Annotated in this window: 57 protein-coding genes (2 of these 57 running past the window's edge); 49 read left to right on the top strand and 8 right to left on the bottom strand. The window is 68.2% G+C overall.

The window, feature by feature from the left end:
* Positions 1–352: the 5' end (the start) of a FadR/GntR family transcriptional regulator gene (locus BLQ14_RS12720; RefSeq protein ID WP_170068462.1), read on the bottom strand. 404 nt of this gene lie to the left of the window's left edge; only the first 352 of its 756 coding nucleotides appear in the window; the start codon lies at positions 350–352; the stop codon falls past the left edge of the window.
* 82 nt (positions 353–434) lie between these two features.
* Here BLQ14_RS12720 and BLQ14_RS12725 point away from each other — a divergent pair, with 82 nt between their 5' ends.
* The 35 genes from BLQ14_RS12725 to BLQ14_RS12895 all read left to right on the top strand — a co-directional run bounded on the left by BLQ14_RS12725 (position 435) and on the right by BLQ14_RS12895 (position 33,757).
* Positions 435–1,199, top strand: coding sequence for a DUF2182 domain-containing protein (locus BLQ14_RS12725; RefSeq protein ID WP_245657103.1), 765 nt, complete (start codon positions 435–437; stop codon positions 1,197–1,199).
* A gap of 104 nt (positions 1,200–1,303) precedes the next feature.
* Entirely contained in the window at positions 1,304–1,903 is a 600-nt protein-coding gene (locus BLQ14_RS12730) for a DUF1326 domain-containing protein (protein WP_245657111.1), read from the top strand.
* 95 nt (positions 1,904–1,998) lie between these two features.
* Positions 1,999–3,102, top strand: coding sequence for a dimethylsulfoniopropionate demethylase (locus tag BLQ14_RS12735; protein WP_092501016.1), 1,104 nt, complete (start codon positions 1,999–2,001; stop codon positions 3,100–3,102).
* A gap of 84 nt (positions 3,103–3,186) precedes the next feature.
* Positions 3,187–4,179, top strand: a complete 993-nt coding sequence (gene acuI / locus BLQ14_RS12740; RefSeq protein WP_092500953.1) for an acrylyl-CoA reductase (NADPH) — start codon at positions 3,187–3,189, stop codon at positions 4,177–4,179.
* On the top strand, positions 4,166–4,924 hold the full coding sequence (locus tag BLQ14_RS12745) for an ion transporter (RefSeq protein ID WP_092500954.1): 759 nt from the start codon (positions 4,166–4,168) through the stop codon (positions 4,922–4,924). Before acuI ends, BLQ14_RS12745 begins: the two co-directional genes overlap by 14 nt.
* Positions 4,925–4,964: 40 nt before the next feature.
* Positions 4,965–6,188, top strand: a complete 1,224-nt coding sequence (locus BLQ14_RS12750) for an aminotransferase class V-fold PLP-dependent enzyme (RefSeq protein ID WP_092500955.1) — start codon at positions 4,965–4,967, stop codon at positions 6,186–6,188.
* 162 nt (positions 6,189–6,350) lie between these two features.
* Positions 6,351–6,791, top strand: a complete 441-nt coding sequence (locus BLQ14_RS12755) for a TrgA family protein (RefSeq protein ID WP_092500956.1) — start codon at positions 6,351–6,353, stop codon at positions 6,789–6,791.
* 9 nt (positions 6,792–6,800) lie between these two features.
* Entirely contained in the window at positions 6,801–7,889 is a 1,089-nt protein-coding gene (locus tag BLQ14_RS12760) for an NUDIX domain-containing protein (protein WP_092500957.1), read from the top strand.
* Between the two features lie 78 nt (positions 7,890–7,967).
* Positions 7,968–9,002 carry a cysteine synthase A gene (locus tag BLQ14_RS12765; RefSeq protein ID WP_092500958.1) on the top strand — a complete coding sequence of 345 codons (1,035 nt, stop codon included), beginning with the start codon at positions 7,968–7,970 and terminating at the stop codon, positions 9,000–9,002.
* Positions 9,003–9,004: 2 nt separating this feature from the next.
* Positions 9,005–11,383, top strand: a complete 2,379-nt coding sequence (locus BLQ14_RS12770; RefSeq protein ID WP_092500959.1) for a DUF3772 domain-containing protein — start codon at positions 9,005–9,007, stop codon at positions 11,381–11,383.
* Between the two features lie 5 nt (positions 11,384–11,388).
* The gene (locus tag BLQ14_RS12775; RefSeq protein WP_092500960.1) at positions 11,389–12,111 is read left to right on the top strand and encodes an alanyl-tRNA editing protein; all 723 of its coding nucleotides are present in this window, start codon (positions 11,389–11,391) and stop codon (positions 12,109–12,111) included.
* The gene (locus BLQ14_RS12780) at positions 12,111–12,692 is read left to right on the top strand and encodes a hypothetical protein (RefSeq protein WP_092500961.1); all 582 of its coding nucleotides are present in this window, start codon (positions 12,111–12,113) and stop codon (positions 12,690–12,692) included. The genes BLQ14_RS12775 and BLQ14_RS12780 overlap by 1 nt, the downstream gene beginning before the upstream one ends.
* A 193-nt stretch (positions 12,693–12,885) precedes the next feature.
* The gene (locus BLQ14_RS12785) at positions 12,886–13,251 is read left to right on the top strand and encodes an NADH-quinone oxidoreductase subunit A (RefSeq protein ID WP_092500962.1); all 366 of its coding nucleotides are present in this window, start codon (positions 12,886–12,888) and stop codon (positions 13,249–13,251) included.
* The gene (locus BLQ14_RS12790; RefSeq protein WP_092500963.1) at positions 13,242–13,775 is read left to right on the top strand and encodes a NuoB/complex I 20 kDa subunit family protein; all 534 of its coding nucleotides are present in this window, start codon (positions 13,242–13,244) and stop codon (positions 13,773–13,775) included. Before BLQ14_RS12785 ends, BLQ14_RS12790 begins: the two co-directional genes overlap by 10 nt.
* 11 nt (positions 13,776–13,786) lie before the next feature.
* Positions 13,787–14,398 (top strand): NADH-quinone oxidoreductase subunit C, encoded by a 612-nt coding sequence (locus BLQ14_RS12795; protein WP_092500964.1) that lies wholly within the window; start codon positions 13,787–13,789, stop codon positions 14,396–14,398.
* Positions 14,395–14,601, top strand: a complete 207-nt coding sequence (locus tag BLQ14_RS12800; RefSeq protein WP_245657104.1) for a hypothetical protein — start codon at positions 14,395–14,397, stop codon at positions 14,599–14,601. Before BLQ14_RS12795 ends, BLQ14_RS12800 begins: the two co-directional genes overlap by 4 nt.
* 45 nt (positions 14,602–14,646) lie before the next feature.
* Positions 14,647–15,861: an NADH-quinone oxidoreductase subunit D gene (locus BLQ14_RS12805; RefSeq protein WP_092500965.1), complete on the top strand. Its 1,215-nt coding sequence runs from the start codon at positions 14,647–14,649 to the stop codon at positions 15,859–15,861.
* Positions 15,862–15,904: 43 nt separating this feature from the next.
* A complete protein-coding gene (locus tag BLQ14_RS12810) occupies positions 15,905–16,189 on the top strand; it encodes a hypothetical protein (protein WP_092500966.1) in 285 nt (94 codons plus the stop codon).
* Between the two features lie 73 nt (positions 16,190–16,262).
* Positions 16,263–17,402 carry an NADH-quinone oxidoreductase subunit E gene (locus BLQ14_RS12815; protein ID WP_092500967.1) on the top strand — a complete coding sequence of 380 codons (1,140 nt, stop codon included), beginning with the start codon at positions 16,263–16,265 and terminating at the stop codon, positions 17,400–17,402.
* Positions 17,403–17,440: 38 nt separating this feature from the next.
* Positions 17,441–18,193, top strand: coding sequence for an NADH-quinone oxidoreductase subunit E (locus tag BLQ14_RS15550; protein ID WP_245657105.1), 753 nt, complete (start codon positions 17,441–17,443; stop codon positions 18,191–18,193).
* A 29-nt stretch (positions 18,194–18,222) separates the two neighbouring features.
* Positions 18,223–18,450, top strand: coding sequence for a DUF5337 family protein (locus tag BLQ14_RS12825; protein WP_092500968.1), 228 nt, complete (start codon positions 18,223–18,225; stop codon positions 18,448–18,450).
* Positions 18,451–18,460: 10 nt separating this feature from the next.
* Positions 18,461–19,756, top strand: coding sequence for an NADH-quinone oxidoreductase subunit NuoF (gene nuoF, locus BLQ14_RS12830; protein WP_092500969.1), 1,296 nt, complete (start codon positions 18,461–18,463; stop codon positions 19,754–19,756).
* A gap of 5 nt (positions 19,757–19,761) precedes the next feature.
* Entirely contained in the window at positions 19,762–20,115 is a 354-nt protein-coding gene (locus BLQ14_RS15450; RefSeq protein ID WP_092500970.1) for a hypothetical protein, read from the top strand.
* A 68-nt stretch (positions 20,116–20,183) separates the two neighbouring features.
* A complete protein-coding gene (gene nuoG, locus BLQ14_RS12840) occupies positions 20,184–22,211 on the top strand; it encodes an NADH-quinone oxidoreductase subunit NuoG (RefSeq protein ID WP_092500971.1) in 2,028 nt (675 codons plus the stop codon).
* A gap of 112 nt (positions 22,212–22,323) precedes the next feature.
* Complete coding sequence (locus BLQ14_RS12845; RefSeq protein ID WP_245657106.1) at positions 22,324–22,650, top strand: hypothetical protein; 327 nt, start codon at positions 22,324–22,326, stop codon at positions 22,648–22,650.
* Positions 22,651–22,656: 6 nt separating this feature from the next.
* The gene (gene nuoH / locus BLQ14_RS12850) at positions 22,657–23,697 is read left to right on the top strand and encodes an NADH-quinone oxidoreductase subunit NuoH (RefSeq protein ID WP_092500973.1); all 1,041 of its coding nucleotides are present in this window, start codon (positions 22,657–22,659) and stop codon (positions 23,695–23,697) included.
* 219 nt (positions 23,698–23,916) lie between these two features.
* Positions 23,917–24,411: an NADH-quinone oxidoreductase subunit NuoI gene (nuoI, locus tag BLQ14_RS12855; RefSeq protein WP_092500974.1), complete on the top strand. Its 495-nt coding sequence runs from the start codon at positions 23,917–23,919 to the stop codon at positions 24,409–24,411.
* Positions 24,412–24,435: 24 nt separating this feature from the next.
* Positions 24,436–25,050 carry an NADH-quinone oxidoreductase subunit J gene (locus BLQ14_RS12860; RefSeq protein WP_092500975.1) on the top strand — a complete coding sequence of 205 codons (615 nt, stop codon included), beginning with the start codon at positions 24,436–24,438 and terminating at the stop codon, positions 25,048–25,050.
* An 83-nt stretch (positions 25,051–25,133) separates the two neighbouring features.
* Positions 25,134–25,439: an NADH-quinone oxidoreductase subunit NuoK gene (gene nuoK / locus BLQ14_RS12865; RefSeq protein ID WP_092500976.1), complete on the top strand. Its 306-nt coding sequence runs from the start codon at positions 25,134–25,136 to the stop codon at positions 25,437–25,439.
* Positions 25,440–25,445: 6 nt separating this feature from the next.
* Complete coding sequence (gene nuoL, locus BLQ14_RS12870) at positions 25,446–27,530, top strand: NADH-quinone oxidoreductase subunit L (RefSeq protein WP_092500977.1); 2,085 nt, start codon at positions 25,446–25,448, stop codon at positions 27,528–27,530.
* Positions 27,530–29,074: an NADH-quinone oxidoreductase subunit M gene (locus BLQ14_RS12875; RefSeq protein ID WP_092500978.1), complete on the top strand. Its 1,545-nt coding sequence runs from the start codon at positions 27,530–27,532 to the stop codon at positions 29,072–29,074. Before nuoL ends, BLQ14_RS12875 begins: the two co-directional genes overlap by 1 nt.
* Positions 29,075–29,087: 13 nt before the next feature.
* On the top strand, positions 29,088–30,530 hold the full coding sequence (gene nuoN, locus BLQ14_RS12880) for an NADH-quinone oxidoreductase subunit NuoN (protein WP_092500979.1): 1,443 nt from the start codon (positions 29,088–29,090) through the stop codon (positions 30,528–30,530).
* The gene (locus BLQ14_RS12885) at positions 30,530–31,306 is read left to right on the top strand and encodes a biotin--[acetyl-CoA-carboxylase] ligase (protein ID WP_092500980.1); all 777 of its coding nucleotides are present in this window, start codon (positions 30,530–30,532) and stop codon (positions 31,304–31,306) included. Before nuoN ends, BLQ14_RS12885 begins: the two co-directional genes overlap by 1 nt.
* A gap of 9 nt (positions 31,307–31,315) precedes the next feature.
* A complete protein-coding gene (locus BLQ14_RS12890; RefSeq protein WP_092500981.1) occupies positions 31,316–32,089 on the top strand; it encodes a type III pantothenate kinase in 774 nt (257 codons plus the stop codon).
* A gap of 3 nt (positions 32,090–32,092) precedes the next feature.
* Positions 32,093–33,757, top strand: a complete 1,665-nt coding sequence (locus tag BLQ14_RS12895; RefSeq protein ID WP_092500982.1) for a ribonuclease J — start codon at positions 32,093–32,095, stop codon at positions 33,755–33,757.
* A gap of 24 nt (positions 33,758–33,781) precedes the next feature.
* On the opposite strand, the gene BLQ14_RS12900 is transcribed toward BLQ14_RS12895, so the two are convergent.
* Both BLQ14_RS12900 and BLQ14_RS12905 read right to left on the bottom strand, forming a co-directional pair.
* Entirely contained in the window at positions 33,782–34,714 is a 933-nt protein-coding gene (locus BLQ14_RS12900; protein WP_092500983.1) for a site-specific tyrosine recombinase XerD, read from the bottom strand.
* Complete coding sequence (locus BLQ14_RS12905) at positions 34,711–36,234, bottom strand: hypothetical protein (protein ID WP_092500984.1); 1,524 nt, start codon at positions 36,232–36,234, stop codon at positions 34,711–34,713. The genes BLQ14_RS12900 and BLQ14_RS12905 overlap by 4 nt, the downstream gene beginning before the upstream one ends.
* Before the next feature lie 327 nt (positions 36,235–36,561).
* On the opposite strand from BLQ14_RS12905, the gene BLQ14_RS12915 reads away from it, so the two are divergent.
* Both BLQ14_RS12915 and aroB read left to right on the top strand, forming a co-directional pair.
* On the top strand, positions 36,562–37,107 hold the full coding sequence (locus tag BLQ14_RS12915; RefSeq protein WP_176759551.1) for a shikimate kinase: 546 nt from the start codon (positions 36,562–36,564) through the stop codon (positions 37,105–37,107).
* Positions 37,108–37,110: 3 nt separating this feature from the next.
* Complete coding sequence (gene aroB / locus BLQ14_RS12920; RefSeq protein ID WP_092500987.1) at positions 37,111–38,226, top strand: 3-dehydroquinate synthase; 1,116 nt, start codon at positions 37,111–37,113, stop codon at positions 38,224–38,226.
* A 17-nt stretch (positions 38,227–38,243) separates the two neighbouring features.
* On the opposite strand, the gene BLQ14_RS12925 is transcribed toward aroB, so the two are convergent.
* From BLQ14_RS12925 to miaA, 4 genes are all read right to left on the bottom strand, one after another.
* On the bottom strand, positions 38,244–39,326 hold the full coding sequence (locus tag BLQ14_RS12925; RefSeq protein WP_092500988.1) for a site-2 protease family protein: 1,083 nt from the start codon (positions 39,324–39,326) through the stop codon (positions 38,244–38,246).
* A gap of 35 nt (positions 39,327–39,361) precedes the next feature.
* Positions 39,362–39,835: a single-stranded DNA-binding protein gene (ssb, locus tag BLQ14_RS12930; protein ID WP_092500989.1), complete on the bottom strand. Its 474-nt coding sequence runs from the start codon at positions 39,833–39,835 to the stop codon at positions 39,362–39,364.
* A gap of 188 nt (positions 39,836–40,023) precedes the next feature.
* On the bottom strand, positions 40,024–40,872 hold the full coding sequence (locus BLQ14_RS12935) for a helix-turn-helix domain-containing protein (RefSeq protein ID WP_092500990.1): 849 nt from the start codon (positions 40,870–40,872) through the stop codon (positions 40,024–40,026).
* 76 nt (positions 40,873–40,948) lie between these two features.
* The gene (gene miaA, locus BLQ14_RS12940) at positions 40,949–41,848 is read right to left on the bottom strand and encodes a tRNA (adenosine(37)-N6)-dimethylallyltransferase MiaA (RefSeq protein ID WP_092500991.1); all 900 of its coding nucleotides are present in this window, start codon (positions 41,846–41,848) and stop codon (positions 40,949–40,951) included.
* A 189-nt stretch (positions 41,849–42,037) separates the two neighbouring features.
* Between miaA and pyrH the strand changes: the two genes are divergently transcribed.
* The 10 genes from pyrH to fabZ all read left to right on the top strand — a co-directional run bounded on the left by pyrH (position 42,038) and on the right by fabZ (position 51,536).
* The gene (pyrH, locus tag BLQ14_RS12945) at positions 42,038–42,727 is read left to right on the top strand and encodes a UMP kinase (protein ID WP_215904816.1); all 690 of its coding nucleotides are present in this window, start codon (positions 42,038–42,040) and stop codon (positions 42,725–42,727) included.
* Between the two features lie 59 nt (positions 42,728–42,786).
* On the top strand, positions 42,787–43,347 hold the full coding sequence (gene frr / locus BLQ14_RS12950; RefSeq protein WP_092500993.1) for a ribosome recycling factor: 561 nt from the start codon (positions 42,787–42,789) through the stop codon (positions 43,345–43,347).
* A 31-nt stretch (positions 43,348–43,378) separates the two neighbouring features.
* Positions 43,379–44,113 carry a polyprenyl diphosphate synthase gene (gene uppS, locus BLQ14_RS12955; RefSeq protein ID WP_092500994.1) on the top strand — a complete coding sequence of 245 codons (735 nt, stop codon included), beginning with the start codon at positions 43,379–43,381 and terminating at the stop codon, positions 44,111–44,113.
* Positions 44,110–44,919 (top strand): phosphatidate cytidylyltransferase, encoded by an 810-nt coding sequence (locus BLQ14_RS12960; RefSeq protein ID WP_092500995.1) that lies wholly within the window; start codon positions 44,110–44,112, stop codon positions 44,917–44,919. The genes uppS and BLQ14_RS12960 overlap by 4 nt, the downstream gene beginning before the upstream one ends.
* Entirely contained in the window at positions 44,916–46,103 is a 1,188-nt protein-coding gene (gene dxr / locus BLQ14_RS12965) for a 1-deoxy-D-xylulose-5-phosphate reductoisomerase (protein WP_092500996.1), read from the top strand. The genes BLQ14_RS12960 and dxr overlap by 4 nt, the downstream gene beginning before the upstream one ends.
* A gap of 15 nt (positions 46,104–46,118) precedes the next feature.
* Positions 46,119–47,456, top strand: a complete 1,338-nt coding sequence (rseP, locus tag BLQ14_RS12970; RefSeq protein ID WP_092500997.1) for an RIP metalloprotease RseP — start codon at positions 46,119–46,121, stop codon at positions 47,454–47,456.
* A 152-nt stretch (positions 47,457–47,608) separates the two neighbouring features.
* Positions 47,609–47,737, top strand: a complete 129-nt coding sequence (locus BLQ14_RS15635; protein ID WP_281220854.1) for a hypothetical protein — start codon at positions 47,609–47,611, stop codon at positions 47,735–47,737.
* A gap of 178 nt (positions 47,738–47,915) precedes the next feature.
* On the top strand, positions 47,916–50,276 hold the full coding sequence (bamA, locus tag BLQ14_RS12975; protein WP_092500998.1) for an outer membrane protein assembly factor BamA: 2,361 nt from the start codon (positions 47,916–47,918) through the stop codon (positions 50,274–50,276).
* A 44-nt stretch (positions 50,277–50,320) separates the two neighbouring features.
* Entirely contained in the window at positions 50,321–50,965 is a 645-nt protein-coding gene (locus tag BLQ14_RS12980) for an OmpH/Skp family outer membrane protein (RefSeq protein ID WP_245657108.1), read from the top strand.
* A gap of 106 nt (positions 50,966–51,071) precedes the next feature.
* Positions 51,072–51,536: a 3-hydroxyacyl-ACP dehydratase FabZ gene (gene fabZ, locus BLQ14_RS12985; protein ID WP_092501000.1), complete on the top strand. Its 465-nt coding sequence runs from the start codon at positions 51,072–51,074 to the stop codon at positions 51,534–51,536.
* A 76-nt stretch (positions 51,537–51,612) separates the two neighbouring features.
* On the opposite strand, the gene BLQ14_RS12990 is transcribed toward fabZ, so the two are convergent.
* Positions 51,613–52,512 (bottom strand): LysR family transcriptional regulator, encoded by a 900-nt coding sequence (locus BLQ14_RS12990; RefSeq protein ID WP_245657109.1) that lies wholly within the window; start codon positions 52,510–52,512, stop codon positions 51,613–51,615.
* An 83-nt stretch (positions 52,513–52,595) separates the two neighbouring features.
* Here BLQ14_RS12990 and BLQ14_RS12995 point away from each other — a divergent pair, with 83 nt between their 5' ends.
* Together BLQ14_RS12995 and BLQ14_RS13000 are read left to right on the top strand one after the other, a co-directional pair.
* Entirely contained in the window at positions 52,596–55,052 is a 2,457-nt protein-coding gene (locus tag BLQ14_RS12995) for a GcvT family protein (protein ID WP_092501001.1), read from the top strand.
* Positions 55,053–55,176: 124 nt separating this feature from the next.
* Positions 55,177–55,784 carry the 5' portion of an alcohol dehydrogenase family protein gene (locus BLQ14_RS13000; protein WP_092501019.1) on the top strand. 457 nt of this gene lie beyond the right edge of the window, so only the first 608 of its 1,065 coding nucleotides appear in the window; it begins with the start codon at positions 55,177–55,179; the stop codon falls past the right edge of the window.

Here is a 55,784-nt window from a genome sequence, read left to right on the forward strand (position 1 = left end):
CGCAGGCGCGCTCCAGCGCATAGCGCGCCTCGCAGGCGGTGGCGAAATCGACCCCGTTCATGCTCAGAAGCAGCGTCGAGGTGGTGATGAGCTGCTCGCGCGCCTGCGCATAGCTCTGACGGGCAACAAAGGCGCCGCCGGACGCACCGCGCTGGGTGCGGATGAGGCTTTGCGCGGCGAGCCGTTTCAGCGCCTCGCGCACGGTCGGGCGGGAGACGCCGAAGCTTTCGGCGAGTTCGGCTTCGCTCGGCAGGCGCTCGTCCACCTTCAGCGAGCCGTCCATGATCGCGGCGCGGATCGCACGCGCGATCTGGGCGGAGAGTTCTTCGGGGCTGTCCGGGTCGATTTTCATTTGTCAGACAATTAAAAGTCTGACAATTAAAACGCAAGCGCCGAATCGCCGGCATGAGGGGGCCGGCGCAGGGAGTGGCGGAATGATCGCAAGCCGGATCAGGGCGATGGGCTCGGTGCAGTGGATCGCGCTTTTCGCGCTGATCCTCGCCGCCTGGGGCGCGCTCTACGCCATGGCGCTGCCGGCCGATCTGCGGGCGGCGAGCCGGCTTTATGGAGCCGATTTTCTTGGCTCGCTGTGCAATGTGGCGCCGGGGGCGGCGGGCTGGCCGGTGCTGTTTGCCATGTGGGCGCTCATGGCCGGGGCAATGATGGCGCCCACCGCCTTGCCTGCCTTCGCCACCTACGAAGACCTCGGCCATGCCGGGGCGCGGGCGCGCCTCGCTCCGCTCGTCGCGGGATACCTCGCCGTCTGGCTCGGTTTCGCGGCGGCGGCGGCCGGGGCGCAAGTCGCCCTTGCCGGGGAAGGGCTTGTCGATGCGCTCGGCCAAAGCCGCTCGGCGCTCTTCTCGGGCGCGCTCCTGATCGGCGCGGGAGCCTACCAGTTCTCCGCCGTCAAGGCGGCATGCCTCGCGAGGTGCCGCCATCCGCTCACCTTCTTCATGGCGCACTGGGACGAGGGGCCGTGGCGCAACGGGTTGAGGCTCGGCCTTGTCTGCCTTGGCTGTTGCTGGGCGCTGATGGCGCTTGCCTTCGTGGGCGGCACCATGAACCTCGCCTTCATGGGGCTCGCGACGGTGCTGATGGCCTTGGAGAAGCTCTCGCGCCTTGGCCGTTTCGTCAGCGCGCCCCTCGGCGTCATCCTCATCCTCGCGGGGCTCGGCCTCGCGGCGAGCACGATCATCTGAAAGGGAGGCCCCGGATGGCCAGCGACAAGATCAAGACCGCCGCCCCGATCGACAGCCGCCATCCGGCGGCCGAACGCTCCGATCACGGGCTGACGCCCTGGCGGATGAAGGGCGAGCTGGTGCTCAACTGCAACTGCACCGTCTTCTGCCCCTGCGTGATCTCGCTCGGAAAGCACCCGCCCACCGAGGGCTATTGCCAGACCTGGGGCGGCATCCGCATCGACGAGGGTCACTACGGCGGCGAGGATCTTTCCGGCCTCAACCTCGGGCTTCTGATCGAGATTCCGGGGCTGATGGCGCGCGGCAACTGGAAGGCGGCGGTGTTCATCGACGAGCGCGCCAGCGACCGCGCCTATAACGGGCTCGTGCAGATCATGTCGGGCAAGGCGAAGGGGACGACCGGTCTTTTCAGCGTGCTCGTGAGCGAATTTCTCGGCGCCGAGCGCGCGCCGGTGAGCTATGTCACGGAGGGCGACACGCGCCACATCACCGTGGGCAAGAAGATCCAGGGCGCGGTGCATCCGGTGCGCGGGGCCGATCCCGACCGCGACATCGTCGTCACCAACACACAGTACTGGATGGGGCCCGACATCACCGTCGCCACCGCCTCCAAGGGCAAGGTGCGCGCCTTCGGCCGGGTGTGGGATTTCGACGGGCGCTCCGCCGAGATCTGCCAGATCGACTGGAAGGGACCGGGCCGATGAACGCCGTGGCGGGCGGGGACGCCACCGGCGGCGGGGGCCAGGCATCGGGCGTCTGGGGCACGGCGGGCCCGGGCAATCCGGCCGCCGGCCCGGTGATGAAATATTTCGCCCCCACCGCCCGCATCCGCCGCACCCCGTTCACCGAGGGCGTGGAGGCGGCCGGCGTCAGCGTCTACACGTCATACAATCACATGCTGCTGCCCGCGGCCTTCGCTGGGCTGGTGGAGGACTACCGGCATCTCAAGCGCGCGGTGCAGATCTGGGACGTGGCCTGCGAGCGGCAGGTGGAGGTGGCGGGGCCTGATGCCGCGCGGCTGATGCAGATGCTCACGCCCCGCGATCTCAGCCGCGCCACACCCGGCCGCTGCCTCTATGTGCCGGTGACGGACGAGCGCGGACGCATGCTCAACGATCCCGTCGCCCTGAAGCTCGCCGAGGACCGCTGGTGGATTTCCATCGCCGACAGCGACCTTCTCTACTGGGTAAAGGGGGTGGCCTTCGGGCTCGGGCTCGAGGTGGAGGTGTCCGAGCCCGATGTCTCGCCGCTCGCCGTGCAGGGGCCGCGGGCGGATGCGCTGATGGCGCGCGTCTTCGGCGAGGAGGTGACGCAGCTGCGCTTCTTCCGCTACGGCTGGTTCGAGTTCGAGGGCCATCCGCTCGTCATCGCCCGCTCGGGCTATTCGAAACAGGGCGGCTTCGAGATCTATGTGACGCCGGGCGACATCGGCATGGATCTGTGGCGCGCGCTGATGGAAGCGGGGGACGATCTCGAGGTGCGCGCCGGCGGACCGAACCTCATCGAGCGGATCGAGGGCGGGCTTCTGAGCTATGGCGCGGACATGACGCTTGCCAACACGCCCCATGAATGCGGGCTCGGGCAGTATTGCGACGGGGCGCATCTGCCCGGCGTGATCGGCGGCGCGGCAATCTTGGCCGAGGCCGAGCGGGGGCCGGCGAGGCAGATTCGCGCCATCGAGATCGCTTGCTCGGCGCTGCCGCCGCTCGAGGCGCCCTGGCCGCTGATGGACGGCGGCCAGCGGGTGGGGCAGGTGACCTCGGCCGCCTTCTCGCCCGACCACGGGGTGGGCGTGGCGATCGGCATGGTCGAGCGCACGCACTGGGCACCGGGCACCGAGCTTGTGGTCGAAACCCACGGTCCCGCCCTGCCGGCGACGGTGCGGGCGAGCTTCTGGTCCTGAGCCGCCTCCGGCGGGGGTATTTGGGCCAGGATGATTGGAACAGGGCGGGGCAGGGCGCCCCGCCGCAGGACAGGAGAGTGAGGGATGTTCAAGGCGCTGGTCGTCGAGAAGGATGATGAGGGCAATGTCCACGCGGCGGTGAAGGAGCTTGACGAAAGCGCGCTTCCCGAGGGCGACGTGACGGTGGCGGTGGAGTATTCCACGGTCAACTACAAGGACGGGCTGTGCATGTCGCCGGGCGGCGGGGGGCTGGTGAAGTCCTACCCGCATGTGCCGGGGATCGACTTTGCCGGCACGGTCGAGGCGTCAAGCGACCCGCGCTACAAGCCCGGCGACAAGGTGATCCTGACCGGCTGGCGCGTGGGCGAGATCTGGTGGGGCGGCTATGCGCAGAAGGCGCGGGTGAAGGCCGACTGGCTGGTGCCGCTGCCCGACGGGCTGACCACGCGCCAGGCGATGGCGGTGGGCACCGCGGGCTTCACGGCGATGCTTGCGGTGATTGCGCTCGAGGATCATGGGCTGAAGCCCGGGAACGGGCCGGTGCTGGTGACCGGTGCGGCGGGCGGCGTGGGCTCGGTGGCGACGGCCATTCTCGCCAATCTCGGCCATGAGGTGGCGGCGGTCACCGGCCGGCCCGAGGCCGAGGAGTATCTTCGCGGGCTTGGTGCCTCGCAGATCGTGCCGCGGGCGGAGCTCTCCGAACCCTCGAAGAAGCCGCTCGAGCGGGAGACCTGGGCGGGCTGTGTGGATGCCGTGGGCGGGGTGATGCTCGCGCGGGTGCTCGCGCAGCTCAAATACGGCTGCTCGGCCGCGGCCGTGGGTCTTGCCGGCGGCGCGAAGCTCGAGACGACCGTGATTCCCTTCCTCCTGCGCGGCGTGAACCTGCTTGGCATCGACAGCGTGATGCGCCCCTATGAAGACCGGGTGCGCGCCTGGGAGCGGATTGCGCGCGATCTGCCGATGGACAAGCTCGAGGCCATGGTCCAGCCTGCGAAGCTGGAGGATCTGCCCGAGCTTGGCGCGAAGATCCTCAAGGGGCAGGTCAGGGGCCGCGTCGTGGTGGATGTCAACGCCTGAGCATCACTCGCTGCGCCACCGTGTGGCGCTTGCGCTCGATCCGGAGTTGCGCCGGCGGCAGGGTCTGTCGCCGGCCAATCGCGTGATTCTCGGCCTCATCCTTCTGTCGGTGGTGAGCGGGGTTCTGGGTACCGAGCCGCTCGTGACACAGGGGCGCGAGAGGCTGTTCTTCGCGATCGAGGCTGTGCTGCTTGTCGCCTTCACGGTGGAGTATCTCGCCCGGCTGTGGGTGGCGCCCGAGGCGCGCGGGCACCCATCGCGGCTGCGCTGGATGCTGCGGTTCGATTCGCTTCTGGATCTGGCCGTGATCCTGTCGATGCTTCTGCCCTTTCTTGGTGCCGAGAGCGCGCTGTTGCGGCTGTTGCGCGCTTTCCGCCTTGTGCAGCTCGCGCGCCTGGGGCGCTACTCGCGGGCGCTGTCGCTGGTGGGCGAGACGCTGCGCGAGCGGCGGGCGGAACTCGTGATCAGCCTTGCCGTGACCTTGGGACTGATGCTTCTTTCCTCCACGCTGCTCTTCATCTTCGAGGGGCCGCACCAGCCCGAGGCCTTCGGCTCCATCCCGCGGGCAATGTGGTGGGCGGTGGCAACGCTGACCACGGTTGGCTATGGCGACGTGGTGCCGCTGACCGCGCTGGGCAAGTTCTTCGCCGCGCTCACGGCCCTCACTGGCGTTGCCGTGATCGCCCTGCCCACCGGCATTGTCGCCGGTGCCTTCGCCGAGGCGATGGAGCGGCATCGCAAATAGAGGCTTGAAGGCGTGCGAGCGGCGGTGTTGAGTGCGCGCCATGCAGCTTGACATCGATTTCGTCCGCCAGCAGTTCCCGGCCTTCTCCGAGCCATCGCTGAAGGGGTGTGCCTTCTTCGAGAATGCCGGCGGCTCCTATGCCTGTGGTCAGGTGATCGACCGGCTCACCCGTTTCTACCGGGAGCGCAAGGTGCAGCCCTACGCTCCCTATCGGGCGAGCCGGCTGGCGGGCGAGGAGATGGATGAGGCGCGGCGCCGTCTGGCAGCGCTCCTTAACGTCGAGGAGGAAGAGCTGAGCTTCGGCCCCTCGACGAGCCAGAACACCTATGTGCTGGCGCAGGCCTTCCGGCAGGTGATGCGGCGGGGTGAGGCGATCGTCGTCACCGATCAGGATCACGAGGCCAATTCCGGCCCCTGGCGGCGGCTCGAGGCCGAGGGCATCGAGATCCGCGAATGGAAGATGGACCCGGAGACGGGCCATCTCGACCCGGCCGCTCTGGCATCGCTGCTCGACGGCAAGGTGCGACTCGTCTGCTTTCCGCACTGCTCCAACATCGTGGGAGAAATCAACGACGTGGCGGCCATCGTTCAGATGGTGCACGAGGCCGGGGCGGCGGCCTGTGTTGACGGGGTGAGCTATGCGCCCCACGGCCTTCCCGATCTCGGGGCGCTCGGAGCGGACATCTATCTTTTCTCCACCTACAAGACCTACGGCCCCCATCAGGGGGTGATGGTCATCCGCCGCGCGCTGTCCGAGGCGCTGCCGCCGCAGGGACATTTCTTCAACGACCGCCCGCTCTACAAGCGCTTCACCCCGGCCGGCCCCGACCACGCGCAGGTCGCCGCCTGCGCGGGGATCGCCGACTACCTCGATGCGCTCCATGCCCGCCACTTTGGCGCCAACCCCGACCCCGCGGCACGGGCACGCGCGGTGGCTGGGCTGATGCGCGCGCACGAGACTCGGCTTCTCCAGCCGCTTCTCGACTGGGCGCGCGGGCGCGGGGATCTGCGCCTGCTCGGCCCCGCCGAGGCGGCCGTGCGCGCGCCGACGGTGGCGCTCGAACTCGACCGCCCGGGCGAAAAGGTGGCGGCCGAGCTTGCCGCGCACGGCATCATGGCCGGCGGCGGGGACTTCTACGCGGTGCGCGCGCTCAAGGCGCTCGGCATCGCGCCAGAGAAGGGCGTGCTGCGCCTCTCCTTCGTGCACTACACCACAGAGGAGGAGGTGGCGCGGCTCATCCGTGCGCTCGATCTCGTGCTGTGAGCGGTCCGGCCAAAGGCAACATCACCCTGGTGAAAATACCCATCGGCTCTACCCTGTGGCCCTTTCGCGCCGCCCGGCGGGCCGGAATGCGCCGAAGGCTTGCCTGACCGGCCGGCGCGGCGGATCATGGCGGCGCAACCGCTCACCGGCCGGAGCCCGCCCATGCCCACAGCCGCCAAGCTCGTCGCCGCGCTCGCCTTCGCCGCCATCGGCTATCTTGCCGCCGCGCGTGCCGTCGCCACCCTGCCGGAGAATGCCGAGGTGGGGCTCTTGCGCGAGATCATCGCCGCCTTCGGCCTGCTGCTCGGCTGGAAGCTGCTCGGCCCGGCGGCCGAGAGCCGGCTCACCGTGTCACTGGCCGCGGGGCTGACCACCGCGGTGGCGTTGGCCGTGGTCGGCGTGTTCTTCGTCGCCGTCTACCAGATGCTCGTCAAGTCGATGCACAACTTCTACAAGGGGCCGATGCAGGCGCTCGAGAGCGTCTTTGACCTTGCGTGGGAGAGGGGGCAGGTGCTGACCGATCCGGTGATTCTGGTCATTCTCCTCGGCGGCGGGCTCGTCGCCGGCGCGCTCGCCCGGGGCGCGGCAAGGCTCTGGCGCTGAGCCCGCCGGATGGCAACCTTTTTCCTGCTCCCGCCGCTCGACTGCGCCGAGCTTCTGGCCTGCGTGGCCGGGCACGCGCCGCGCGCGCGCCGGGTGCGCCTGCCGGGACACCGCGCGCTCTGGCCACGGGGGCTGGCGGCCGCGGTGCCGGTTCCGGCGGGCAATCAGGACGCGGAGGGCATCGTGATCGAGGCGCTCTCCGCCACCGAGCGGGAGCGGCTCGCGTTCTGGCACCGTGCACAGGGCCTTGTGCCGGTGGCGCTCGAACTCGAGGACGGTCGCGCCGCCAGCGGTTGGGGCCTGCGGGAGCCGCCCGACGAGACCTCGCTGCCGCTGCCTGCCGATCTCGTCCGCGCCGTGGCCGAGGAGGTGATGGGGCTCTTCGGTCGCGCCGATGCCGCCGCGCTGCGGCGACGGTGGCCGATGCTCGCCGCGCGCGGCGCCTCGCGCTGGCGCGCGCGCAGCACGTGCGTCCAAGGTGGCGAGTCGGCGGCCGATGGCGTCGAGACCATCCGGCGCGAACGCCCCTGGGACGGCTTCTTCGCGGTGGAGACGCGGCGGTTGCGCCATCGGCTCTTCGCCGGGGGCATGAGCGCCGAGGTCGAGCGCGCGGGTTTCGTGATGGCCGATGCGGTCACGGTCCTGCCCTATGATCCGGCGCGCGACCGCGTGCTCGTCATCGAACAGTTCCGTTTCGGCCCTCTGCTGCGCGAGGATCCGGCTCCCTGGATGCTCGAGCCCGTCGCCGGGCGGATCGATCTGGGCGAGACGCCGGAGGAGACGGCGCGGCGCGAGGCCATGGAGGAGGCCGGGGTGGAGCTTGGCGCGCTTCACCCGATCGGCAGCTATTACCCGACGCCGGGGGCGGTGTCGGAATACCTGTGGTCCTTCATCGGCATCGCCGAGCTTCCCGATGGTGCCGCCGGAATCCGGGGGCTGGCCAGCGAGCACGAGGACATCCGCGGCCGGCTCGTCTCCTTTCCCGAGCTGGAGGCGATGCTTGTGGCGGGGCAGCTGCGCAACGGACCGATGCTGCTCTCGGCGCTGTGGCTTGCACGCCACCGCGCGCGCCTGCGCGCCGGGACTTCCGGCGCTTGAGTTCATGTTGCACGCACCCTAGGAATGGCTGGCACGGCTGCCGCCGGAGATGGCAGGAACAGGCAGAAAGGACGCCCGATGACCGTCTACAAGGATCTTCCCGAAGCGGTCGGCCACACGCCGCTTATCCGCCTCAGAGGCCCGAGCGAGGCGACGGGCTGCGAGATCTGGGGCAAGGCGGAGTTTCTCAATCCCGGCCAGTCGGTCAAGGACCGGGCCGCGCTCTACATGATCCGCGACGCGGTGGCGCGCGGCGCGCTGCGCCCCGGCGGGACCATCGTCGAGGGCACGGCGGGCAACACCGGCATCGGGCTGGCGCTCGTCGGCGCGGCGATGGGCTTTCGCTGCGTGATCGTGATTCCCGAAACCCAGAGCCGCGAAAAGAAGGACATGCTGCGCCTCGCCGGAGCCGAGCTCGTCGAGGTTCCCGCCGTGCCCTACCGCAATCCGAACAACTACGTGCGCTACTCCGAGCGCCTCGCCGAGCGGCTCGCGCAAACCGAACCCAATGGCGCGGTATGGGCCAACCAGTTCGACAATGTCGCCAACCGCCAGGCCCATGCCGAGACCACCGGCCCGGAGATCTGGGAACAGCTCGGGGGCAGGGTGGATGGCTTCATCTGCGCCGTCGGGTCGGGCGGGACGATCGCCGGCGTCGCGATGGCGCTCCAGCCCAAGGGCGTGAAGATCGGACTTGCCGACCCCGAGGGCTCGGCGCTCTACAGCTACTACACCACCGGCGAGCTGAAGGCGGAGGGGAGCTCGATCACGGAGGGCATCGGGCAGGGACGGATCACCGCCAATCTGGAGGGCTTCCGCCCGGACTTTGCCTGCCGCGTGCCGGATGCCGAGGCCCTGCCGATCCTCTATGACCTGCTTGAGCACGAGGGCCTGTGTCTGGGGGGCTCGTCGGGCATCAACGTGGCCGGCGCCATGCGCATGGCCCGTGAGATGGGGCCGGGCCATGTCATCGTGACCGTGCTGTGCGACTACGGCACGCGCTATCAGTCGAAACTCTACAACCCGGCGTTCCTGCGCGAGAAGAGCCTGCCCGTGCCACCCTGGCTCGAGCGCGCGCCGCGCCAGCTGCCCGACGTGTTCGTGGAGGCGTGAGCATGGCTTGTTGGGCCACGGGGCGCGCGCTGCGAAGGCTGGTCCTTGCGCTCGTGCTGCTCCTTGCCGCGAGCGTGCCGGGGCAGGGGCCGGGCGCGTTCTCCGGCGCGGTCGCGCTGGCGCAGACCCAGACGGGCGAGCTGCCCGACTATGAGGCATGGGAGCGCGTGGCCAGCCGCGCCGAGGATGCGGTGCGCAGCGCCGGCGCCTCGGATCGGGCCTATGAGGAGCTCCGGGCCGAACTCGTGACGTGGCGCGCGCGTTTCGAGGCGGCGCAGAAGTTCAATGCCGACCGCATCGAGACCGTCGAGCGTCAGCTGGCCGCGCTCGGCCCGCCGCCGGCCGAAGGGGAGAGCGAGCCTGAGGACGTCGCCGCGCGACGGGCCGAACTTCAGCGCCAGCTCGAGGAGCTGAAGGCGCCGGTGCGCCGCGCCGAGGAGGCATTTCAGCGCGCCGAGGGGCTGATCCGCGAGATCGACAAGCTTCTCGCGGCGCGCCGGGCCGAGAAGCTGCTGACCCGCAGCGTCTCGCCGCTCAATCCGGTCAACTGGCCTCCCGCGCTGCTGCGTCTGCAACGCTCCTGGGTGGCGCTGCAGGGCGAGGTTGCCAGCAACTGGAAGCGTCTTTCGGCATCCGGGCAGCTTGGCGAGGATCTCCCGCTGCGGCTTGGGGTCTTCCTCGTGGCCCTTGCCTTGCTGCTCCGGGGGCGCAAATGGGCTGGTCGGCTGGCGGCGCGATGGCAGGAGCGCTTTGACAACGACTTGCCGGCGCTGGTTGCCTCGTTCGGTGAGGTGGCGCTGCCCACCGCCGGCGTCTATGCGATCGTGCGGCTTTTGAACGACACCGGCCTGCCGGGGCTCAGGCTGGGCGCCATTCTCGAGGCCGCGCCGATCCTGGTTCTGGCGATCACGCTTGCGCTGTGGGTGGCCGAAAGGGTCTTTCCCAGCGCGCTGCCCTCGCCGATCCTGCCGAAGATGCAGGCCTCCAGTCGGCTGCGCGCGCGGCAGCTCGCCACCCTCGCCGCGCTGGTCTTCGGTCTGCACTCGGCGCTGGTGTCCCTGGCCGAGGCGGTGGACTACGACCTCGAAATCGTGGCGGTGGCCTATTTCCCCGGCATCGTGCTCGAGGGGGCGCTCCTGTTCCTTCTGGGGCGGCTGATGGCGCGGGAGGCGCAGCACAACGATCCGGGATTCCAGACCTCCGCGATTCTCATCGTCGCCCGGGCGCTCATGGCGGTCGGCCTCTTCGCGCCGCTCGCCGCCGCCGCCGGGTACACCAACCTCGCGCTGCGCTCGCTGTTTCCGGCCGGAGAGAGCCTGCTGCTCCTCGGGATTCTGGCGATCTTCCACAACATTTCGCTGGAGTTTTACCGGCTGATCGCCCGTGTGGACCGGGCCCAGGCGCAGAATTCCCTCGTCCCGATCATCTTCACCTCGCTCGCCGTGCTGGGCTCGCTTCCGGTGTTCGCGCTGATCTGGGGCACCCGCCCGGCGACGCTGGCCGAATACTGGATGCGGCTGCGCACGGGCTTCCAGATCGGGGAGACGCGCATCCAGCCCGGCGATTTCGTGATGCTCGTCGTGGTGTTCACGGTGGGCTACATGCTCACGCGGCTGGTGCAGAATGCGCTGCGCACGACGATCCTGCCCAAGACGCGCATCGAGCCGGGGGCGCAGAACGCCATCGTCGCGGGGGTCGGTTATGTGGGTGTGGTGCTGGCGGCGCTGTTTGCGATCAGCACCACCGGGCTCGACCTCTCGTCGCTGGCGCTGGTCGCCGGTGCGCTTTCGGTCGGTATCGGTTTCGGCCTGCAGAACATCGTCTCGAACTTCGTCTCCGGCATCATCCTGCTCATCGAGCGGCCCATCGCCGAGGGCGACTGGGTCGAGGTCGGCGGGCACATGGGCACGGTGAAGTCGATCTCTGTGCGTTCGACCCGGATCGAGACCTTCGACCGCCAGCTGGTGATCGTTCCGAACGCCGATTTCATCTCGAGCGCGGTGGTCAACTGGACCCGCGGCAACCTGCTTGGGCGGGTGGTGCTGCGGATCGGGGTGGCCTATGGCAGCGACACGCGAAAGGTGGAGGAGATCCTCACCGAGATCGTGTCTTCCCATGACATGGTGCTGCGCGATCCGCCGCCGCGGGTGACCTTCGAGGAGTTCGGGGCCGATTCGCTGAACTTCGTGATCCGTGCGGTGATCTATGACGTCAACCAGATGCTCTCGATCCGCAACGAGCTCAACCACCGCATATATGCGCGGCTGACCGAGGAAGGCATTCAGATCCCCTTTCCGCAAAGGGATGTGTGGCTGAAGAACCCCGAGGATGTCGCCGCCGCTCTGACGCGGCCGGCGCGCGACGCCACCCCGGGAAGGTAGGGCGCATGACCGAGCCGCTCTATCACCGCGACGCCTATGCGCGCGAGGCGCTGACGCGGGTAGCCGCCGTCACCGAGGAGGGGGCGATCATCCCCGAGGCCAGCATCTTCTTCCCGCGCGGCGGCGGACAGCCCGGCGACAGTGGCGTCATCCGCTGGGAAGGCGGCGCGGCGACGATTGCCGATACCGTCAAGGGAGAGGGCGGAGCGGTGCTCCTGATCCCGGCCGAGGGAGCGGCGCTGCCCCGGCCGGGAGCCGAGATTCACATGGAGCTCGACTGGGTGCGGCGCCATGCGCACATGCGCGTGCACACCGCCCTGCATCTGTTGTCGGTCGTGATCCCCTTGCCGGTGACGGGGGGCGCCATTTCGGCCGGCAAGGGCCGGCTCGACTTCGACATGCCCGAGGCGCCGCAGGATCGCGATGCGCTCGAGGAGGCGCTCAATGCGCTCGTCGGTCGCGATCTCGAAGTGCGCGAGGAGTGGATAACCGACGCCGAGCTCGCCGCAAATCCGGGCCTTGTGAAGACCATGTCGGTCATGCCGCCGATGGGGCAGGGGCGCGTGCGGCTCATCCGCATTGGCGATGAAGACGAAACCGTCGACCTGCAGCCCTGCGGCGGCACCCATGTGGCGCGCACAGGCGAGATCGGCCCGCTCAGGCTCGGCAAGATCGAGAAGAAGGGCAGGCAGAACCGGCGCGTCACCGTTCATCTGCTGGAGAACTGATGGCTCGGCTGCGCGTCTTCCTTCACAGCCGGTTGGTGCTGTCGGGGCTTCTGGCCGTCACCCTTCTCGCCGGATACCTGGTGTTCCGCTACTTCTACGAGGTGGCGGGCGACTTTCCGTTCAGCCAGGAGATGCTGCTGGTCTTCATCGGGGCGATCGCCACGGTGCTGATCACGGCGCTCCTTCTGATTCAGCAGACCGATCTGGAGCTGCGCAAGGAGGGGCAGGTCCTGCTTCTCGACCGCAAGGCGCAGATCTACAACGCGCTGATCGACCACATCGGCGAGATCGTCGAGAAGGGGCGGCTTGATCCCGCGGCGCTGGCCGATCTGCGGGTGCTCAACCACAAGCTCGCCATGGTGGCCAGCGCCGAGGTCATAGATCGCTTCTCGGATGTGCTCGCCCGCCTCGATACCGCCGGCCACGACGTGCTGGTGGACGAGGCGGAGCGGCGCGAGATCATGCGTGCGGTGGCGGTGTTGACCTACTGGATGCGCCGCGATCTTCTGGGCCGCATCGACACCGAGGACGAGGAGGCGGTGCTTGCCGCGATCAAGGCCAACAACGCCGACCTCGAGTAGTTTGCGCAGCCGCCGCCGCGACATGCGCATTTGATCTGGATTCCCGCGCGTGAACGTATAGAAGGCGGCGGCGAAGCGCGCCGCTTCGGTTGACCGTCCGGGGCGCGGGGCGTAGGTTGCACCGCGCGCGCCGGCGGCGTGGCGATGAGGCCGGAGAGAGTGCCGCGCGGCTGCGAGACCAAGGAGAATTTCGGTGGAAGACCTCCTCAGAGAATACCTGCCGATCCTGATCTTCCTGTGCCTGGCAATCGGGCTTGGGCTGGTCCTGATCCTTGCTGCGGCGGTCATTGCCGTGCGCAATCCCGACCCTGAAAAGGTGTCGGCCTATGAATGCGGCTTCAATGCCTTCGACGACGCGCGCATGAAGTTCGACGTGCGCTTCTATCTGGTCTCGATCCTGTTCATCATCTTCGATCTGGAGATCGCCTTCCTCTTCCCCTGGGCGGTGGCCTTCGGGGCGCTGAGCGATGTGGCATTCTGGTCGATGATGGTGTTCCTCGGGGTCCTGACCATCGGTTTCGCCTATGAATGGAAGAAGGGGGCGATGACATGGGAGTGAGCACCGCCCTGAACGACGCGGGTTTCGACCGCGAGATCGGCGCCGAACGGCTGAGCCGGGAGGTCACCGACAAGGGGTTCCTGCTGACCACCACCGAGGACATCATCAACTGGGCGCGCACGGGCTCGCTCCACTGGATGACCTTCGGCCTCGCCTGCTGCGCGGTTGAGATGATGCACGCCTCCATGCCGCGTTATGATCTCGAGCGCTTCGGCACCGCGCCGCGCGCCTCTCCGCGCCAGTCCGACCTGATGATCGTGGCCGGCACGCTGACCAACAAGATGGCGCCCGCGCTGCGCAAGGTCTACGACCAGATGCCCGAGCCGCGCTACGTCATCTCCATGGGCTCCTGCGCCAATGGCGGGGGATACTATCACTACAGCTACTCGGTGGTGCGCGGCTGCGACCGCATCGTGCCGGTTGACATCTATGTGCCCGGCTGTCCGCCCACGGCCGAGGCGCTGGTCTACGGCATCATGGCGCTGCAGCGGAAGATCCGCCGCACCGGCACCCTGACCAGATAGCGAGGACAGCGATGAGCGAAGCCCTGCGCGAACTCGGCGCCCAGATCGAGGCGGCGCGGCCCGACTGCGTGCTCTCCTGGGCGGTGTCCCATGGCGAGCTGACGGTGGAGATCGCGCCGAGCGCCGTCGTCGGTTTCATGGAGTACCTGAAGACCAACGACACCTGCCTGTTCCGCACGCTCGTCGACATCACCGCCGTGGACCACCCCGAGCGCGAGGCGCGCTTCGACGTGGTGTATCACCTGCTGTCGATGCACATGAACCAGCGCATCAGGGTGAAATATGCGCTGCGCGAAGGCGAGATGGCGCAATCGATCGTCGAGGTCTATCCGGCGGCCAACTGGTTCGAGCGCGAGGTGTTCGACATGTTCGGCATCCTCTTCGCCGGCCACCCGGACCTGCGCCGGATCCTCACCGATTACGGCTTCCGCGGCTATCCCTTGCGCAAGGATTTTCCCACCACCGGCTATGTCGAGGTGCGCTGGGACGAGGACGAGAAGCGCGTGGTCTACGAGCCCGTGGAGCTTGTGCAGGAATACCGACAGTTCGACTTCATGAGCCCCTGGGAAGGGGCGAAATACATCCTGCCGGGGGATGAACGGGCCGGGGAGGGCACGAAATGATGGGTGGCATGTGGTGGTCGGGGCCGGGCGGCCTTGTCTGGTTCTTGATCTATGCGGTTCTGGTGGTGGTGCCGTTCTGGCGGCTCCTGCCGCGCTTTGGCATCCCCAACTGGGTGGCGCTGGTGGCAATCTTTCCGCTGGGGGCGCTGATCCTGTTGTGGGTAATGGCCTTCCGCGACGAACTTGGCGGGCGGCGCGGCTGACAGGTGGAGGCCGCCTCCGAAGCGGCCCATGCGAGGTATGAGGCGATGGACGGAAACTTCGGCGACGCGCTGACCGGCGAGCAGAGGATCCGCAATTTCAACATCAACTTTGGCCCGCAACACCCTGCGGCGCATGGTGTTCTGCGGCTGGTGCTGGAGCTTGACGGCGAGGTCGTCGAGCGCGCCGACCCGCACATCGGGCTGCTGCATCGCGGCACCGAGAAGCTGATGGAGAGCCGCACCTATCTGCAGAACCTGCCCTACCTCGACCGGCTCGACTATGTCGCGCCGATGAACCAGGAGCATGCCTACTGCCTTGCGATCGAGAAGCTCGTGGGCGTCAGGGTGCCACGCCGGGCCTCGCTGATCCGGGTGCTTTACTCGGAGATCGGGCGGATCCTGAATCACCTGCTCAACGTCACCACGCAGGCGATGGACGTGGGCGCGCTCACCCCGCCGTTGTGGGGCTTCGAGGAGCGCGAGAAGCTCATGGTGTTCTACGAGCGGGCCTGCGGGGCGCGGCTGCATGCGGCCTATTTCCGCCCCGGCGGGGTGCACCAGGACCTGCCGCCGCAGCTTCTCGACGACATCGGCGAATGGGCCGAGGCGTTCCCGAAGGTGCTCGACGATCTCGAAGGGCTCTTGACGGAGAACCGCATCTTCAAGCAGCGCAACGTCGATATCGCCGTGGTCAGCCCCGAGGAGGCGCTCGACTGGGGCTTTTCGGGGGTGATGGTGCGCGGCTCGGGGCTGGCGTGGGATCTGCGGCGCGCCCAGCCCTACGAGTGCTACGACGAGTTCGACTTCCTCGTTCCGGTCGGCAAGAACGGCGACTGCTATGACCGCTATCTCGTGCGCATGGCCGAGATGCGCGAGTCGACGAAGATCATCCTGCAGGCGCTGGAGAAGCTGCGCCAGCCCGAGGCGCAGACCGATGTGCTCGCCCGCGGCAAGATCGCGCCACCGAAGCGCGGCGAGATGAAGCGCTCGATGGAGGCGCTCATCCATCACTTCAAGCTCTACACCGAGGGCTTCCGTGTGCCGGCGGGCGAGGTCTACGCCGCGGTCGAGGCGCCGAAGGGCGAGTTCGGCGTCTATCTGGTCGCCGACGGCACCAACAAGCCTTACCGGGTGAAGCTGCGCGCGCCGGGCTTTCTGCATCTGCAGGCGATGGACCACCTCTCCAAGGGGCACATGCTGGCGGATGTGGCGGCCATCATCGGCACGCTCGATATCGTCTTCGGGGAGATCGACCGCTGATGGCAGGCGCGGCGGCCGGGTGGATTCTGGAAGGGCGCCCCGCATGAGGGCGGCGGCGCGGCTTGGCGTGGCGCTCCTCGTTGCGGGATGCGCCGGGCTGCCCGAGGGGCTGGAGCCGGCGGACCGCGAGGCCTTCGAGGTGGCGGCCGAGACGCTCGACTGCCGGCTCGTGACCGTCGAGGACTATGACGCGGTGGCCTTTCAGGCCGCGCTGAGCCGCGAGGAGGTTCTGAGGCTCGCCGGTGCCGCGCTTGGCGCCGGGCGGGCGGAGAGATTGCCCGAGGGGGGCATCCGCATCACCGCGGGGCCCTGCGCCGGGAAGAACTGACGAGAAGCGTCGGCGCGCGAGCCGCCGGCCGTGGCGCGCCGAGTGCGCGCGTTGTGAAGGAAGGGGTTTCTTGATGCTGCGACGCCTGCACCACGAGCAACCGGAAAGCTTCGAATTCACGCCCGAGAACCGGGCTTGGGCGGAGGCGCAGATCACCAAGTATCCGCCGGGGCGGCAGGCGTCGGCGATCATCCCTCTCCTGTGGCGCGCGCAGGAGCAGGAGGGCTGGCTCACCCGCCCGGCGATCGAATACGTCGCCGACCTGCTCGGCATGCCCTACATCCGGGCGCTCGAGGTGGCGACCTTCTACTTCATGTTCCAGCTCCAGCCGGTGGGTTCGGTGGCGCATGTGCAGGTCTGCGGCACCACGTCGTGCATGATTTGCGGGGCGGAGGACCTGATCGCCGTCTGCCGCGAAAAGATCGCGCCCGAGCCGCACCAGCTTTCGGCCGACGGGAAGTTCTCCTGGGAGGAGGTCGAGTGCCTCGGCGCCTGTGCCAACGCGCCGATGGTGCAGATCGGCAAGGACTATTACGAGGATCTGACGGCCGAGCGCTTTGCCGAAATCCTCGACGAGCTGGCGGCGGGGCGCGTGCCGGTGCCGGGGCCGCAGAACGGCCGCTACGCCTCCGAGCCGCTTTCGGGCCTCACGAGCCTCGGCGAATACGAATCGGGTCGCACGAAGTACAACGCTTCGGTGCAGCGGGCCGTCGATCTGGGCGACACCATCAAGCGCATCGACGGCAGCGAAGAGCCGCTGCGCACGCCGTGGCTCGAGGGCGGCAGCGGCCGCCCCGAGCGGCCCGCCGCCGCGCCGGAGGCGCCCGAGCCGCGCCCGGCCTCCGGTCATCCGGTGGACGAGACAGGCGTGGACACGCGCGAAGCGCCGGTTCGCCCGGCCGGGGAGCCCCCGCGCGCAGAGGGCGAACAGCCCATCGGTCGCCGCCCCGAAGGGCTTGCCGCCCCGCGCGACGGCAAGCCTGACGATCTCAAGAAAATCAAGGGTGTGGGGCCCAAGCTCGAGCAGCTTCTCAACAGTCTGGGCTTCTATCATTTCGATCAGATCGCCACATGGACCGAGGACGAGATCGCCTGGGTCGACGAACATCTGGAAGGCTTCAAGGGGCGCGTGAGCCGCGACAAGTGGGTCGAGCAGGCGAAGATCCTGGCATCGGGAGGCGAGACAGAGTTTTCCAGACGCGCTAAGTATTGAGGGACCGAAAAGACCAGAACGCGACATGGGGGGTTGAAATGACCACGCGCAACGAACGGTCCCTTAATGCGGTGCTGCTGCCGGCCGGGCTGGCCGGCCTCATCGTACTCGTCATCCTGTGGCTGATCTTCGGCGCCGGTTTCTGGGGCGCCTTGCTGTGGGGCGTCATTGTTGCCGTGGCCGTGGCGCTGGTGCTTCTCTACCGGAGGGGCGAGCCGCGATCAGGCGGTCAGGAAGCCGCGGCGCCGTCATCGGCTGAACGCGCGGCGGCGCCAGCGGCAGAACCTTCGCAAGCCGCGCCCGGAGCCGCGCCCGCGGAAAAGCCCGCGCCGCCAGCGCCTGCCTCGCAGGCGACGGCTGCAACGCCCGCTTCGGCAGACGCGCCGAAGGCGGCGCCTCCATCGCCTGCGCCCGAGCCGACGTCGGCGCCGCCTGCGCCCGCGCGCGAGCCCACGTCGGCGGCGCCCGCACCCGCTGCCGAGGACAAGGCAGCGCCCCCCGCGCCGGCAAAGCCCGCCTTCCTCTCGGCCCCGCGCGAGGGTGGGCCGGATGACCTGAAATTGATCAAGGGGATCGGGCCCAAGCTCGAGAAGATGCTCAACGAGATGGGCGTCTATCACTTCGATCAGATTGCCGCCTGGACCGAAGCCGAGGTGGCGTGGGTTGACGAGAACCTCCCCGGCTTCAAGGGGCGTGTGAGCCGTGACAACTGGGTGGAGCAGGCAAAGATCCTGGCAGAGGGCGGCACCACCGAGTTTGCGGCCCGCGTAAAGAAGGGGGATGTCCATTGAAGCGGTTGACGCGCGGGGAAAACGGGTGAATGAGCGGCGGGTCGGACAGGGAGCGCTCGCTCGCGCGACAGGGGCGGCTGGTGGCGGCGGTAATCGCCGTCACGGCGGTGCTTTGGCTCGCGGCGCAGTGGCTCGGGGGCAAGCTTGGACTGCCGCCGCGCTACGCGTTCCTGTTCGACTTCGCCGCGCTGGCGGCGTTTCTCTGGGCGCTGATCGTGGGCTGGCGGCTGTGGCGCCAGAGCCGGGACGACAAGTGAAGGAAGGCCGATGCTGAGCGACAAGGACCGGATTTTCACCAACCTCTACGGCATGCATGACCGCAGCCTCGCCGGCGCCCGCGCCCGCGGCCACTGGGACGGCACGAAGGACATCCTTGCCAAGGGGCGGGACTGGATCATCGACGAGGTCAAGGCGAGCGGCCTGCGCGGTCGCGGGGGGGCGGGGTTTCCGACCGGGCTGAAGTGGTCCTTCATGCCCAAGGAGTCGGATGGCCGGCCGGCCTATCTCGTGATCAACGCCGACGAGTCCGAGCCCGGCACCTGCAAGGACCGGGAGATCATGCGCCACGATCCACACACCCTGATCGAGGGCGCGCTGATCGCCTCCTTCGCCATGGGCGCGCACACCGCCTACATCTACATCCGCGGCGAATACATCCGCGAGCGCGAGGCGCTGCAGGCGGCGATCGACGAGTGCTATGACGCAGGGCTGATCGGCAAGAATGCCTGCGGCTCGGGGTGGGACTTCGACCTGTTCGTGCACCACGGCGCCGGCGCCTACATCTGCGGGGAGGAAACCGCGCTTCTGGAAAGCCTCGAGGGCAAGAAGGGCATGCCGCGGATGAAGCCGCCGTTCCCCGCCGGCGCCGGGCTCTACGGCTGCCCGACCACCGTCAACAACGTCGAGTCGATTGCGGTGGTGCCGACCATCTTGCGCCGGGGCGCCGACTGGTTCGCGTCCTTCGGCCGGCCGAACAACTCGGGCACGAAGATCTTCGCCATTTCCGGCCATGTGAACAACCCCTGCGTTGTCGAGGAGTCCATGTCGATCTCCTTCGAGGAGCTGATCGAGAAGCACTGCGGCGGCATTCGCGGCGGCTGGAAGAACCTCAAGGCGGTGATTCCCGGCGGCTCCTCGGTGCCCTGCGTGCGCGGCGAGGACATGCGCGACGCGATCATGGATTTCGACGCGCTGCGCGAGAAGGGCTCGAGCCTCGGCACGGCGGCGGTGATCGTCATGGACCAGTCGACCGACATCATCAAGGCGATCTGGCGGCTGTCGAAGTTCTACAAGCACGAGTCCTGCGGCCAGTGCACGCCCTGCCGTGAGGGCACGGGCTGGATGATGCGGGTGATGGAGCGGCTGGTGAAGGGCGAGGCCGAGATCGAGGAGATCGACATGCTCTACGACGTCTCGAAGCAGGTTGAGGGCCACACCATCTGCGCGCTTGGCGATGCGGCGGCGTGGCCGATCCAGGGACTCATCCGCAACTTCCGGGACGAGATCGAGGACCGCATCCGCGCGGCAAAGACGGGCCGCGTGAGCGCGGTGGCGGCGGAGTAGGCGGCATGACGGGGCGCGGGGTGATCCTGGGAATTTGCGCACTTCTGGCGCTTTCGGCCTGCGGCCGGCTGTTTGGCCAGGGCGAGGGGACGGGCGAGGCCAGCTTCGGGGGCTTGAAGTTCGATGCCAAGCTGACCGCCTCGGCCGATGACCGGCGCGCCTTCACCGTGGTGGTGCGCGAGGCGGCACGCAACATCGAGGCGGCGCAGGAGGCGGGCCGCTACGAGGCGGTGGCCTATTGCCTCTACAATTTCGGCGCCTCCGACATGGAATGGACGGCGGGCCCCGATCTTCCGGCCGATCAGATCGTGCTGGAGGATGGGGCATTGACGATGAGCGGGCGCTGCACCGCCCGCTAGGGCCGGGGCGCGCGCGCAGTTGCAGGGAATGACCGGCCGCGTCGCGGCAGGGATGACGGGATGAAGCCATGAGCGAGACGCGCAAGATCATCATCGACGGCCGCGAGATCGAGGTCGATCCGGCAATGACGCTGATCCAGGCCTGCGAGCAGGCGGGCATCGAGATTCCGCGCTTCTGCTATCACGAGCGGCTGTCGATCGCCGGCAACTGCCGGATGTGCCTCGTGGAAATCGTCGGCGGCCCGCCCAAGCCCGCGGCCTCCTGTGCGATGCAGGTGCGCGATCTGCGCCCCGGCCCCGAGGGCCAGCCGCCCGAGGTGCGCACCAATTCGCCGATGGTGAAGAAGGCGCGCGAGGGGGTGATGGAGTTTCTCCTGATCAACCACCCGCTCGACTGCCCGATCTGCGATCAGGGCGGCGAGTGCGACCTTCAGGATCAGGCGATGGCCTATGGCGTGGATTTCTCGCGCTACCGCGAGCCCAAGCGGGCGGTGGATGATCTCGACCTCGGGCCCTTGGTCGAGACGCACATGACGCGCTGCATCTCCTGCACCCGCTGCGTGCGTTTCACCACGGAAGTGGCCGGCGTCTACGACATGGGTCAGACCGGCCGCGGCGAGGATGCCGAGATCACCACCTATCTCGGCAAGACCATCGATTCGAACCTGCAGGGCAACATCATCGACCTCTGCCCGGTGGGCGCGCTGGTCTCGAAACCTTACGCCTTCACCGCCCGGCCCTGGGAGCTGACCAAGACCGAGACCATCGACGTGATGGATGCGCTGGGGTCGAACATCCGCGTCGATGTGAAGGGCCGGCAGGTGATGCGCATCCTGCCGCGCAACCACGACGGGGTGAACGAGGAGTGGATTTCCGACAAGACCCGTTTCGTCTGGGACGGGCTGCGCCGCCAGCGGCTCGACCGCCCCTACATCCGCGAGAACGGGCGGCTCAGGCCCGCCGACTGGGACGAGGCGCTCGAGGCTGCGGCGCGCGCGCTCAAGGGCGCGAAGAAGGTTGCGGGGCTCGTCGGCGATCTCGCGCCCGTGGAGGCGGCCTATGCGCTGCGGGAGCTCGTGCACGGTCTCGGCGGCGTGGTGGAATGCCGGGTGGACGGCGCCAAGCTGCCGGCGGGGAACCGTTCGGGCTATGTCGGCACGGCGCGGATCGAGGAGATCGACAGCGCCGAGATGATCCTGCTGGTCGGCACCAACCCGCGCGACGAGGCGCCGGTGCTGAATGCGCGCATCCGCAAGGCCTGGCTCGCCGGGGCCGAGGTGGCGGTGATCGGGCCGAAGGTCGATCTCACCTACGACTATCACCACATGGGCACGGGCCGCGCGGCGCTGACCGAGGCCGCGGCACGGGGCGTGCCGGGCGCAGCGAAGGAGAAGCGCTCCATCGTCATCGTGGGGCAGGGGGCGCTGATGGGCCCAGACGGCGAGGCGGTGCTCGGTCAGGCGATGAAGCTCGCCGAAGTGTCCGGCTCGAAGCTTCTCATTCTCCACACCGCCGCCGCGCGTGTGGGCGCGATGGATGCGGGCTGCGTCACCGAGGGCGGCATCGACGCCGCGCTCGACCGTGCCGATGTGATCTATGCGCTTGGGGTTGACGAAATCGAGCTGCCCGAGGGCGCCTTCGTCATCTATCAGGGCAGCCATGGGGATCGGGGGGCGCATCGTGCCGACGTGATCCTGCCCGGCGCGGCATGGACGGAGGAGCCGGGGCTCTTCGTCAACACCGAGGGGCGCCCGCAGATGGCGGTGCGCGCCAATTTCCCGCCGGGCGAGGCCAAGGAGAACTGGGCCATCATCCGCGCGCTCTCCGGCACGCTTGGCCATGCGCTGCCGTTCAACGCGCTGCCCGAGCTGCGCGCGCGGCTGTGGGAGGAGGTGCCGCATCTGCGCGAGATCGACCGGGTGCCGGAGAACGTGTGGCAGCCGTTGCCGGCCGTGCGCCCCGGCGAGGGCGATTTCCCGCTCCCGATCGCGGATTTCTATCTGACGAACCCCATCGCTCGTGCCTCCACCGTGATGGCCGAACTTTCGGCGCGGGCGCGGGCGCGCACGCAGGCCGGGGCGATGGCCGCCGAATAGGACGATGCCGAGGGTTCGTCCCATAACGGCACGCGCCGCGGCCGCTGCCGGACTTGCCGGGCTGTGCGCCGGTTGCGTCGCGGGTGCGGGCGGGCCTTCGGGAGGTGCCGCGATGGCTGGGGCCGCGCAGGATGTGGAATATCTCGGTCTCGAGACGCGGCTTCTCGATGACGACATCGTCAAGTTCGAGGCCCGCGTGCGCGGTCAAGAGGGGCGAGCCGCTGCCATCGCCTACAGCGAATGCGCGGCGGCGCAGTATGCGCTGATCCGTGGCTACGGCTTTGCGCGGCATTTGCGGACGAATGTCCACGAAGAGGCTGGAATCTGGCGGGCAGATGCGGTTTACACCGTCTCGCCGGCGCTGCCCGAAGGGCTTCGGACGATTGACGCCGAGGTCGTGGTGGCCAACTGCAAGGACAACGGCATTCCGACTGTGTGAGGGGACATGGCCGATTTTCTGAACACGAACGCCGGAATCGCGCTCACGATCGTGGCGCAGGGGCTGCTGATCATCTCCTTCGTGATGATCTCGCTCCTGTTTCTGGTCTACGGCGACCGCAAGGTCTGGGCGGCGGTGCAGATGCGCCGTGGGCCCAATGTGGTGGGCGCCTGGGGGCTTCTGCAGTCGGTCGCCGATGCGCTGAAGTATGTGGTGAAGGAAATCGTCATTCCCGCCGGTGCCGACCGGCCGGTATTCCTGCTCGCGCCGATGATCTCCTTCGTGCTGGCGATTCTGGCCTGGGCGGTGATTCCCTTCTCCGAAGGCTGGGTGCTGGCCGATCTCAACGTGGCCATCCTCTTCGTCTTCGCCGTCTCCTCGCTCGAGGTCTACGGCGTGATCATGGGCGGCTGGGCGTCGAACTCGAAATACCCCTTCCTCGGCTCGCTCAGATCGGCGGCGCAGATGATCTCCTACGAGGTGTCGCTGGGGCTCATCATCATCGGCATCATCATCTCGACGGGTTCGATGAACTTCACCGACATCGTGCATGCCCAGGACGGGGCCTACGGGCTTTTCTCCTGGTACTGGCTGCCGCACCTGCCGATGGTGGCGCTGTTCTTCATTTCGGCGCTCGCCGAGACGAACCGGCCGCCGTTCGACCTGCCCGAGGCGGAATCGGAGCTCGTCGCGGGCTATCAGGTGGAATACTCCTCCACGCCCTTCCTTCTGTTCATGGCCGGCGAGTACATCGCCATCTTCCTGATGTGCGCGCTCATCTCGCTTCTGTTCTTCGGCGGTTGGCTCTCGCCCATTCCGGGCCTGCCCGATGGGGCGCTCTGGATGGTGGCGAAGATGGCCTTCTTCTTCTTCCTCTTCGCGATGATGAAGGCGATCACCCCGCGCTACCGCTACGACCAGCTCATGCGGCTGGGCTGGAAGGTGTTCCTGCCGATGTCGCTCGGTTGGGTGGTGATCGTGTCCTTCCTCGCGAAATATGAGCTTCTCGGCGGCGCCTGGGCGCGCTGGGACATGCTGGGGGGCTGAGATGGATGGCGTGAGGCGCATTCGGGGCCGCACGGGTCAGCCCGCTGCCAGCCTGCTTGATGGGTGCGAAGGGCGGCGCCCGGCCCGGGGTGGGCGCTGGAAGCGCCCGCCCATGGGGGCGGGGCGGGCGCTGCCCGGCCTGACGGTCGGGCGGATGGCCGTTCGTTGTGCGTCGGCTGTTGTCGATGAAGGTGGCGTTTTGCGAAAGGGAGCGTGCCGATGACCCAGATCGACTGGACCCGCGCCACGAAATACTTCCTGCTGTGGGATTTCCTGAAGGGCTTCGGGCTGGGGATGAAGTATTTCTTCGCGCCCAAGGCCACGGTGAACTACCCGCACGAGAAGGGCCCGCTTTCGCCCCGCTTCCGCGGCGAGCATGCGCTGCGCCGCTATCCCAACGGCGAGGAGCGCTGCATCGCCTGCAAGCTATGCGAGGCGATCTGCCCTGCCCAGGCCATCACCATCGACGCCGAGCCGCGAGAGGATGGCTCGCGCCGCACCACGCGCTACGACATCGACATGACCAAGTGCATCTACTGCGGCTTCTGTCAGGAGGCCTGCCCGGTGGATGCGATCGTCGAGGGGCCGAACTTCGAGTTTGCCACCGAAACCCGCGAGGAGCTCTTCTACAACAAGGAGAAGCTTCTGGAGAACGGCGAGATGTGGGAGGCGGAGATCGCCCGCAACATCGAGCTCGATGCTCCCTATCGCTGAGCGCCGAGGGACGAGGAAGAGACCATGAGCGTCGCCGATTTCACCTTCTACCTCTTCGCCTTCGCCACCGTCGCGGGCGGGCTTTTCACCGTCATCTCGCGCAACCCCGTGCATTCGGTGCTGTGGCTCATCCTCGCCTTCATCTCCTCGGCGGGGCTGTTCGTGCTGCTCGGTGCCGAGTTCGTGGCGATGCTCCTGATGATCGTCTATGTGGGCGCGGTCGCGGTGCTCTTCCTCTTCGTGGTGATGATGCTTGACGTCGATTTCGCCGAGCTGAAGGCGGAGATGGCGCGCTACATGCCGCTGGCGCTGTTGATCGGCGTGGTGCTCCTGATGGAGCTCGGCATGGCCGTGGGCCACTGGGCCTTTGCGCCCGATGCGCCCGCGCTCATCGCCGCGCCCGCGCCCGATCCGGCCGAGCTGCACAACACCGCCGCGCTTGGGCGGCTCATCTATGACGACTACATCCTCTTGTTCCAGCTTGCCGGGCTGATCCTTCTGGTGGCGATGATCGGGGCGATCCTGCTCACCCTGCGCCACCGCAAGGATGTGAAGCGGCAGGACGTGCTGGCGCAGATGTATCGCGACCCGGCCAAGACGCTGGAACTGAAGGACATCAGGCCGGGACAGGGGCTTTGAGCTGAAGCCTTGGGCCGAGGCCCGCAGCGCCGCGGCAGAACGGCGCGACGAGGACGGAACTTGAACGGATACGGAGGGACCGGATGATCGGGCTCGAGCATTACCTGACGGTGGCCGCGACGCTGTTCGTGATTGGCGTCTTCGGCATCTTCGTCAATCGCAAGAACGTCATCATCGTTCTGATGTCGATCGAGCTGATCCTTCTGGCCGTCAACATCAACCTCGTCGCCTTCTCCGCCTTCCTCGGCGATCTTGTGGGCCAGATCTTCACCCTTTTCGTGCTCACCGTGGCGGCGGGCGAGGCGGCCATCGGGCTTGCCATTCTCGTCTGCTTCTTCCGCAACCGCGGCACCATCGACGTCGAAGACGTCAACGTGATGAAAGGCTGATCCGGCATGGAGACGATCATCCTCTTCGCGCCCCTTCTGGGCGCCGTCATCTGCGGCTTCGGCTGGCGCGTCATCGGCGAGGCCGCCGCGCAATGGACGGCCACGGGCCTTCTTTTCCTCGCCATGATCCTGTCATGGGTCGTGTTCCTCGGCCATGACGGGGTGAGCGAGCAGGTGCGCCTGTTCCGCTTCATCGAATCGGGCACGCTCGCCACCGACTGGGCGATCCGGCTCGACCGGCTGACCGCGATCATGCTGATCGTGGTGACCACCGTCTCGGCCTTCGTGCATCTCTACTCCTTCGGGTACATGGCCCACGACGAGAACTTCCGCGAGGGCGAAAGCTACCGGCCGCGCTTCTTTGCGTATCTGTCCTTCTTCACCTTCGCGATGCTGGCGCTGGTGACCTCGGACAACCTCGTGCAGATGTTCTTCGGCTGGGAGGGCGTGGGCGTTGCCTCCTATCTTCTGATCGGCTTCTACTTCCGCAAGCCAAGCGCCAATGCCGCCGCCATGAAGGCCTTCATCGTCAACCGGGTCGGCGACTTCGGCTTCGCGCTCGGCATCTTCGCGATCTTCTTTCTGGTCGACTCCATCGACTTCGACGTGATCTTCACCGCCGCGCCCGAGCTTGCCGAGACACGGCTGACCTTCCTCTGGAGCGACTGGAACGCGGCCAATCTGGTGGCGTTCCTGCTCTTCATCGGCGCCATGGGCAAGTCGGCGCAGCTCTTCCTGCACACCTGGTTGCCCGACGCGATGGAAGGCCCCACGCCGGTTTCGGCGCTGATCCATGCCGCGACCATGGTGACGGCGGGGGTGTTCCTCGTCTGCCGGATGTCGCCGCTCTACGAGTTCGCGCCGGACGCCAAGACCATCGTGGTGATCATCGGCGCCTCGACGGCCTTCTTTGCCGCCACCGTCGGCCTCGTTCAGAACGACATCAAGCGGGTGATCGCCTATTCGACCTGCTCGCAGCTTGGCTACATGTTCGTGGCCGCGGGCGTCGGTGTCTATTCGGTGGCGATGTTCCACCTCCTCACCCACGCCTTCTTCAAGGCGCTGCTCTTCCTTGGCGCGGGCTCGGTCATCCACGGCATGCACCACGAGCAGGACATGCGCCGCTACGGCGGGTTGAGGCACAAGATGCCGCTGACCTTCTGGGCCATGCTGATCGGCACGCTGGCGATCACCGGCGTCGGCATCCCGCTCACCACCATCGGCTTTGCCGGCTTCCTGTCGAAGGATGCGATCATCGAGAGCGCCTGGGCCGGAGAGGGCGCGGCCGCCGACTACGCCTTCTGGCTTCTGGTGATCGCGGCGGTCTTCACCTCCTTCTATTCCTGGCGACTGATGTTCCTGACCTTCTGGGGCGAGCCGCGCGGCGACAGGCACACCCACGAGCACGCCCATGAAAGCCCGCCGATCATGCTCATCCCGCTCGGCGTCCTCAGCCTTGGGGCGATCTTCTCGGGCATGGTCTGGTACGGCTCCTTCTTCGGCAAGCATGAGGAGGTGAACGCCTTCTTCGGCATTCCGGCCCATGCCGAGGCGCCGGCCCATGCCGAGGCCAAGACCGAGACGGGCGCGCATGGCTTGGCCGGGGAGGGCAAGGCCGAGGTCATCGGCTGGCATCCGGGGCAGGGGGCAATCTACATGCACCCCGACAACCACGTGCTCGACGAGGCCCACCACGCGCCGAAATGGGTGAAGCTCTCGCCCTTCGTCGCCATGTTGCTGGGGCTCTTCACGGCATGGATGTTCTACATCCGCCGCCCCGAATGGCCCGCGCGGCTCGCCGAGATCCACCGCCCGCTCTACCTGTTCCTGCTCAACAAGTGGTACTTCGACGAGATCTACGACTTCGTCTTCGTCCGGCCCGCGCTCTGGCTCGGGGATGTGCTCTGGCGGCGCGGTGACGGCGGGGTGATCGACGGCACGATCAACACCGTGGCGATGCGGTTGGTGCCCTTCTTCACCGGCCTCGCGGCGCGCGCCCAGTCGGGCTATGTCTTCCACTATGCGTTGGCGATGGTCATCGGGATCACCGCGCTCGTGACCTGGCTGATGATCGCCGGAGGGACGCACTGATGACCAACCTTCTCTCCATCGTCACCTTCCTGCCGCTGGTGGCGGCGGCGATCCTGGCGCTGTTCCTGCGCGGCGAGGACGAGGCGGCGCAGCGCAACGCCAAGTGGCTGGCGCTGATCGCCACCACGGCCACCTTCATCGCCTCGCTCTTCCTGCTCGCGGGCTTCGACCCGAACGACACCGGCTTTCAGTTCGTGGAGGAGCGCGACTGGATCCTCGGGTTGAAGTACAAGATGGGGGTGGACGGCATCTCCATCCTCTTCGTGCTGCTCACCACCTTCCTCATGCCGCTGACCATTGCCGCCTGCTGGGACGTGCGGGTGCGGGTGAAGGAATACATGATCGCCTTCCTCGTGCTCGAGACGCTGATGATCGGCGTCTTCACCGCGCTCGATCTGGTGCTCTTCTACCTCTTCTTCGAGGGCGGCCTCATTCCGATGTTCCTGATCATCGGCATCTGGGGCGGGAAGGACCGCATCTATGCCGCCTTCAAGTTCTTCCTCTACACCTTCCTCGGCTCGGTGCTCATGCTGGTGGCGATGATCGCCATGTACATCGATGCGGGCACCACCGACATCCCGACGCTCCTCAACCACCAGTTCTCCTCGGACACGCTCTCGGTTCTGGGCTTCCGCGTCATCGGCGGCGTGCAGACGCTGTTGTGGCTCGCCTTCTTCGCCTCCTTCGCGGTGAAGATGCCGATGTGGCCGGTGCACACCTGGCTGCCGGACGCCCACGTTCAGGCGCCGACCGCCGGCTCGGTGGTGCTGGCCGCGATCCTCCTGAAGATGGGGGGCTACGGTTTCCTGCGCTTTTCCGTGCCGATGTTCCCCGTGGCCTCGGAGCTTCTGGCGCCGCTGGTCTTGTGGCTCTCGGCGATCGCGGTGGTCTACACCTCGCTCGTCGCTCTTGCCCAGACCGACATGAAGAAACTCATCGCCTACTCGTCGGTCGCGCATATGGGCTATGTCACGGCGGGCATCTTCGCCTTCAACGCGCAGGGGCTTGACGGCGCCATCTTCCAGATGCTGAGCCACGGCTTCGTCTCCGGGGCACTTTTCCTGTGCGTGGGCGTCATCTACGACCGGATGCACACCCGCGAGATCGACGCCTATGGCGGGCTCGTGAACCGGATGCCGGCCTATGCGGCGGTGTTCATGCTGTTCACGATGGCCAACGTCGGGCTGCCCGGCACCTCGGGCTTCGTGGGCGAGTTCCTGACGCTCATGGGCATCTTCCAGGTCAATACCTGGGTGGCGGCGGTGGCGGCCACGGGTGTGATCCTCTCGGCGGCCTATGCGCTGTGGCTCTACCGGCGCGTGGTGCTCGGCGACCTGATCAAGGAAAGCCTCAAGGCCATCACCGACATGAATGCGCGCGAGAAGGCGATCTTCGCGCCGCTCGTGGCGATGACGCTTCTCCTCGGGGTCTATCCGAGCCTCGTCACCGACATCATCGGGCCCTCCACGCAGGCGCTCGTCAGCCAACATCACACCGCGGTCGGCGGGCCGGAGGCGCCCGCGACCATGTTCGCGCACAACTGAGGATTTGCGGCCGATGACACTTGCCGATTTCTCGACGCTCCTGCCCGAGATCCTGCTTTCGGTCTTTGCCATGGCGGCGCTGATCTTCGGCGTCTTCACCGGCAAGGACCGCAGCGCGCCGCTCATCCTGTGGGTGTCGGCGGGGATGCTGGTGCTGGTCGCGATGTGGATCCTGAGCGCCGGCGGCGGCGGGCGCACCGCCTTCGCGGGCATGTTCATCGACGACGCGTTTGCGCGCTTTGCCAAGGGGGTGACGCTGCTCGCCGCCGCCGCGGTGCTGCTGATGAGCGAGGCCTACATGGAGCGGCGGGGGCTGCTGCGCTTCGAATACCCCATCCTCGTGGTGCTCGCCGCGGTGGGGATGATGGTGATGGTCTCGGCCGGAGACCTCATTGCGCTCTACATGGGGCTCGAGCTGCAGTCGCTGGCGCTTTATGTCGTCGCGGCACTCAGGCGCAACAGCGTGAAATCCACCGAAGCGGGGCTGAAATACTTCGTCCTCGGCGCGCTCTCCTCGGGGCTTTTGCTCTACGGCGCCTCGCTTGCCTACGGCTTTGCCGGCACCACCCGCTTTGCCGGGCTGATCGCTGCGGCCGAGGGTGGCGAGATTTCGCTGGGGCTTCTGATCGGCCTCGTCTTCATCCTCGCCGGGCTTGCCTTCAAGGTCTCGGCCGTGCCCTTTCACATGTGGACGCCCGATGTCTACGAGGGCGCGCCGACGGCGGTGACCGCCTTCTTCGCCACCGCGCCCAAGATGGCGGCGATGGGGCTCATCGCGCGCGTGCTTTTCGACGCCTTCGGCAGCGTGCCGGGCGACTGGGGCCAGATCCTCGCGCTTCTCAGTCTTCTGTCGATGTTCCTTGGCGCCATCGCCGCCATCGGCCAGCGCGACATCAAGCGGCTGATGGCCTATTCCTCGATCGCCCACATGGGCTACGGGCTGATGGGGCTCGCCGCGGGCACCGCGCTCGGCGTGCAGGCGATGCTTGTCTACATGGCGATCTATGTGACGATGAACGTCGGCACCTTCGCCTTCATCCTGTCGATGGAGCGCGACGGCAAGCCGGTGACGGACATCGCCTCGCTCAACCTCTATGCGCGCGCCGAGCCGGGGCGGGCGCTGGCGATGCTGGTGCTTCTGTTCAGCCTTGCCGGCGTGCCGCCGATGCTGGGCTTCTTCGGCAAGTTCTACGTGCTGCAGGCGGCGGTCGATGCGGGGCTGGCCTGGCTTGCCATTGCCGGGGTGATCGCCAGCGTCATCGGCGCCTTCTACTACCTGCGCATCGTCTATTACATGTACTTTGGTGAAGAGGGGCCGGGGCTTGACCGCACCGCCATGCCGGCCATGGCTTGGGCGATGCTGATGATCTCGGCCGCGGCGATGCTTCTTGGCACGATCAACCTCTTCGGGGTTGACGGGCTGGCGGCGGAGGCGGCGGCCGCGCTGGTCAATTGATGACGGAGGCTGCGCGCCTTCCGGTACCGCCGCCCTGGCCGCATGGCGTGGACAAGGTGGTGCTCCCCGAGGTGGACAGCACCATGAGCGAGGCGGCGCGGCGGGCGGCGGTGCTCGACGGGCCGGCATGGATACTCGCCCACCGCCAGACCGCCGCGCGCGGCCGGCGCGGCCGCGAATGGGTCGAGCCCGCGGGCAATTTCGCCGCCACCTGGGTTGGCCGCCCCCGGATCGCAGCCACGCGGGCCGCCCTTCTCGGCTTCGCCGCCGCGCTCGCGCTCTGGGAGGTCTGCGCGCTTCTCACGCGCGCCCCCGAGCGCCTCGCGCTGAAATGGCCGAACGACCTGTTGCTTGACGGCGCCAAGCTGTCCGGGATCCTGCTGGAGGCCCAGAGCGCGGGCGAGCAGCCGGAGTTTCTGGCCGTCGGCATCGGGGTCAATCTTGCCGCGGCGCCGCCGGTGCAGGCCCTCGAAGAGGGCGCGCTGCCCGCGATTGCGCTCGAACCGGCCACCGGGGTTCGGGTCACACCCGAAGCGCTGCTTGACCACCTTGCGCCGGCCTTCGCCGGATGGAGCGCGCGACTTGAGGCGGAAGGCTTCCTGCCGCTGCGCGAGGCGTGGCTTGCCCGCGCCGCGGGGGTGGGCCAGCCAGCCGTGGCGCGCATGCCGCGCGAGGAGCTGCGCGGCACCATCGAGACGCTTGACGAGGAAGGCCGGCTCATCCTCGCCACGCCCAAGGGCCGGCGGGCGATTGCCGCCGCCGACATCCTGTTCTGAGGCCTGCCCATGCTGCTCTGCATCGACTGCGGCAATACCAACACCGTGTTTTCCGTCTGGGACGGCGAGAGGTTTCTCGTCACGCTGCGCACGAGAACCGACCACCAGCGCACTGCCGACCAGTATTTCGTCTGGCTCTCCACGCTCCTCGAGCATCACCACATCGCTCTCGACATCACCGGCGTCGCGATCGCCTCGTCAGTGCCGCGCGTGGTGTGGAACCTGCGGGTCTTCTCCGATCGCTACTTCGGGCTGCGCCCGCTGGTCGTCGGCAAGCCCGACTGCGCGCTGCCGGTGCCGCCGCGGGTCGATCCGGGCACCGCCGTCGGCCCCGACCGGCTCGCCAATGCCGCCGGCGCCTTCGCCCGCCACGGCGGCGACTGCATGGTGGTCGATTTCGGCACCGCCACCAACATCGACGTGGTTGCCGAGGACGGCGCCTATGTCGGCGGGGTGATCGCGCCGGGCGTCAACCTCAGCCTCGAGGCGCTGCACATGGGGGCGGCGGCGCTGCCGCATGTCGATGTCACCCAGCCTGAGCGGGTGATCGGCACCAACACCGTGGCCTGCATCCAGTCGGGCATCTTCTGGGGATATGTCGGCCTCGTGAAGGAGCTGACGCAAAAGGTGCGCGAGGAATACGGCCGGCCGATGAAGGTGATCGGCACCGGCGGGCTGGCGCCGCTCTTTGCACAGGGCGAGCCGCTCTTCGACACCATCGAGGATGACCTGACGCTCTACGGCCTCACCGTCATCCACCGTTTCAACGCGGAAGGGAGCTGAAACATGACCGACCGCCTGATCTATCTGCCCCTGGGAGGCGCCGGCGAGATCGGCATGAACGCCTATATCTACGGCTACGGGCCCGAGGGGCAGGAGCGCTTTCTGCTCGTCGATCTCGGGGTGACGTTTCCCGAGATGGCCGGCACGCCGGGCGTCGATCTCATCATGGCCGACATCGCTTGGCTGCAGGCGCGTGCCGACCGGCTTGAAGGCATCGTGGTCACCCACGCCCATGAGGATCACGTCGGCGCGCTCGCGCATCTGTGGCCGCGGCTCAAGGCGCCGGTTTATGCGCGCCCCTTCACCGGCCATATCGCGCGGATGAAGATGGGCGAAGCGGGGCTTGACCCGGCCAATGTGCACATCGCCGGCAAATATCCCGACCGGGTGGAACTGGGCCCCTTCACGGTGAGCTTCCTGCCCGTCTCGCACTCGATCCCCGAAAGCTCGGCCCTCGTGATCGAAACGCCCGCAGGCCGCATCATCCACACCGGCGATTTCAAGCTCGACCCGGCGCCGGTGGTGGGCGAGCCGTGGGATCCCGAGCTTTGGGCGGAGGCGGCGAAGCCCGGCGTGAAGGCGCTGGTGTGCGACTCCACCAATGTCTTCACCGATCATCCGGGCCGCAGCGAGTCGACCCTTGCCGAGCCGATCACCGAGCTTGTGCGCGAGGCGAAGGGCATGGTCGTGGCCACCACCTTCGCCTCCAACATCGCGCGGCTGAAGACGCTTGCCGAAGCGGGCCGCGCCGCGGGCCGCTCGGTGGTGCTTCTGGGCCGGGCGATGCGGCGGATGCTGACGGCGGCCGAGGAGACGGGCGTGCTTTCCGACTTTCCCGGCCTCGTCAGCCCCGAGGATGCCGCCGACATCCCGCGCGAGAACCTGATGGTGCTGGCCACCGGCAGCCAGGGCGAGCGGCGCGCGGCCACCGCCCAGCTCGCCCGCGGCCGCTACATGGGGCTCGAGCTCGCCGAGGGCGATCTGTTCCTGTTCTCGTCAAAGACCATCCCCGGCAACGAGCGCGCGGTCATCCGCATTCTCAACGCGCTTTCGGAGATGGGCGTCGATGTGGTGGACGACCAGACCGACCGCTACCACGTCTCGGGCCATGCCAACCGCCCCGACCTCGCGACCGTGCACGATCTTGTCAACCCGGAGATGGTGATTCCGATGCATGGCGAGCACCGGCATCTGCGCGCCCATGCCCGGCTCGCCGAGGAGCGCGGCCGTGCCTCGGCCATCGTGCCGAACGGGACGCTGGTTGACATCACCGGCAGCGCCCCGCGCATCGTCGATCATGTGGAGACGGGGCGCACCTATCTCGACGGGGCGGTGCTCATCGGCGCGATGGACGGGGTGGTGCGCGACCGCATCCGCGTCGCCCTCAACGGCCATGTCGCCGTCTCGGTCATCATCGACGAGGATGGCGAGCCCCTGGGCGAGCCCTGGGTTTCGATCACGGGGCTTGCCGAGACCGGTCGTTCGCATGCGCCGCTGGCGGACGTGCTCGAGCATGACCTCGACCAGGCGCTCAAGCGCGCCGACCCGCGCACCCTGGCCGACGACGACAGGCTCACCGAGGCGCTCACCCGCGCGCTGCGCCAGTCGGCGATGAACGAGATCGGCAAGAAGCCCGAGGTGAGCATCATCATCAGCCGGCTGAGCTGAGGCGGGCACGCCTCGCGCGCGCGCCTAATTCTTGGGATTCCGCGCCAGCGGATGGTGCTCGAGCACGAGCTCCTTCAGCCGCGCCTCGAGCACATGGGTGTAGATCTCGGTGGTCGCGACATCGGCATGGCCGAGCAGCATCTGGATGGCGCGCAGATCGGCGCCGTTTTCCAGCAGATGCGTGGCGAAGGCGTGACGCAGCGTGTGGGGAGTGACGCGGGCAGGGGAAATGCCGGCGGCCACCGCGAGCTCCTTGATCAGCCCGTGAAAGCGGTGGCGCGTCAGATGCCCCGCCTTGCCGCGTGAGGGAAAGAGAAACGGTGAGGGCGGCTTGCCTTCCCGGCGCGCGGCCTCCTCGCCCGCTTCGCGCAGGGCGAGCCACTCGGCGAGCGCGGCGCGCGCGGGCGGCGAGAGCGGCACCATGCGCTCGCGCCCGCCCTTGCCGCGGATGAGCAGGAGCCGCGGATCACCGCGCGCGGCGGCCACCGGCAGCCCCACAAGTTCGCTCACCCGCATGCCGGTGGCATAGAGAAGCTCCATCAGGCAGGCGTTGCGGGCGCGCTCGGCCTCGTTCCTGCCGTGCCGCCGCGCGGCGCCCAGAAGCGCCTCCACCTCGGCCACGCTCAGCGTGCCGGGCAGGCGCTTCTCCCGTCCAGGGCCCCTGATCTGCAGCGCCGGGTTGTCGGCGCGCAGCCCCTCCTCGAAGGCGAAACGGTAGAGCTGGCGGATTGCCGAGAGGCGGCGGGCGCGGGTGGCGCGGCTCAGCCCTTCGGCCTCGCAATCGACAAGATAGGCCTCGATGTCGCCGCGCGCGGCATCCTCGAGCCCCAGCCCGCGCCGCTCGAGCCAGCCGAGGAAGTCGGCGAGATCGCGCGCATAGGCAAGGCGCGTGTTCTCCGCCGCGCCCTGCTCGGCGGCCTGCGCCTCGAGAAAGGCCTCGACCCAGTAGCGGCTCATCCCCGCCGCTCCAGGATCAGCACCTCGAGCGCGGCCCGCCGCGCCGCCCCCTCAAGCCCCACCGCGCGCAGCGTGGCAAGGCCGTCGGCCAGCGCCGCCGTGTCGCCATCCGCCCCAGCTTCGACGAGCTGGAGCGCCCGCAGGAGCGCCTCCCCCAGACGGCCGCTTCTGATCAGCCCCTCCAGCCGGGCCGGCGCCTGTCGCGCCCGAAAGGCCTTGAACACCGCCGTCGCGAAGGGATCGGGGCTTGAAATCGTATCGGGCATCTCGCCGGTTGCGATGGCCGCAAGCAAGGCGTCGCCCGCCTCCGGCGGGCTGGTGCGGGCGCGGGCGTAACGCTCGTACCGGTCCGACAGCATCCCGAGCGTGAAACGTATCTGCTCCGCCTCGCCGGAGAGCGGCAGATGTTCGAGCGGAAGCGCGTAGATCTCAGCGAAGACAGGCTCGAGCCCGGCACGCCGCATCTGTGCCCAGGCAGGGGGAAGACTTGCCTCGATGCGGCCGAGGTCGCGGTCGGTGACCGCCGCATCGAAAACCTGCAGGGCGGCAACGCGATCCCATATGCCGCCCGAGGCGGCAGGGCGGCGCTCCGTCCACAGGCCCAGAAGCCGGTTGGCGGGCAGGGCTCCGGCGCGCGCCAGCCGCTCGGCGGCCTCGATCTGGGCACGCCAGCCCGCCACGGGGCGCAGATCGGCATGCGCATACGCCAGGGGCAGGTTGGCCGTCGGCAGCGGCTCGCCGATCGCCTCGAACAGGCGGAAGATGAGCGGCGTCATGGTCTCGGGCGGGGCCAGCGGGGGCAGTCCTTCGAAGGCCTCAGGATGCAGAAAACGGGCAAGAAGCGCGTCCTCGTAGACCGAGAGTTCACCCAGTGCCCGCCCGGCCGCGAGCAGAAGATCGGCCGCCGCCACGTCGCCGGCACGCGCGAGGCAGAAGACGCGCGCGGCAAGGCCCGGCGCCAGCGCCGGAGCGGCGGCGATCTCGGCGCAGGCGACGTCCTCGGCGCCGGTCAGCAGGGCGGCGTCGAACATCCGGGAAACGAGGGCGCGGTTGCGCGGCCCCGCCCGCATCAGCAGGGCCTGTGCCTGCTCGACGGCGCCGAACCGCAACAGCGCGTCCACCCGCGCCAGCAGAAGCCGCGTCTCGTGCCCCTCGCCGGCCGGCGGATCCAGCTCGGCGAGAAGGAGCACGAAAAGAAGCCGCCGTGCCGCCGGCAGCATGTCTGGGCGGAAGTCGGCCAGACGCCGGGCCAGATCGCCGGCGTCGCTTCTGGCCCACAGATCGCGCGGCAGCCCCGTGACCGACACCGGGAGCAGCCCGACCGCTTCCGGCGAAGGTTGGGCGATCGGCGTGACCTCGATCTTTCCGCCGGGCAGGTCGGTGCGCGGAAGGCTCACGCTCTCGGGATCCGGCAGGGCGGAGGCGGGCGGTGCCCCGAGGCCCTGGCTGAGCCAGTCGATGGCCGAGAGCGGCGCCTCCTCGCACGCCGCGGGCGCAAGGCCCGACGCGCCCAGCGCCATCGTGAGGCCCGCCACGCGAGCGATGATGCGCCGCCTAGTCCACATCCAGCGTCACCGGCTGCGTGACGTCCCGGCGCTCGGGGGAAAGGTCCCCGAAGTAGGCGTATCCAAGAATTCCGATGCCGCCGAGAATCGCGAGTATGAGTATCAGTCGGAAAAGATAACGCATCACCGCGGGCCTTCCCTCGCCTGTCTGCCTCCGCTTCGCGTCCGGCTCGATTTCGGACGCTGGCCGGTTCCGTGCCGGCGCGTGTCCCTATATATGGCATTGCGAGGCGGTTCAGGCCAATGCACCGCCGGGGGAATTTTCGGCGGAGCGGTGCCGGTTTGCGATACAGGCTGAAGCGTACGGTCGCGCTGGTGGGAATGATGGGCTCGGGCAAGACCGCCGTGGGCGGCGCGCTCGCCCGTTTGCTTGGCGTGCCCTTTCTCGACTCCGATGCCGAGATCGAGCGCGCGGCGAACATGTCGATTGCCGAGATCTTCGCCCGTGACGGCGAGGCGTTCTTCCGTGACCGGGAGGCGGAGGTGATCGCGCGTCTGCTCACCGGCCGGCCGGTGATTCTTTCGACCGGCGGCGGCGCGTTCCTTTCCGAGCGAAACCGCCGCGTCATCGAGGAAAAGGGTGTCGCCGTGTGGCTCAGGGCCGACCATGACCTTCTGTGGAACCGGGTCAGGCACAAGACCACGCGCCCGCTTTTGCGCACGCCCGATCCGCGCGCCACGCTCGAGAAGCTCGCCAGAGAGCGCGAGCCGGCCTATGCCCGCGCCGCGCTCGTGGTCGATGCGGATGCGCGCTATTCGGTGGAGGAGATGGCGGGAAAGGTGATCGAGGCGCTGTTGACGCGGCCCGACGTGCTGGAGAGGGAGTGAGCGATGGGCGTCGAGGTGGTGCCGGTTGAGCTTGGCGCGCGCAGCTATGAGGTGCGCATCGGTCCTGGCCTGATGGCGCGGGCAGGCGAGGAGATCGGCCCGCTCCTGTCCCGCCCGCGCGTGGCGGTGATCACCGAGAAGCGGGTGGCCGAGCAGCACTGGCCGGCCTTGCGTGCCGGGTTGCAAGCCGCAGGGATCGAGGCGGAGGCCCTCATTCTGCCTCCCGGGGAGGCGACGAAGTGCTGGGCCGGGCTTGAGCGCAGCGTGGAGTGGCTCCTTGCGCAGGGCGTGGAGCGGCGCGACGTCGTGGTCGCCTTTGGCGGCGGGGTGATCGGCGATCTGGCCGGATTCGCCGCCGCCGTCCTGCGCCGGGGCGTGCGTTTCGTGCAGATCCCCACAACGCTTCTGGCGCAGGTCGACAGCTCGGTCGGTGGCAAGACGGGCATCAACTCACCCCACGGCAAGAACCTCGTGGGCGCCTTCCACCAGCCCGCGCTGGTGCTCGCCGACACCGACGCGCTCGCCACCCTCAGCCCGCGCGACTTTCTGGCCGGCTACGGCGAGGTGGTGAAATACGGGCTCTTGGGCGACGCGGACTTCTTCGCCTGGCTCGAGGCGCATGGGCCGACGCTTGCCGCCGGCGACCAGGCGGCGCGGATCGCGGCGATCCGCCGGTCGGTGGAGATGAAGGCCGCGATCGTGGCCCGCGACGAGACCGAAGCCGGGGAGCGGGCGCTCTTGAACCTGGGCCACACCTTCGCCCATGCACTCGAGGCGGCAACAGGCTATTCCGACCGGCTGCTCCACGGCGAGGCGGTGGCGATCGGCTGTGCGCTCGCCTTCGAGCTTTCCGCGCGGCTGGGGCTCTGTTCGCAGGAGGAGCCGAGCCGGGTGCGCGCCCATCTCGCGGCCATGGGCATGAAGCGCGATCTGGCCGACATTCCCGGCCCGCTGCCCGATGCCGATGGCCTTCTGGCGCTGATGGCGCAGGACAAGAAGGTGATCGACGGGCAGCTGCGCTTCGTGCTTGCCCGCGGCATCGGCGAGGCATTTGTGACGTCGGAGGTTCCGCGCGAGGCAGTGCGCGCGCTGCTCTCCGAGGCCCTCGCCGCCCGCTGAAGGGCCGGCGCGCGAGTCTAGCGCCCGTTGCCTCCCCTCAGCACCATCAGCTCGCCAATGTTCTCGCGGGTGATGTAACCCAGCATGTGCCCGGCCGGGTCGACCACGGCCACCGCTGGCGTGCCGGTCGAGCCGAGCGCGTCGAGAACGTCCGAAAGCGGTGCGCCGAGCGGCAGGCACGGGATGTCGGTGACCATCAGATCGCTGGCGCGCACTCCCGCCCGCTCTCCCTGGGCGGCGGCAAAGATCGCCTCGCGGGTGACGAAGCCCAGCAGTCGCCCCGCCGGGTCGAGCACCGGAAACTCGTGCTGGGTGGTGCGCAAGAGCCCTGCCGACATCGCCGCGAGCGAATCGTCGGGCATCAGCGGCTCGAAGGCGGTGATCATCGCATCGCGCGCCGAGATGCGCCGGGCAAGCTCCCGCATGGTCACATCCGATGCCTCCGCCTGCCCGGCGAGATAGACGAAGACGGCAATCAGAAGCAGGATCAGATTTCCCGACGCGAGCGCCCAGAACCCGAAGAGAAAGGCAATCGCCTGCCCGGCCATCGCGGCGGTGCGCGTGGCCCGCACCCGCCCCATGGTCATCGACAACAGCGCGCGCAAGACGCGCCCGCCGTCCATCGGAAAGGCGGGAATGAGGTTGAAGAGCACCAGAAACAGATTCACCGAGGCAAGCCGCCCCCAGAAATCGCGCGCCGGGTCCTCGATGTGGGCGAGCGTCTCGACCGACCCGGAAGCCCCGAGAAGCAGCGACAGCACGGCCCAGATCACCACGTTGACCGCCGGCCCGGCGAGGGCCACGACGATCTCCTGGGCGGGCCGCTCCGGCATCCGCTCGAGCCGCGCCACCCCGCCGATGGGCAGAAGCGTGATGTCGGGGGTTCGGATGCCGTAGCGGCGCGCGGTCAGCGCATGGCCGAACTCATGCGCCACGACGCAGGCGAAGAGCGCGAGGATGAAGAGAATGTTCACCACCGCCGCCTGAGGCCCGCCCTCGATCCAGGCCACGGCCCCGATCCAGGCGAGGAGCAGAAAGAAGGTGGCATGCACGCGCAGCTCCGAGCCGAACAACCGCCCGATCGGAAAGGACCATCCCATGACGCGCTCCCGCTCCGGTCCGTCGGAAAGGAAATTCAGAAAGGAATCTCGTCGTCGAGATCCCCCACCGGCGCCGGGCCCGGTCCACCGAAGCCGCCACCGGCACCGCCGCCATAGCCGCCCTGATCCTCGACGTATCCACCCCCGCCGCCTTCACCGCGGCTGTCAATGAGCACGAGCTCGCCGCGGTAGGGGCGCAGCACGATCTCGGTGGTGTAGCGATCCTGCCCCGACTGGTCCTGCCACTTGCGGGTCTCGAGCTGGCCCTCGAGATACACCTTGGAGCCCTTGCGCAGATACTGCTCGGCGATGCGCGCGAGGTTCTCGTTGTAGATGGCCACCGAATGCCACTCGGTGCGCTCGCGCATCTCCCCGGTGTTGCGGTCGCGCCAGCGCTCGGAGGTGGCCACGCGCAGGTTGCACACCTTGCCGCCGTTCTGGAAGGTGCGCACCTCCGGGTCGCGCCCCAGATTGCCCAGGATGATCACCTTGTTCACCGAACCCGCCATTGGACCAGCCTTTCCTCGAATCTCGTGCCCTTGCCTTCTGCGTTACACCACCCCGACAAGCTTAATGGAAGGTCAATCTTGACAGAAACGCGCAGCCCGCGCTCCCAGCCTGCCTCCATCACCCTGGGTGGAAATACCCCGGGGGTGAATGCCGCGCAGCGGCAGAGGGGGCGGAGCCCCCTGCGTCCTCAGCCGCGGGAGTGGCGGCGAAACGCGCTCGGGGTGAGCCCGGTGTGCTTGTGGAAGGCGCGCGTGAAATAGGCGGCCGAACTGAAGCCGAGCGCGCGGGCGATCTCCTTGACCGGCCAGCGTGTCTCGCTCAGCAGGCGGCGCGCCTCGTAATGGATGCGATCGGCAAGGATCGCGGAAGCCGGCCGGCCGCAGGCGGCGTTGCACGCGCGGCTCAGATGCGTCGGCGTCACCCCGAGCGCGGCGGCATAGTCATGCACCTGCCGGCCCGAGCGGAAGTCCTGCTCCACGAGCGCGGCGAACGCGGCCGCGAGGCGGCGGGACGCGTCGGTGTGAATCGCCTGCTCCTGACCGCGCGCGATCTGCCGCTCCAGCCACACCGCCAGAAGCCCCGCGTGATGGAAGAGCGCGCGCTCCCGCCCCGGCAGCTCGCGCTCGAGCTCGCGCTGGAGGTTGTCGATCAGCGCGTTCAGCTCCGCCTGCTCCTGAGCATCCCGAAACCGCAGGTGCGCCGGCTCCTCCGGCAGGCCGATCGCGCAGGCGCGCGGAAACCACAGCGCGGTGCCGAACACCTGGCCGCGCATTTCGAAGCCGTGCATGGTGCGGGGGGGCAGGAACACCGCATGGTGCGGCCCATAGCCTTGCGTGACACCGGCGATGGTGACGCGCCCCTGACCGCGGGTGAACCACAGAAGCAGCGGCTCTTCGTAGCTTCGCATCGCCTCGGTCCGCCAACGCGGACCCTGGGCGAACCGTGCCAACGGCACGACCCTGAATCCCTCGGCCCCCATCGCCTCCCGCTCCTGCGCGGCACCGGTAAGGCCGGCAATGTCAACGATTTCCGGCATTGGTTCGGTTTATGCTGCTATTCCCCGGTTATCCCCAGAACCGTCCCCAGGATTTTGTGCGATTTGTGCGGTTTGTTCACAGCCCCTGTGGAGGAATCGGAACCCATGCCTTCATTCTGGACCGAAACCAGCTGCGTTGTCTCTTGGCATATTGGCGGGTGGCTGTTTTTGCCGCCTCCGTGGCTTCGGCGAGACTCATGCGCCCCTGCAGGTGGGCGATGAGCTCGGCCGCGCCGATGGCCTTGGAGGAGGGCAGGGAAGGGTTCCAGCCCTCGAGATTGGCGCGCGCCTCCTCGAGCGCGCCCATGGCCATCATGGCGTCGAAGCGGCGTTCGATGCGCGCGTTGAGCCAGTCGCGCGGCGCCTCGATGACGAAGGCCTGCGCCTGCGCAAGCGGCACGAGCGGCGGTGGCGTCTGCGCCTGCCAGGCGGCAAGCCCGCGGCCGGTTGCGCGCAGCACCTCCCAGGCGCGCTGCACCCGCACGGGGTTGGCCAGGTCGATGCGCGCGGCGGTCTCGGCGTCGAGCTCGGCGATCAGTGCCTCCACCCCCTCGGCGGCAAGCCGCGCCTCCGATTCGGCGCGAATCCCCGAGGGAACCTCGGGGATCTCGGCCAGCCCCTCCGTCAGAGCGGTGAGATAGAGCCCGGTTCCGCCCACGATCACGGGAGCGGGGCGCCCCTCGGCGCGGGCCGCCTCGAGAATGGGGGCGAGCTCGCGCAGCCAGTGGCCCACCGAATAGGGCTCCTCACGCCCGACATGGCCGTAGAGGCGGTGCGGCGCGGCCTCCTCCTCGGCCTGCGTCGGGCGGGCGGTCAGCACGCGCCAGTTGGCATAGACCTGCAGCGCATCGGCATTGACCACCTCGCGCCCCTCGCGCAGGGCAAGTTCGAGCGCCACCGCCGATTTGCCCGCGGCGGTGGGGCCGGCGATCAGCACCGGCAGCTCGCGGCTCAGCCCCTTGAGTGTCGCGCTCATCGTCTCTCCACCTGCATGCCCTGGCGCCCGTTTACGCCCCGGCGGCAATGGCACGTTGATCCCCGCGCCGTTTTCGACCATTTATCACGATGGCAAATTCCGGGGGATACCATGACCGATACGGGGCTCGCCGCCGCCGAGGAGCTGGCAGCGGCAAAACGCGCGCCTGCAACGAAGTACCGGCGCGTCATGCTGAAGATTTCGGGCGAGGCACTCATGGGCGATCAGGGATACGGCCTGCACCCGCCCACTGTCGAGCGGATCGCGCGGGAAGTGAAATCCGTCCATGAACTCGGCGTCGAGATCTGCATGGTCATCGGCGGGGGCAACATCTTCCGCGGCCTGTCGGGCGCGGCCCAGGGGATGGAGCGCACCACCGCCGACTATATGGGAATGCTGGCGACAGTAATGAATGCGCTGGCGATGCAGTCCGCACTCGAGGGGCTTGGCGTCTTCACCCGCGTCATCAGCGCCATCCGCATGGACGAGATCTGCGAGCCCTACATCCGCCGCCGCGCGGTGCGGCATCTGGAGAAGAAGCGGGTCTGCATCTTCGCCGCCGGCACCGGCAACCCCTATTTCACCACCGACACCGCCGCCACCCTGCGTGCCAGCGAGATGGGCTGCGAGGCGATCTTCAAGGGCACAAAGGTGGACGGGGTCTATGACAAGGATCCCGCGAAATTCCCCGACGCGAAGCGCTATGACGAGGTCAGCTATGACGAGGTTCTGCAGAAGAACCTGAAGGTGATGGACGCCTCGGCCATCGCCCTTGCCCGCGACAACGACAAGCCGATCATCGTCTTCTCCCTCGACGAGCCCGGCGGCTTCAGGGGCATCCTCTCCGGTGAAGGCACCTATACTTTGGTGCATGGCTGAGGATATAGGGGGAGCACCTGGCGCGCAGGCGTCGGGCGGGACAGGCAGGAGGTGATCGCATGGCGGAAGTGGAGATCGACCTTGACGATCTGGAGCGACGGATGGACGGCGCCATCACGGCGCTGAAGAACGAATTCGCCTCGCTGAGGACCGGGCGCGCTTCGGCGGCGATGCTCGATCCGATCACGGTGGAGGCCTACGGCAGCCAGATGCCGATCAACCAGCTCGGCACCGTCAACGTCCCCGAGCCGCGGATGATCACCATCAATGTCTGGGACAAGTCGATGGTGGGCAAGGTCGAGAAGGCCATTCGCGAGAGCGGGCTCGGCATCAACCCGGTGACCGAGGGCACGATCATTCGCCTGCCCATCCCCGAGCTCAACGAGGAGCGCCGGCGCGAGCTCAGCCGTGTGGCCGCGCAATACGCCGAGAGCGCGCGGGTCGCGATCCGCAACGTGCGCCGCCACGGGATGGACGAGCTGAAGAAGGCCAAGGCCGAAGGGATGTCCGACGACGATCAGAAGTTCTGGCAGAACGAGATTCAGGAAATGACCGACCGGCACATCAAGCTGGTCGACGAGATGCTGGAGCACAAGCAGCAGGAGATCATGCAGGTCTGAGCGCCTGCCGATCCTCCAAAGGGAGCCAGCGATGAGGGATGCGCCCGCCCGCCGGGGTCAGCGCTCGGGCCCGCGCCATGTGGCCATCATCATGGATGGCAACGGCCGCTGGGCGCAGGCGCGCGGGCGCCCGCGGCTCTTCGGTCACCACGCCGGGGCGAAACGGGTGCGGGAGATCGTCGAGGCCTGCCCCGCGCTCGGTGTTGAATACCTGACCGTCTTCGCCTTCTCCACCGAGAACTGGAAGCGCACCCAGGCCGAGGTGGCGGGGCTGATGAGCCTCTTTCGCCGCTACATCCAGTCAGAGGCGCGGCGGCTGCGCGATGCGGGCGTGCGGGTGCGCTTCATCGGCGACCGGGTGCGGCTCGACCCCAAGCTCGTGGGGCTGATGGACGAGCTCGAGGCGATGACCGCCGATAACGAGACGCTGCATCTGACCGTCGCCATCAATTACGGCAGCCGTGACGAGGTGGCGCGCGCCGTCAAGCGGCTTGCGCGCGAGGTCAAGGCGGGCCGCCTCGACCCCGAGGCGGTGGATGCCGAGACTCTGGCGCGTTTTCTCGACACCTGCGTTCTGCCCGACCCCGATCTGGTGATCCGCACCTCGGGCGAGGCGCGCATCTCCAACTTCCTCTTGTGGCAGTCGGCCTATGCCGAGTACGAGTTCGTCGACACGCTCTGGCCCGATTTCACCGCCGAGCAGTTTGCCGAGATCGTCCGCAGCTTCGCCGCCCGCGAGCGCCGTTTCGGGGCGGTGCCCGGATGAGTGGCGGCGCGCGCGGCGGACGCTGGGAAGATCTCGCTCCCCGTGTCATCACCGGGGTGGCGCTGGCGGTCATCGGGGTGGCGGCGCTGTGGGCGGGTGGCTGGTGGTTTCGCGCGCTCGTGGCGCTGGCAACCGGCGCGATCTTCTGGGAGATGCGGCGGATGCTCGCGCCGCACCGGCCGGCGGGCGCAATGGGTGCGGGGGCGATCGGTGCCGCGGTGGTGGCGCTGGCGCCGCTTCTGCCGGGATGGGCGCTGGCCCCGGTGTTTGCGGCGGTGGCGCTGACGGCGGCGCTTGATGCGAGGGCCGAAGACAGGCCGCGCGCCATTCTCTATGCCCTGTTCATACTGACGGCGGGTTTCGCGCTCGCAGCCTTCCGCGACAGTCACGGCCTTGTCTTCGTCGCCTGGCTCGTGGCGGTGGTGGTGGTCACTGATATTGCGGGTTACTTCGCGGGCAGACTCATCGGCGGGCCGAAATTCTGGCCGCGCGTCAGCCCCAAGAAGACCTGGGCCGGCATCGTCGCGGGGTGGATGGCGGCGGCCGGTATCGGCGGCCTTTTCGCCGCCTTGACCGGGCAGGGCCTGTCGCTGGTTCTGCTTTCTGCTGTCGTCTCCTTTGCCTCGCAGATGGGCGATGCTGCGGAAAGCGCGCTCAAGCGCCGGGCGGGGGTGAAGGATGCTTCGGCGCTCCTGCCGGGCCATGGCGGAGTCTGGGACCGCTTCGACGCGCTTCTCGGTGCGGCACTCATGGCGCTCATGATGGATCTGCTGGGTCTGATGCCGGTCATGGGGGGCATGGGATGACCCGCCGCCGCGTCACCATACTCGGGGCCACCGGCTCCATCGGGCAGAGCACCATCGACCTCATCGCCCGCGCGCCCGACGAGTTCGAGGTGGTCGCGCTCACCGGCGGGTGCAACATCGCCCAGCTTGCGGCGGACGCGCGCCGGCTCGGCGCCGAGGTCGCCGTCACCGCCCATGAGGCGCTTCTCGGTGATCTCAGAGAGGCGCTGGCGGGCAGCGGGGTGGAGGCGGCGGCCGGCGAGGCGGCCTTGCTCGAGGCCGCCGAGCGCCCGGCGGACTGGACGATGTCGGCCATCATCGGCGCGGCGGGACTGGCGCCGGGGCTTGCCGCCCTCAGGCAGGGCGGAACCCTGGCGCTTGCCAACAAGGAAAGCCTCGTCACGGCAGGGCCGCTCCTGATGGAGACCGCCGCCGCCCATGGCGCGCGGATCCTGCCGGTGGACAGCGAGCATTCGGGCATCTTCCAGGCGCTTGCGGGCGAGGACATCGCGGCGGTGGAGCGGGTCATCATCACCGCCTCGGGCGGCGCCTTCCGCGACTGGCCGCTCGCGCGGCTCGCCCGCGCCACGCCCGAGGAGGCCTCGCACCATCCCAACTGGGACATGGGCCAGCGCATCACCATCGACAGCGCCTCGATGTTCAACAAGGCGCTGGAACTCATCGAAACGAAAGAGTTTTTCGGCTTCGCGCCGGAGCAGATCGAGGTGCTCGTGCATCCCGAGAGCCTGATCCATGCGCTGGTGGGCTTCCGCGACGGGGCGCTGATGGCCCATGTCGGCCCCGCGGACATGCGCCATGCCATCGGCTATGCGCTCAACTGGCCGGAGCGGCGGTCACTTCCGGTCGAACGGCTCGATCTGGCCGAGATTGCCCGGCTCACATTCCGCGCGCCCGACGAGGCGCGCTGGCCGGCGCTGCGCCTTGCCCGTGAGGTCATGGCGATTGGCGGGCTTGCGGGGGCGGTGTTCAACGCCGCCAAGGAGGCCGCGCTTGATGCCTTCATCGCCCATCGCATCCGCTTCACCGACATGGCGGCCGTCGTCGAGGCGGTGCTGGAGCGGGTTTCGGCCGAAGGCGGTCTTGATTGTGACAAGATCGATCTTGATAAGGTGCGCGAGGCGGACCGTCTTGCACGGCTGCGCGCGGGCGAGGTGGTCGAAAAGATGTTGTTGCAGGCAGATTGAGGGGCAGGACGCGCCTTGGATATCGTTTCGCTCATTCCTTCCTTCGGCGGGCTCATCTGGACGGTGCTCGCCTTCGTCGTGGCGCTGTCGGTCATCATCGCCGTCCACGAATACGGCCATTACATCGTCGGCCGCTGGTCGGGCATCAAGCCCGAGGTCTTCTCGATCGGCTTCGGGCCGGTGCTTTTCTCGCGGGTGGACCGGCGCGGCACGCGCTGGCAGATCGCCGCGCTGCCCTTCGGCGGCTATGTGAAATTCCTGGGCGATTCCAACGCCGCCTCCGCCCCTGACGGCGAGGCGATTGCGGAGCTGAGCGAGGAGGAGCGGCGCCATACCATGCAGGGTGCGCCGCTCTGGGCGCGCGCGGCGACGGTAGCGGCGGGGCCGGCGGCGAATTTCCTTCTCAGCTTCGTTCTGTTTGCGCTGGTGCTGATGCTGCGCGGCGTGCCGGTCTCGCCGGTGACGATCGCCGAGATCGCGCCGCTTCCCGCGCCGGTGCAGGAATTGCAGGTGGGTGATGCGATCCTCGCCGTCGAGGGCATCGAGACGCCCGATGTCGAGACCTTCGTCACCGTCATCGACCGTCTGCCGGTCAAGCCGGTGCTCGACTACCACATCCTGCGCCACGGATCCGAACGCGATGTGCGCGGGCCCTATCCCTATCCGCCGCTTGTCGGCGGCGTGACCCCCGATTCGGCGGCCGAGGCGGCGGGGCTGAGGCCGGGCGACGTGATCCTTTCGGTGGACGGGCGGGAGGTGGTCGCCTTCCGCGAGATGCGCGAGATCGTCGGCGCCTCGGGCGGAAAGCCGCTTCAGCTGAAGGTCTGGCGGGCGGGCGAGGTCTTCGATGTCACGCTGGTGCCGCGCCGCACCGATCTGCCGCTGCCCGACGGCGGTTTCGAGACGCGCTGGCTGATCGGCATCACCGGCGGGCTGTTCTTCTCGCCGGCCACCCAGCCGCCAAGCCTGTGGGAGGCGGCGGGCTACGGGGTGAGCCAGACCTGGTTCATCATCAAGAGCTCGCTCTCGGGCCTCTATCACATGGCCGTGGGCGCGATCTCGTCGTGCAACCTGCGCGGGCCGATCGGCATCGCCGAAACCTCGGGTGCCGCTGCGGCACAGGGCGGGCTAGCGTTCATCTGGTTCATCGCGGTGCTTTCCTCGGCGGTGGGGCTTCTCAACCTGTTTCCGGTTCCGGTGCTCGACGGGGGGCATCTCGTCTTCCACGCCTGGGAGGCAATGACGGGCAGGCCACCGGCCGAATCGGTCATGCGCATCCTGATGACGCTCGGGCTGATGCTTCTGCTCGCGCTCATGGCCTTCGCGCTGACGAACGACCTGTTCTGCCCCTGAGCCCGCGGCGCCGCGCGCCTGGCCCGCAAGGTTTTCCCACGAAGACGCGCCGGGACGGCGGAATTGCCAAATTCCCGCCGCATTGCCCGGCGATAACGGTGCCCGCGGAAAAACAAAGCGGCATCGTGCGCAAGGTACGAGGAACGAGGGAAATGCGGACGCTGAAGAAGGGATACCGCGGGCTCTGGCTCGTGGCAGACCTCAACGAGGATCTCCTTTTCTGGACCGTGGCGCTTGCCGTCGCGCTTGGCGCGGGCAGCCTTATCGGCAGCATGCTCTGATCCGCCGGCCGGGACCGCGCGGGTCGCCGCGGCACCGCCGGCGCCCGCGGCACGAGTCGCGCGCTCGAAGTCACACCCCGCCCGGAACCTGACCGGGCGGGGTGGCTGCTTTTGACAAGCCTGCCCATTCCCGATACTCAGCTTGGTCATAATCTGCTGCCAGACAGGATGCCGCGGAATGACTCGAGGTGACGGGCGAGGGGGGCGGGCCGTGACCGGTACCGCAGTGGGTGCAAGAATCCGCAGCCTTTTCATAATTCTTTTCGTATCGCTCTGCTCGATCGCGATGCCCGAGAGGGCGGACGCGCAGAGCTACCGATTCAGCAATGTCAGGATCGAGGGCAACGAGAACATCGAGGCGGCCACGGTCCTCTCCTATCTCGGAATCGCTCCGGGCGAGACGGTCAGCGCGGGCGAGCTCAACGCGGCCTATCAGCGGCTCGTGGCCTCCGGGCTTTTTGAAACGGTCGAGCTCGAGCCCGCGGGGGGCACGCTCGTCATCCGCGTCACCGAGTGGCCGGTGATCCGCGAGGTCTCGATCGAGGGCAACAAAAGGCTCGATGATGACACGCTCCTTGCGGTCATCCAGTCGCAACCGGCGCGCGTCTACAGCCCTTCCGTGGCCGAGGCGGACGCCGCAGCCATTGCCGAAGCCTATCTCGCCGCCGGGCGGCTTGCCGCGAGCGTGACGCCGAAGATCATCCGCCCCTCGAACAATCGGGTGGACCTCGTCTTCGAGGTTGCCGAGGGCGGCGTCACCGAAGTCGAGCGGCTGAGTTTCGTCGGCAACCGCGCCTTCACCGACCGTCAGCTGCGGCGCGCCCTCGAGACCAAGCAGGCAGGTGTCCTGCGCGCGCTCATCCGGGCCGACACGCTGGTGCCCGACCGGCTGGAGTTCGACAAGCAGAAGCTGAGGGATTTCTACCTGCAGCGGGGCTACATCGACTTCCGCATCCTGTCGGTGACCTCGGAGTTCTCGCGCGAGCGCAATGCCGTGTTCGTCACCTTCACCCTGCATGAGGGGCAGCAATTCCGCTTCGGCAAGCTCACCGTCTCCTCCGACCTGCCTGAAGTGGACGTGGAGCGCTATCAGCGCGAGGTGAAGATCCGGCCGGGCAAGGTCTATACGCCTCAGCTTCTCGAGGCGACGATCACGCGGCTCGAGTTGCTCGCCACCCAGCAGGGGCTGAGATTCGTGCGCGTGGAGCCGCGGGTGACGCGCAACGACGCCGAACTCACCCTCGACGTCGACTTCCAGCTTGTCCGGGGGCCGCGCGTCTTCATCGAGCGCATCGACATCGAGGGCAACACCACCACGCTCGACCGCGTGATCCGGCGGCAGTTTAGGGTCGCCGAGGGCGACCCCTTCAACCCGCGCGAGATTCAGGCGGCGGCGCGCCGGATCCGTGAACTCGACTATTTCGAGACGGTGGAAGTGAGCACCGAGGAGGGCTCCGGGCCCGATCAGGTCATCGTCAAGGTCAAGGTGGTTGAAAAGCCCACCGGCTCGCTGAGCTTCGGTGCGAGCTACACCACCGGCGTCGGCATCGGCCTCAACGCGTCGCTGACCGAGCGCAACTTCCTCGGTCGCGGCCAGACGCTGGAGTTCAGCGTCCAGACCGGCGGCGGGACGCAGTCGGGCAGCTTCAGCTTCCTTGAGCCTGCCTTCCTCGGGCGCGACGTCGCCTTCGGCCTCGATCTCGCCTACACGCAGACCGACAACGCCTCGAACTCCTCCTACGACTCGCGCATCGGGGTGTTCCGCCCGTCGCTGACCTTCCCGCTCAGCGAATATGCCGATCTGGGCCTGCGGGCGACCGTTCGGGCAAGCGAGATGCGCAATGTCAGCCCGAATTCCTCCGCCATCCTCACCGCCGAGCAGGGCCTCGGGATGCAGTATCAGTTCGGCCCCGGCTACACATTGTCCTTCGACAACCGGGCAGGGGGCCTGAACCCCGACGCCGGGGTGCTGGTACGCTTCAACCAGGACTTCTACGTTGCCGGCGAGCAGGACTTCATCCAGTCCACACTGCTGTTCGTCGCCGAGCGCAAGATGCTGACGCGTGATGTCACCTTCCGTGCGGTGCTGGAGGGCGGCGCGCTCTACAGCCTCTCGGGCGATGTCACAAAGGCCACGGAGCGCTTCTTCCTGAGCGCCAACCAGCTGCGGGGCTTCGACGTTGGCGGGGTGGGGCCGCGCGACCTGAATGTTTCGAACCAGGACGCGCTCGGCGGCAACTATTACGCGGTTGCGCGCTTCGAGGTGGAGTTTCCGCTGCCGCTCTTGCCGGATGAATACGGCATCTCGGGCGGCGCGTTCTTCGATGTCGGCTCGCTCTGGGGGCTCGACAACACCGCAGGCGGGCCGGCCGGCGCCAATCCGGTGGATGACTCCTTCCATCTGCGTTCGTCCATCGGTCTTTCGGTGTTCTGGGAAACGCCGATCGGGCCGCTGCGCTTCAACTTCTCCAAGCCGCTGGTCAAGCAGCCCTATGACCGGGAACGCTTCTTCGACCTGACGGTCTCGACCGAGTTCTGAGCATGCTGTGCAGGCCGGCGCGCGGGCGGGGATTTGCGGGGGCCGTGCTTCTTTGTCTCGGCCTCTGCCTGCCCGTGCTTGGAGCGACGGCTCACGCTCAGGATCTGGAGCTTGCCTATTCGCCCATCCTCACCATCGATCAGGAGCGGCTCCTGACCGAGACCAACCTAGGCACCGAGATCGCGCGCGAGCTTGAGGCGCGCGCCGAGGCGCTGGCCAGCGAGAACCGGCGCATCGAGGCCGAGCTCATCGCCGAGGAGCGCGCCCTGACCGAAAAGCGCAAGACGATGAGCGCGGCGGAGTTCCGCCCGCTGGCGGAGGCGTTCGACGAAAAGGTGCAGCGCATCCGCGCCGAGCAGGACGCGAAGGAACGCGATCTGGCGCGGGCGCGGGAGGAGCAACGGGCGCGTTTCGTGCAGCGCATCGTGCCGCTTCTGGGCCAGCTTGCCGCCGAACGCGGGGCGGTGGCGATTCTGGACCGGCGGGTGGTGTTCCTTGCCGCCGAATCGATCGACATCACCGACGAGGCGATCGCGCGCATCAATGCCGCTCTGGCCCGCGATGATGCGGGTGCCGCGGATGCGCAGTCGGGCCCGGAAGGCGGCGCCGCCGGTGACGCCGCCAATGGCGTGTCGGGCGCGGCGCCGGAAGCGGGGGCGCCGGAAGCCTCGGATGGGGGCAGCAAGTGATGCCGGGCGGTGAATGCGCAGGGCGGACTCGGGCGCGACGCGCCGCTTGCCGAGGCCGGAGCGAGTTGCTAGAAGGCGGGGACGTGACCCGGCAAGGATCCCGCCCATGAACGACGCGCTGCAATCGGCCGACATCTCGATCATCAAGCGCATTCTGCCGCATCGCTACCCGTTCCTGATGGTGGATCGGGTCGAGAGGATCGATGGCAACCGCAGCGCGGTGGGAATCAAGAACGTCACCATCAACGAGCCGTTCTTCCAGGGGCATTTCCCCAACGAGCCGGTGATGCCCGGGGTGCTCATTCTCGAGGCGATGGGCCAGACCGCCGCGGTGATGATCGCGGTGGGCAATGATCTCGTGGGCCGTGAGGCGCACATCTACCTGATGTCGGTGGACAAGGCGAAGTTCCGCCGCAAGGTGGTGCCCGGCGACGTGCTCGAGCTGCATGTGACCACGCTGCGTGGGGCGACGAGCCGGGTGGTGAAGCTCGCCTGCGAGGGGAAGGTCGGTGACGAGACGGTCGCCGAGGCGGAGATCACGGCGATGATCTCCGTCGCGCCGGCGAGCTGAGCGCGGAAGGGACGCGGCTGGCGCCGCGTGCCTGCGGCGCGGGTATTTGCACCAGGATGATTTGGCCCGGGGGCGCTCAGCCGAAGCTGGCGCGCAAGCGGCTGATCAGGCGGCGGTAGATGCCGCGGTGGCGGTTGCGCAGATGTGTCGCGGCAAACACGGGCTGCGGGATTTCCGGCGCATCCGCCACGCGCCGCGCCCGGCCCTCGGTGCAGAGGCGAAGGGCGGTCTCGCGCCGCAGATAGGCGGTGCCGCCGAGCGCCGCCAGCAGGTCTGCCACCACCGCCGACTGGCCTGAGGAGACCGGCGCTACCGAGAGCTCCGGCAGGAGCGCGGAATGGGCGGCGGCGAAGGCGGGCGAGTAGTTGGCGAGTATGTAGCGCTGCGGCGCAACTTCGGCGAGGCGGCCTGCCTCGGTGGAAATCATCACGTAACCGATCTCGCCCAGTGTCTCGAAATGCAGGTCAGGATGCGGCTTGGGCGTGAAGAGGAGTGCAAGGTCGAGCGCTCCGGCCACAAGGTCGGCGCACATCTGGTTGGAGTAGTCGGCCTCGATGTAGATGCGCGCGGCCGGCATCAGCGCGCGGATCTCGGCGATCCAGCGTCCGGCGCCACTCTGGCCCTCGCCCATTGTTCCGCCCGAGAGGTCGTGCTGATAGGCGATCCGCAGCGCCTGTCCTTCCGGCCCGCCGGCCTGCACCGCGGCCACCGCTTCGGCCCAGTCGCGGCGCAGGGCGCGGGCGTGCAGCTCGAAGCGAAGCCCCTCGGGGGTGAGCTCGCTGCCCGCGCGGCTGCGGCGCAGGAGCGGGCGGCCGAGCAGTGCCTCGAGACTGCGGATGCGGGTCGAGACGGTGGATTGCGTGATGCCGAGCCGTTCGGCGGTGCGGTGAAAGCTGCGCGTCTCGGCGAGGTCGAGAAAGGTTTCGAGAAGCTCGAGCTGCATGGCGGGAAGACCCTGATCGAATTTTTCGATCAATAACGCTGATGAAAGGCGATTGAAAGCGCCGCGCGCCGTGCCGATACTCCCCGCGAGCGAGGCGGGATCGGGGAGGATCGGCAATGGCGGCGGAGGCATTTCCAACCACGGCGCGGGTGGTGATCATCGGGGGCGGCGCGGTGGGGGCCTCGGCGCTTTATCATCTGGCCCAGGCCGGCTGGCGTGACTGCGTTCTGCTGGAGAAGAACGAGCTCACGTCCGGCTCCACCTGGCACGCGGCGGGCAATGTGCCGACCTTCTCCACCTCCTGGGCGATCATGAACATGCAGCGCTACTCGACCGAGCTCTATCGCGGGCTCGGTCAGGCGGTGGACTATCCGATGAACTACCATGTCACGGGCTCCATCCGGCTGGCGCATTCGCGCGAGCGGATGCAGGAGTTCGCCCGGGCGAAGGGCATGGGCCAGTATCAGGGGATGGATCTGGAGATCCTCGGCCCAGAGGAGATCAAGGCGCGTTATCCCTTCATCGAGATCCATGACCTCAAGGGCGCGCTCTATGACCCGGCCGATGGCGACATCGACCCCGCCCAGCTCACACAGGCGCTCGCGAAGGGCGCGCGCGAGATGGGCGCGCGCATCCTGCGCTTTACCCCGGCCACGGGGGTTAGCCGGCGGGGCGGCGAGTGGATCGTGCATACCGGGAAGGGCGATATCCGCTGCGAATACGTCGTCAACGCGGCGGGCTATTACGCCCGGCGGGTGGGCGAGTGGTTCAGGCCCTTCGGCGGGCGCACCGTGCCCATGGCGGTGATGGAACATCAGTATCTGCTCACCGAGGAGATCCCCGAGCTTCAGGCCTGGAGCCGGGAGGTCGGCCACAAGCTGCCGCTTCTGCGCGACGTGGACAGCTCCTATTACCTCAGGCAGGAGAAGTTCGGGCTGAACCTCGGGCCCTACGAGCGCAACTGCCGCGCTCATTGGGTGGATCCCTCCGATCCGATGCCCGAGGATTTCTCCTTCCAGCTCTACCCTGACGATCTGGAGCGGCTCGAGTGGTATATCGAGGATGCGATGGCGCGGGTGCCGATCCTCGGGCGGGCGGGGATTTCGCGGGTCATCAACGGGCCGATCCCCTATGCGCCTGACGGCAACCCGCTGATCGGCCCGATGCCCGGCGTGCCCAACGCCTTCGAGGCCTGTGTTTTCACCTTCGGCATTGCTCAGGCCGGGGGCGCGGGCAAGGTGCTCGCGGAGTGGATCACCGAAGGCGCCACCGAATGGGACATGTGGGCCTGCGATCCGCGCCGCTTCACCGACTACACCGATCACGACTACTGCGTGGCCAAGGCGATGGAGGTCTACGGCCACGAATACGCCATGCATTTCCCGCACCACGAGTGGCCCGCGGGGCGGCCGAAGAAGCTTTCGCCCGTGCACGAGCGGGTGGCCGCGCTCGGCGCGCAATTTGGCGCCTACAACGGCTGGGAGCGGGCGAACTGGTTCGCGCAGGAAGGGGACGACACCTCCGAGGAGGCCACCTTCACCTGGGGCCGGTCGGGGCCGTGGGAGCCGCGCGTGCGGGAGGAGGCGCTCGCGGTGCGCGATCACGTGGGCGTGCTCGATCTGCCCGGCTTCTCGCGCTTCGAGCTTTCGGGCCCGGGCGCGGCGGAGTGGCTCAGGGGCCGCATCGCCGGGGCGCTGCCGAAGGTCGGGCGGATGAACCTGGCCTATTTCCCCGACCATCGCGGGCGGATCCTCACCGAGATGTCCGTGCAGCGCCATGGAGAGGACGCCTTCACCCTCATCACCGCCGCCGCCGCGCAGTGGCATGATTATGAGGTGCTCTGGCGCGCGGGGCTGCCCGAGGGCGTCAGCCTCACCGACCGCACCGCGGAGGTGGACACGCTGATCGTGACAGGCCCGAAGTCGCGCGAGCTGTTCCGCGCCATCGGCACCGATGCCGATCTGACGCTGCCCTGGCTGAGCCACCAGCAAGCGACGGTGGCCGGCCGGCCGGCGCGGCTCGTGCGGGTGAGCTTTGCCGGGGAGCTTGGCTGGGAGATCCACGCCGCAAACGAAGACATGCCGGCGATCTACGAGGCGGTGCTCGCGGCGGGTGCGAGGCCCTTTGGGATGTGGGCGCTCGATTCGCTCAGGCTCGAGAAGGGCTACCGGGCATGGAAAGCGGATTTGTCCACCGACTACAGCCTCTTGGAGGCCGGACTTGAGCGTTTCGTGAAGTTCGACAAGCCGCAGGAGTTTCCCGGCAAGGCCGCGCTTCTGGCCGAGAAGCAGCGCGGGGTGAAGAAGCGCTTCGCGCCGCTCATCGTCGATGCCGGGGAGGCGGATGCGCCCTACATGTCGACGATCTGGAAGGATGGGAAGATCGTGGGCGAGACCACCTCGGGCGGCTGGGGCTATCGGGTGGGTGCCTCGATCGCCTACGGGATGCTGCCGCCCGAGCTGTGCGTGCCGGGCACCGAGGTGGAGGTCGACATCTACGGCGAGCGGCGGCGCGCGGTGGTGCAGCCCGACAGGCCGCTGTGGGATCCGGAGAACGAGAGGCTGAGGGCGTGAGAGCGCCGTGCTCATGGAGAAGAGGGCATGCGGCCGCCCGGGCGGGTGCAGAATGCGCCCGCCTTGGGGGCGGGCGGGCGCATGCCCGGGCTGACGCCCGGGCGGAGGTTGGCGAGTGAGTTCCATCCCGAAGACAATGAAGGCCGTCCTTCTCACTGGCCATGGAGGGCCCGAAAAGCTCGTCTGGCGGGAGGACGTCCCCGTTCCCGAGCCGGGGCCGGGCGAGGTGCTCGTGAAGGTCGCGGCGGCCGGCGTCAACAACACCGACATCAACACCCGCATCGGTTGGTATGCGCGCGAGGTCACGACCTCCACCAATGAGGCCGAGGGCGCGGCGGTCGAGGCCGGGGGCTGGGCCGGGGCGATGCGGTTTCCGCGCATCCAGGGCGGCGATCTGTGCGGTTACGTGGTGGCGAAGGGGGAGGGGGCGGACCGGCTCGCCCTCGGCGCACGGGTGGTCTCGCCCAACTGCCTGCCGCGGCCCCGGCCGGACAATCCGCTCAACTTCATCGTCATCGGCTCGGAGATCGACGGGGCCTTTGCCGAATACTGCCTGATGCGCGAGGACGACCTCTATGACGTCACCGCCTCGCCGCTCTCCGACATCGAGCTTGGTGCCATGCCCTGCGCCTATGGCACCGCCGAGGGGCTTCTCACCCGCGCCAATGTGCAACCTGCCGAGCGCGTGCTGGTCACCGGCGCTTCGGGGGGTGTGGGCATGGCGGCGGTGCA

Origin of the sequence: Meinhardsimonia xiamenensis (genome assembly GCF_900102905.1) — a bacterium.
Classification (GTDB): domain Bacteria; phylum Pseudomonadota; class Alphaproteobacteria; order Rhodobacterales; family Rhodobacteraceae; genus Meinhardsimonia; species Meinhardsimonia xiamenensis.

Coding starts and splice junctions, on each gene's coding strand:
- BLQ14_RS12725 (WP_245657103.1), top strand. CDS start 435: ATGATCGCAAGCCGGATCAGGGCGATGGGCTCGGTGCAGTGGATCGCG.
- BLQ14_RS12730 (WP_245657111.1), top strand. CDS start 1,304: ATGAAGGGCGAGCTGGTGCTCAACTGCAACTGCACCGTCTTCTGCCCC.
- BLQ14_RS12735 (WP_092501016.1), top strand. CDS start 1,999: ATGAAATATTTCGCCCCCACCGCCCGCATCCGCCGCACCCCGTTCACC.
- acuI (WP_092500953.1), top strand. CDS start 3,187: ATGTTCAAGGCGCTGGTCGTCGAGAAGGATGATGAGGGCAATGTCCAC.
- BLQ14_RS12745 (WP_092500954.1), top strand. CDS start 4,166: ATGTCAACGCCTGAGCATCACTCGCTGCGCCACCGTGTGGCGCTTGCG.
- BLQ14_RS12750 (WP_092500955.1), top strand. CDS start 4,965: ATGCAGCTTGACATCGATTTCGTCCGCCAGCAGTTCCCGGCCTTCTCC.
- BLQ14_RS12755 (WP_092500956.1), top strand. CDS start 6,351: ATGCCCACAGCCGCCAAGCTCGTCGCCGCGCTCGCCTTCGCCGCCATC.
- BLQ14_RS12760 (WP_092500957.1), top strand. CDS start 6,801: ATGGCAACCTTTTTCCTGCTCCCGCCGCTCGACTGCGCCGAGCTTCTG.
- BLQ14_RS12765 (WP_092500958.1), top strand. CDS start 7,968: ATGACCGTCTACAAGGATCTTCCCGAAGCGGTCGGCCACACGCCGCTT.
- BLQ14_RS12770 (WP_092500959.1), top strand. CDS start 9,005: ATGGCTTGTTGGGCCACGGGGCGCGCGCTGCGAAGGCTGGTCCTTGCG.
- BLQ14_RS12775 (WP_092500960.1), top strand. CDS start 11,389: ATGACCGAGCCGCTCTATCACCGCGACGCCTATGCGCGCGAGGCGCTG.
- BLQ14_RS12780 (WP_092500961.1), top strand. CDS start 12,111: ATGGCTCGGCTGCGCGTCTTCCTTCACAGCCGGTTGGTGCTGTCGGGG.
- BLQ14_RS12790 (WP_092500963.1), top strand. CDS start 13,242: ATGGGAGTGAGCACCGCCCTGAACGACGCGGGTTTCGACCGCGAGATC.
- BLQ14_RS12795 (WP_092500964.1), top strand. CDS start 13,787: ATGAGCGAAGCCCTGCGCGAACTCGGCGCCCAGATCGAGGCGGCGCGG.
- BLQ14_RS12800 (WP_245657104.1), top strand. CDS start 14,395: ATGATGGGTGGCATGTGGTGGTCGGGGCCGGGCGGCCTTGTCTGGTTC.
- BLQ14_RS12805 (WP_092500965.1), top strand. CDS start 14,647: ATGGACGGAAACTTCGGCGACGCGCTGACCGGCGAGCAGAGGATCCGC.
- BLQ14_RS12810 (WP_092500966.1), top strand. CDS start 15,905: ATGAGGGCGGCGGCGCGGCTTGGCGTGGCGCTCCTCGTTGCGGGATGC.
- BLQ14_RS12815 (WP_092500967.1), top strand. CDS start 16,263: ATGCTGCGACGCCTGCACCACGAGCAACCGGAAAGCTTCGAATTCACG.
- BLQ14_RS15550 (WP_245657105.1), top strand. CDS start 17,441: ATGACCACGCGCAACGAACGGTCCCTTAATGCGGTGCTGCTGCCGGCC.
- BLQ14_RS12825 (WP_092500968.1), top strand. CDS start 18,223: ATGAGCGGCGGGTCGGACAGGGAGCGCTCGCTCGCGCGACAGGGGCGG.
- nuoF (WP_092500969.1), top strand. CDS start 18,461: ATGCTGAGCGACAAGGACCGGATTTTCACCAACCTCTACGGCATGCAT.
- BLQ14_RS15450 (WP_092500970.1), top strand. CDS start 19,762: ATGACGGGGCGCGGGGTGATCCTGGGAATTTGCGCACTTCTGGCGCTT.
- nuoG (WP_092500971.1), top strand. CDS start 20,184: ATGAGCGAGACGCGCAAGATCATCATCGACGGCCGCGAGATCGAGGTC.
- BLQ14_RS12845 (WP_245657106.1), top strand. CDS start 22,324: ATGGCTGGGGCCGCGCAGGATGTGGAATATCTCGGTCTCGAGACGCGG.
- nuoH (WP_092500973.1), top strand. CDS start 22,657: ATGGCCGATTTTCTGAACACGAACGCCGGAATCGCGCTCACGATCGTG.
- nuoI (WP_092500974.1), top strand. CDS start 23,917: ATGACCCAGATCGACTGGACCCGCGCCACGAAATACTTCCTGCTGTGG.
- BLQ14_RS12860 (WP_092500975.1), top strand. CDS start 24,436: ATGAGCGTCGCCGATTTCACCTTCTACCTCTTCGCCTTCGCCACCGTC.
- nuoK (WP_092500976.1), top strand. CDS start 25,134: ATGATCGGGCTCGAGCATTACCTGACGGTGGCCGCGACGCTGTTCGTG.
- nuoL (WP_092500977.1), top strand. CDS start 25,446: ATGGAGACGATCATCCTCTTCGCGCCCCTTCTGGGCGCCGTCATCTGC.
- BLQ14_RS12875 (WP_092500978.1), top strand. CDS start 27,530: ATGACCAACCTTCTCTCCATCGTCACCTTCCTGCCGCTGGTGGCGGCG.
- nuoN (WP_092500979.1), top strand. CDS start 29,088: ATGACACTTGCCGATTTCTCGACGCTCCTGCCCGAGATCCTGCTTTCG.
- BLQ14_RS12885 (WP_092500980.1), top strand. CDS start 30,530: ATGACGGAGGCTGCGCGCCTTCCGGTACCGCCGCCCTGGCCGCATGGC.
- BLQ14_RS12890 (WP_092500981.1), top strand. CDS start 31,316: ATGCTGCTCTGCATCGACTGCGGCAATACCAACACCGTGTTTTCCGTC.
- BLQ14_RS12895 (WP_092500982.1), top strand. CDS start 32,093: ATGACCGACCGCCTGATCTATCTGCCCCTGGGAGGCGCCGGCGAGATC.
- BLQ14_RS12900 (WP_092500983.1), bottom strand. CDS start 34,714: ATGAGCCGCTACTGGGTCGAGGCCTTTCTCGAGGCGCAGGCCGCCGAG.
- BLQ14_RS12905 (WP_092500984.1), bottom strand. CDS start 36,234: ATGGCGCTGGGCGCGTCGGGCCTTGCGCCCGCGGCGTGCGAGGAGGCG.
- aroB (WP_092500987.1), top strand. CDS start 37,111: ATGGGCGTCGAGGTGGTGCCGGTTGAGCTTGGCGCGCGCAGCTATGAG.
- BLQ14_RS12925 (WP_092500988.1), bottom strand. CDS start 39,326: ATGGGATGGTCCTTTCCGATCGGGCGGTTGTTCGGCTCGGAGCTGCGC.
- ssb (WP_092500989.1), bottom strand. CDS start 39,835: ATGGCGGGTTCGGTGAACAAGGTGATCATCCTGGGCAATCTGGGGCGC.
- BLQ14_RS12935 (WP_092500990.1), bottom strand. CDS start 40,872: ATGCCGGAAATCGTTGACATTGCCGGCCTTACCGGTGCCGCGCAGGAG.
- miaA (WP_092500991.1), bottom strand. CDS start 41,848: ATGAGCGCGACACTCAAGGGGCTGAGCCGCGAGCTGCCGGTGCTGATC.
- pyrH (WP_215904816.1), top strand. CDS start 42,038: ATGCTGAAGATTTCGGGCGAGGCACTCATGGGCGATCAGGGATACGGC.
- frr (WP_092500993.1), top strand. CDS start 42,787: ATGGCGGAAGTGGAGATCGACCTTGACGATCTGGAGCGACGGATGGAC.
- uppS (WP_092500994.1), top strand. CDS start 43,379: ATGAGGGATGCGCCCGCCCGCCGGGGTCAGCGCTCGGGCCCGCGCCAT.
- BLQ14_RS12960 (WP_092500995.1), top strand. CDS start 44,110: ATGAGTGGCGGCGCGCGCGGCGGACGCTGGGAAGATCTCGCTCCCCGT.
- dxr (WP_092500996.1), top strand. CDS start 44,916: ATGACCCGCCGCCGCGTCACCATACTCGGGGCCACCGGCTCCATCGGG.
- BLQ14_RS15635 (WP_281220854.1), top strand. CDS start 47,609: ATGCGGACGCTGAAGAAGGGATACCGCGGGCTCTGGCTCGTGGCAGAC.
- bamA (WP_092500998.1), top strand. CDS start 47,916: ATGACTCGAGGTGACGGGCGAGGGGGGCGGGCCGTGACCGGTACCGCA.
- fabZ (WP_092501000.1), top strand. CDS start 51,072: ATGAACGACGCGCTGCAATCGGCCGACATCTCGATCATCAAGCGCATT.
- BLQ14_RS12995 (WP_092501001.1), top strand. CDS start 52,596: ATGGCGGCGGAGGCATTTCCAACCACGGCGCGGGTGGTGATCATCGGG.